The organism is Shumkonia mesophila, from assembly GCF_026163695.1.
In the GTDB taxonomy this organism is placed as follows: domain Bacteria; phylum Pseudomonadota; class Alphaproteobacteria; order Rhodospirillales; family Shumkoniaceae; genus Shumkonia; species Shumkonia mesophila.
On record NZ_JAOTID010000001.1, the window covers coordinates 171,540 to 227,496 of the forward strand.

General features: G+C 66.6%; 55 protein-coding genes (2 of these 55 only partly in view). 18 read left to right on the forward strand and 37 right to left on the reverse strand.

Annotation, left to right across the window (positions count from 1 at the left end):
• Positions 1–510, reverse strand: the 5' portion of a protein-coding gene (locus ODR01_RS00755; protein ID WP_316975680.1) for a F0F1 ATP synthase subunit delta. It extends 51 nt beyond the left edge of the window; only the first 510 of its 561 coding nucleotides appear in the window; it begins with the start codon at positions 508–510; its stop codon lies off the left edge, out of view.
• A gap of 364 nt (positions 511–874) precedes the next feature.
• Here ODR01_RS00755 and ODR01_RS00760 point away from each other — a divergent pair, with 364 nt between their 5' ends.
• Complete coding sequence (locus ODR01_RS00760) at positions 875–3,316, forward strand: tetratricopeptide repeat protein (protein WP_316976195.1); 2,442 nt, start codon at positions 875–877, stop codon at positions 3,314–3,316.
• On the opposite strand, the gene ODR01_RS00765 is transcribed toward ODR01_RS00760, so the two are convergent.
• Positions 3,313–5,517: a primosomal protein N' gene (locus ODR01_RS00765; RefSeq protein ID WP_316975681.1), complete on the reverse strand. Its 2,205-nt coding sequence runs from the start codon at positions 5,515–5,517 to the stop codon at positions 3,313–3,315. The genes ODR01_RS00760 and ODR01_RS00765 overlap by 4 nt on opposite strands.
• An 85-nt stretch (positions 5,518–5,602) precedes the next feature.
• Here ODR01_RS00765 and ODR01_RS00770 point away from each other — a divergent pair, with 85 nt between their 5' ends.
• Both ODR01_RS00770 and ODR01_RS00775 read left to right on the forward strand, forming a co-directional pair.
• Complete coding sequence (locus ODR01_RS00770; protein WP_316975682.1) at positions 5,603–6,334, forward strand: DUF484 family protein; 732 nt, start codon at positions 5,603–5,605, stop codon at positions 6,332–6,334.
• Entirely contained in the window at positions 6,313–7,263 is a 951-nt protein-coding gene (locus ODR01_RS00775; RefSeq protein WP_316975683.1) for a tyrosine recombinase XerC, read from the forward strand. The genes ODR01_RS00770 and ODR01_RS00775 overlap by 22 nt, the downstream gene beginning before the upstream one ends.
• Here ODR01_RS00775 and ODR01_RS00780 read toward each other — a convergent pair whose 3' ends face one another.
• Positions 7,264–8,481, reverse strand: coding sequence for an MFS transporter (locus ODR01_RS00780; protein WP_316975684.1), 1,218 nt, complete (start codon positions 8,479–8,481; stop codon positions 7,264–7,266).
• A gap of 278 nt (positions 8,482–8,759) precedes the next feature.
• On the opposite strand from ODR01_RS00780, the gene ODR01_RS00785 reads away from it, so the two are divergent.
• The gene (locus ODR01_RS00785) at positions 8,760–9,875 is read left to right on the forward strand and encodes an RtcB family protein (protein WP_316975685.1); all 1,116 of its coding nucleotides are present in this window, start codon (positions 8,760–8,762) and stop codon (positions 9,873–9,875) included.
• Here the strand turns inward: ODR01_RS00785 and ODR01_RS00790 are convergent.
• The 6 genes from ODR01_RS00790 to ODR01_RS00815 form a co-directional block, all read right to left on the reverse strand.
• Positions 9,865–11,118, reverse strand: coding sequence for an MFS transporter (locus tag ODR01_RS00790; protein WP_316975686.1), 1,254 nt, complete (start codon positions 11,116–11,118; stop codon positions 9,865–9,867). The two genes, ODR01_RS00785 and ODR01_RS00790, sit on opposite strands and share 11 nt — an antisense overlap.
• Positions 11,119–11,147: 29 nt before the next feature.
• Entirely contained in the window at positions 11,148–12,560 is a 1,413-nt protein-coding gene (lpdA, locus tag ODR01_RS00795) for a dihydrolipoyl dehydrogenase (protein WP_316975687.1), read from the reverse strand.
• A 111-nt stretch (positions 12,561–12,671) separates the two neighbouring features.
• The gene (gene odhB, locus ODR01_RS00800) at positions 12,672–13,976 is read right to left on the reverse strand and encodes a 2-oxoglutarate dehydrogenase complex dihydrolipoyllysine-residue succinyltransferase (protein WP_316975688.1); all 1,305 of its coding nucleotides are present in this window, start codon (positions 13,974–13,976) and stop codon (positions 12,672–12,674) included.
• Positions 13,977–14,060: 84 nt separating this feature from the next.
• Complete coding sequence (locus tag ODR01_RS00805) at positions 14,061–16,988, reverse strand: 2-oxoglutarate dehydrogenase E1 component (RefSeq protein ID WP_316975689.1); 2,928 nt, start codon at positions 16,986–16,988, stop codon at positions 14,061–14,063.
• A gap of 178 nt (positions 16,989–17,166) precedes the next feature.
• The gene (mdh, locus tag ODR01_RS00810) at positions 17,167–18,123 is read right to left on the reverse strand and encodes a malate dehydrogenase (protein WP_316975690.1); all 957 of its coding nucleotides are present in this window, start codon (positions 18,121–18,123) and stop codon (positions 17,167–17,169) included.
• A gap of 175 nt (positions 18,124–18,298) precedes the next feature.
• Positions 18,299–19,639: an NAD(P)H-dependent oxidoreductase gene (locus ODR01_RS00815; RefSeq protein ID WP_316975691.1), complete on the reverse strand. Its 1,341-nt coding sequence runs from the start codon at positions 19,637–19,639 to the stop codon at positions 18,299–18,301.
• Positions 19,640–19,746: 107 nt separating this feature from the next.
• Here ODR01_RS00815 and ODR01_RS00820 point away from each other — a divergent pair, with 107 nt between their 5' ends.
• Positions 19,747–20,616, forward strand: a complete 870-nt coding sequence (locus tag ODR01_RS00820; protein ID WP_316975692.1) for a sterol desaturase family protein — start codon at positions 19,747–19,749, stop codon at positions 20,614–20,616.
• A gap of 12 nt (positions 20,617–20,628) precedes the next feature.
• On the opposite strand, the gene ODR01_RS00825 is transcribed toward ODR01_RS00820, so the two are convergent.
• The 15 genes from ODR01_RS00825 to sucC form a co-directional block, all read right to left on the reverse strand.
• Positions 20,629–21,552, reverse strand: coding sequence for a sigma-70 family RNA polymerase sigma factor (locus tag ODR01_RS00825; RefSeq protein ID WP_316975693.1), 924 nt, complete (start codon positions 21,550–21,552; stop codon positions 20,629–20,631).
• A 10-nt stretch (positions 21,553–21,562) separates the two neighbouring features.
• A complete protein-coding gene (locus ODR01_RS00830; protein WP_316975694.1) occupies positions 21,563–22,024 on the reverse strand; it encodes a carboxymuconolactone decarboxylase family protein in 462 nt (153 codons plus the stop codon).
• Between the two features lie 156 nt (positions 22,025–22,180).
• Positions 22,181–22,963 carry a succinate dehydrogenase iron-sulfur subunit gene (locus ODR01_RS00835; RefSeq protein WP_316976196.1) on the reverse strand — a complete coding sequence of 261 codons (783 nt, stop codon included), beginning with the start codon at positions 22,961–22,963 and terminating at the stop codon, positions 22,181–22,183.
• Between the two features lie 90 nt (positions 22,964–23,053).
• The gene (gene sdhA, locus ODR01_RS00840) at positions 23,054–24,841 is read right to left on the reverse strand and encodes a succinate dehydrogenase flavoprotein subunit (protein ID WP_316975695.1); all 1,788 of its coding nucleotides are present in this window, start codon (positions 24,839–24,841) and stop codon (positions 23,054–23,056) included.
• Positions 24,842–24,847: 6 nt separating this feature from the next.
• On the reverse strand, positions 24,848–25,261 hold the full coding sequence (sdhD, locus tag ODR01_RS00845; protein WP_316975696.1) for a succinate dehydrogenase, hydrophobic membrane anchor protein: 414 nt from the start codon (positions 25,259–25,261) through the stop codon (positions 24,848–24,850).
• Positions 25,261–25,656, reverse strand: a complete 396-nt coding sequence (gene sdhC, locus ODR01_RS00850) for a succinate dehydrogenase, cytochrome b556 subunit (RefSeq protein ID WP_316975697.1) — start codon at positions 25,654–25,656, stop codon at positions 25,261–25,263. Before sdhC ends, sdhD begins: the two co-directional genes overlap by 1 nt.
• A gap of 1,090 nt (positions 25,657–26,746) precedes the next feature.
• Positions 26,747–27,871: an acyltransferase family protein gene (locus ODR01_RS00855; protein WP_316975698.1), complete on the reverse strand. Its 1,125-nt coding sequence runs from the start codon at positions 27,869–27,871 to the stop codon at positions 26,747–26,749.
• 66 nt (positions 27,872–27,937) lie between these two features.
• Complete coding sequence (locus ODR01_RS00860; protein WP_394356801.1) at positions 27,938–29,599, reverse strand: ABC transporter substrate-binding protein; 1,662 nt, start codon at positions 29,597–29,599, stop codon at positions 27,938–27,940.
• 191 nt (positions 29,600–29,790) lie between these two features.
• The gene (locus tag ODR01_RS00865; protein WP_316975699.1) at positions 29,791–30,069 is read right to left on the reverse strand and encodes a DUF2160 domain-containing protein; all 279 of its coding nucleotides are present in this window, start codon (positions 30,067–30,069) and stop codon (positions 29,791–29,793) included.
• A 13-nt stretch (positions 30,070–30,082) separates the two neighbouring features.
• A complete protein-coding gene (locus ODR01_RS00870; protein WP_316975700.1) occupies positions 30,083–30,886 on the reverse strand; it encodes a carbohydrate ABC transporter permease in 804 nt (267 codons plus the stop codon).
• Positions 30,883–31,755, reverse strand: a complete 873-nt coding sequence (locus tag ODR01_RS00875; protein ID WP_316975701.1) for a carbohydrate ABC transporter permease — start codon at positions 31,753–31,755, stop codon at positions 30,883–30,885. Before ODR01_RS00875 ends, ODR01_RS00870 begins: the two co-directional genes overlap by 4 nt.
• A gap of 12 nt (positions 31,756–31,767) precedes the next feature.
• The gene (locus tag ODR01_RS00880; protein WP_316975702.1) at positions 31,768–32,844 is read right to left on the reverse strand and encodes an ABC transporter ATP-binding protein; all 1,077 of its coding nucleotides are present in this window, start codon (positions 32,842–32,844) and stop codon (positions 31,768–31,770) included.
• Positions 32,837–33,949: an ABC transporter ATP-binding protein gene (locus tag ODR01_RS00885; RefSeq protein ID WP_316975703.1), complete on the reverse strand. Its 1,113-nt coding sequence runs from the start codon at positions 33,947–33,949 to the stop codon at positions 32,837–32,839. The genes ODR01_RS00880 and ODR01_RS00885 overlap by 8 nt, the downstream gene beginning before the upstream one ends.
• 806 nt (positions 33,950–34,755) lie before the next feature.
• Entirely contained in the window at positions 34,756–35,631 is an 876-nt protein-coding gene (sucD, locus tag ODR01_RS00890) for a succinate--CoA ligase subunit alpha (RefSeq protein WP_316975704.1), read from the reverse strand.
• Positions 35,631–36,830, reverse strand: coding sequence for an ADP-forming succinate--CoA ligase subunit beta (sucC, locus tag ODR01_RS00895; RefSeq protein WP_316975705.1), 1,200 nt, complete (start codon positions 36,828–36,830; stop codon positions 35,631–35,633). The genes sucD and sucC overlap by 1 nt, the downstream gene beginning before the upstream one ends.
• A gap of 340 nt (positions 36,831–37,170) precedes the next feature.
• Between sucC and ODR01_RS00900 the strand changes: the two genes are divergently transcribed.
• Entirely contained in the window at positions 37,171–38,376 is a 1,206-nt protein-coding gene (locus ODR01_RS00900) for a CaiB/BaiF CoA transferase family protein (RefSeq protein WP_316975706.1), read from the forward strand.
• Positions 38,377–38,643: 267 nt separating this feature from the next.
• On the forward strand, positions 38,644–39,162 hold the full coding sequence (locus ODR01_RS00905) for an AAA family ATPase (protein WP_316975707.1): 519 nt from the start codon (positions 38,644–38,646) through the stop codon (positions 39,160–39,162).
• Positions 39,163–39,330: 168 nt separating this feature from the next.
• Here the strand turns inward: ODR01_RS00905 and ODR01_RS00910 are convergent, their stop codons facing one another.
• The 10 genes from ODR01_RS00910 to ffh all read right to left on the reverse strand — a co-directional run bounded on the left by ODR01_RS00910 (position 39,331) and on the right by ffh (position 47,988).
• Positions 39,331–40,356: an aspartate-semialdehyde dehydrogenase gene (locus ODR01_RS00910; RefSeq protein WP_316975708.1), complete on the reverse strand. Its 1,026-nt coding sequence runs from the start codon at positions 40,354–40,356 to the stop codon at positions 39,331–39,333.
• Between the two features lie 133 nt (positions 40,357–40,489).
• A complete protein-coding gene (locus tag ODR01_RS00915; protein ID WP_316975709.1) occupies positions 40,490–40,621 on the reverse strand; it encodes a hypothetical protein in 132 nt (43 codons plus the stop codon).
• A gap of 202 nt (positions 40,622–40,823) precedes the next feature.
• Entirely contained in the window at positions 40,824–41,936 is a 1,113-nt protein-coding gene (gene leuB / locus ODR01_RS00920) for a 3-isopropylmalate dehydrogenase (RefSeq protein WP_316975710.1), read from the reverse strand.
• 46 nt (positions 41,937–41,982) lie between these two features.
• The gene (gene leuD, locus ODR01_RS00925; protein ID WP_316975711.1) at positions 41,983–42,612 is read right to left on the reverse strand and encodes a 3-isopropylmalate dehydratase small subunit; all 630 of its coding nucleotides are present in this window, start codon (positions 42,610–42,612) and stop codon (positions 41,983–41,985) included.
• A gap of 5 nt (positions 42,613–42,617) precedes the next feature.
• Positions 42,618–44,030 carry a 3-isopropylmalate dehydratase large subunit gene (gene leuC / locus ODR01_RS00930; RefSeq protein WP_316975712.1) on the reverse strand — a complete coding sequence of 471 codons (1,413 nt, stop codon included), beginning with the start codon at positions 44,028–44,030 and terminating at the stop codon, positions 42,618–42,620.
• A gap of 66 nt (positions 44,031–44,096) precedes the next feature.
• A complete protein-coding gene (rplS, locus tag ODR01_RS00935) occupies positions 44,097–44,564 on the reverse strand; it encodes a 50S ribosomal protein L19 (protein WP_316975713.1) in 468 nt (155 codons plus the stop codon).
• Positions 44,565–44,633: 69 nt separating this feature from the next.
• A complete protein-coding gene (trmD, locus tag ODR01_RS00940) occupies positions 44,634–45,347 on the reverse strand; it encodes a tRNA (guanosine(37)-N1)-methyltransferase TrmD (RefSeq protein ID WP_316975714.1) in 714 nt (237 codons plus the stop codon).
• A 14-nt stretch (positions 45,348–45,361) separates the two neighbouring features.
• A complete protein-coding gene (gene rimM, locus ODR01_RS00945; RefSeq protein ID WP_316975715.1) occupies positions 45,362–45,910 on the reverse strand; it encodes a ribosome maturation factor RimM in 549 nt (182 codons plus the stop codon).
• A gap of 25 nt (positions 45,911–45,935) precedes the next feature.
• Positions 45,936–46,358 carry a 30S ribosomal protein S16 gene (gene rpsP / locus ODR01_RS00950; protein ID WP_316975716.1) on the reverse strand — a complete coding sequence of 141 codons (423 nt, stop codon included), beginning with the start codon at positions 46,356–46,358 and terminating at the stop codon, positions 45,936–45,938.
• Positions 46,359–46,611: 253 nt separating this feature from the next.
• On the reverse strand, positions 46,612–47,988 hold the full coding sequence (gene ffh / locus ODR01_RS00955; RefSeq protein ID WP_316975717.1) for a signal recognition particle protein: 1,377 nt from the start codon (positions 47,986–47,988) through the stop codon (positions 46,612–46,614).
• A 289-nt stretch (positions 47,989–48,277) separates the two neighbouring features.
• Between ffh and ODR01_RS00960 the strand changes: the two genes are divergently transcribed.
• Positions 48,278–48,637 (forward strand): PepSY domain-containing protein, encoded by a 360-nt coding sequence (locus ODR01_RS00960; protein WP_316975718.1) that lies wholly within the window; start codon positions 48,278–48,280, stop codon positions 48,635–48,637.
• A gap of 76 nt (positions 48,638–48,713) precedes the next feature.
• Here the strand turns inward: ODR01_RS00960 and ODR01_RS00965 are convergent, their stop codons facing one another.
• Positions 48,714–49,220, reverse strand: a complete 507-nt coding sequence (locus tag ODR01_RS00965; protein ID WP_316975719.1) for a hypothetical protein — start codon at positions 49,218–49,220, stop codon at positions 48,714–48,716.
• A gap of 316 nt (positions 49,221–49,536) precedes the next feature.
• On the opposite strand from ODR01_RS00965, the gene ODR01_RS00970 reads away from it, so the two are divergent.
• The 7 genes from ODR01_RS00970 (at position 49,537) to ODR01_RS00995 (ending at position 52,750) form a co-directional block, all read left to right on the forward strand.
• A complete protein-coding gene (locus tag ODR01_RS00970) occupies positions 49,537–49,677 on the forward strand; it encodes a type II toxin-antitoxin system RelE/ParE family toxin (RefSeq protein ID WP_316975720.1) in 141 nt (46 codons plus the stop codon).
• Positions 49,649–49,966 carry a HigA family addiction module antitoxin gene (locus ODR01_RS00975; protein ID WP_316975721.1) on the forward strand — a complete coding sequence of 106 codons (318 nt, stop codon included), beginning with the start codon at positions 49,649–49,651 and terminating at the stop codon, positions 49,964–49,966. The genes ODR01_RS00970 and ODR01_RS00975 overlap by 29 nt, the downstream gene beginning before the upstream one ends.
• A gap of 23 nt (positions 49,967–49,989) precedes the next feature.
• On the forward strand, positions 49,990–50,235 hold the full coding sequence (locus ODR01_RS25355; protein ID WP_449441443.1) for an HVO_A0114 family putative DNA-binding protein: 246 nt from the start codon (positions 49,990–49,992) through the stop codon (positions 50,233–50,235).
• Positions 50,232–51,344, forward strand: a complete 1,113-nt coding sequence (locus ODR01_RS00980) for an acyltransferase (protein ID WP_316975722.1) — start codon at positions 50,232–50,234, stop codon at positions 51,342–51,344. The genes ODR01_RS25355 and ODR01_RS00980 overlap by 4 nt, the downstream gene beginning before the upstream one ends.
• 11 nt (positions 51,345–51,355) lie before the next feature.
• Complete coding sequence (locus tag ODR01_RS00985; protein ID WP_316975723.1) at positions 51,356–51,799, forward strand: hypothetical protein; 444 nt, start codon at positions 51,356–51,358, stop codon at positions 51,797–51,799.
• Entirely contained in the window at positions 51,787–51,999 is a 213-nt protein-coding gene (locus ODR01_RS00990) for an HVO_A0114 family putative DNA-binding protein (protein ID WP_316975724.1), read from the forward strand. The genes ODR01_RS00985 and ODR01_RS00990 overlap by 13 nt, the downstream gene beginning before the upstream one ends.
• Positions 52,000–52,096: 97 nt before the next feature.
• Positions 52,097–52,750, forward strand: coding sequence for a DUF2971 domain-containing protein (locus ODR01_RS00995; protein WP_316975725.1), 654 nt, complete (start codon positions 52,097–52,099; stop codon positions 52,748–52,750).
• Positions 52,751–52,827: 77 nt separating this feature from the next.
• On the opposite strand, the gene ODR01_RS01000 is transcribed toward ODR01_RS00995, so the two are convergent.
• Positions 52,828–53,358 (reverse strand): hypothetical protein, encoded by a 531-nt coding sequence (locus ODR01_RS01000; RefSeq protein ID WP_316975726.1) that lies wholly within the window; start codon positions 53,356–53,358, stop codon positions 52,828–52,830.
• 32 nt (positions 53,359–53,390) lie between these two features.
• Positions 53,391–53,948, reverse strand: coding sequence for a hypothetical protein (locus tag ODR01_RS01005; RefSeq protein ID WP_316975727.1), 558 nt, complete (start codon positions 53,946–53,948; stop codon positions 53,391–53,393).
• Positions 53,949–54,159: 211 nt separating this feature from the next.
• On the opposite strand from ODR01_RS01005, the gene ODR01_RS01010 reads away from it, so the two are divergent.
• From ODR01_RS01010 to dapF, 3 genes are all read left to right on the forward strand, one after another.
• Entirely contained in the window at positions 54,160–54,504 is a 345-nt protein-coding gene (locus ODR01_RS01010; RefSeq protein WP_316975728.1) for a hypothetical protein, read from the forward strand.
• Positions 54,505–54,696: 192 nt separating this feature from the next.
• Positions 54,697–55,365 carry a ferredoxin gene (locus tag ODR01_RS01015; protein WP_316975729.1) on the forward strand — a complete coding sequence of 223 codons (669 nt, stop codon included), beginning with the start codon at positions 54,697–54,699 and terminating at the stop codon, positions 55,363–55,365.
• A 222-nt stretch (positions 55,366–55,587) separates the two neighbouring features.
• Positions 55,588–55,957: the start of a diaminopimelate epimerase gene (dapF, locus tag ODR01_RS01020; protein ID WP_316975730.1), read on the forward strand. It continues 467 nt past the right edge of the window; only the first 370 of its 837 coding nucleotides appear in the window; it begins with the start codon at positions 55,588–55,590; its stop codon lies off the right edge, out of view.

Consider the following 55,957-nt stretch of genomic DNA (forward strand, 5'->3'; position numbering starts at 1 on the left):
CGAGCTGTCGACCATGCGCGAGCCGACCTTGACGACGAGTCCGCCCAGCAGGGCCGGATCGATCCGCCGGGAGAGAACGATATCGCCGCCCACCGCCTTCTTGAGGGCGGCGCGAAGACCTTCGGTCTGCGTCTCGGTCAGTTCGCGGGCCGACACCACCTCGGCGGCGGTTTCGCCGCGCGCCATGGCAAGCTGGGCCAGAAAGGTATCGATCACCGACGGCACGGCAGCCAGCCGCCGGTTGCGGGCGAGCACGCCAAGGAAGCGGCGGGTCAGGTCGTTAAGGCCGGCCCGGCCGGCCAGCGCCGCGATGGCCTTGCCCTGGTCGTCGCGGCCCACCACCGGCGAGCGGAGAAGCCTGCGCAGGTCTTCCGACCCGGCGATCAACTGGCGCACCTGCCGAAGGTCGTTCGCAATGACGTCGAGCCGCCCGTCGGCCGCGGCCAATTCGTAAAGCGCCATCGCATAACGATCGGCTACGCCCGCCGTACTTGAACTTTCGGCAGCCACTAGTTGTTTCCCCGGACTGTTTTCCCAGTCGTCATCGTGTCACGAAGGCCGTCGCCCCCCAGAGCAACCCAACGCCTCCATATGGCAAACTCGCCCATTTTGGCATTTGGCCGCGGTTGATCTAGCATACCCATGGTGGAGGTGCAAGGCGATGGCGCATCGAATATGCGACGAGATGGAAGTCCCCGGTAGATAGGTGCGCCGGTGCCGATGACAACCCCGCCGACGGCCGGGCTTGGCACTTTTTTCAACCCGATCCGGGCACGCCCGACGCGCCTATTCCGACTTTGCGATCCGATGGTATGCTGCCGGCCGTCATAGAAACAGGCCGGCTACCCGGCCTCACCGGAAGGACTCGTTGACCGTGACCAATCGCCACGAACGCCGCAAGCAGACGAAAGGAACAAAAGCCAGTGGCGCGGCGACATCCGCCGCGGTGGCCGAGCGGATCGGTAACGTCGTCGCCCTGCTGCGATCCGGCCAGATCGACCACGCCGAACGGCTGTGCCACGAGGCGCTGCGCATCGATCGGCGACATCCCGACGCCCACCATCTTCTCGGCTTCATCGCCTTGCAGCGTGGCGACGCCGATGGCGCGGTGGCGTGCGTCCGTCGCGCCATCGCCGTCGCTCCCGATTTCGTCGAGGCCCACAACACCCTGGGCGCCGCCTTCGCGCATCTCGGCCGCCACGCCGACGCGGTGGAGTCATACAAGCGCTCGCTCCGCCTGCGGCCGGACTACCCGCCGACGCTCGGCAACCTGGGCATCGCCCTCGTCGAACTCGACCGGTTCGACGAGGCGGAGGCGGCGCACCGCCGGGCCGTCGAGTTGGACCCGGCGGCGCCGGTCGCCCACACCAACCTCGGCAATACCCTGCGCGCGGCGGGACGCCTGGAAGAGGCCGCGGCGGCCCATCGCCAAGCCATCGCCCTCGACCCCCGCTCCGCGGCCGGCCACAACAACCTGGCACTCGTGCTCCACGAACTGGAACGGCTGGAGGAGGCCGAGGCGGCGTTCCGCCAGACCCTCGCCCTGCAACCGAACCATTCCCGGGCATGGAGCAACCTGGGCACCCTCCTTTACGACCAGCAGCGCTTTGACGAGGCGGCGGACGCCCACCGGCGGGCCATCGGCCTCGACCCCCGGTACGCCGAGGCGCGAAGCAACCTGGGGCTCGCGCTGCAGGCGCTTGGCAATATGACCGGCGCCGCCAACGCCTATCGCGAAGCCATCGCCATCGACCCGCGTTTCGCCTCCTCGGCGCTGAACCTGGGCATCGTTCTTCGTCACGGCGAAACCGAGGTCGTCGTCGCCGCGCTGGAACAAGCCATTCGGGCCGAACCGACCAATGTCACCATCCTTTACAACCTCGGGCTGATGTTGCATTGGCTCGGCCGGCTGACGGACGCCGTGACCTACTATCGCCAAGCCGTCGCCGTTGATCCTTCGAACGCCAACGCCTGGTCCGGCCTGGCGGAGGTTTCGCTGTGGAGCGGGCGGTTGGAGGAGTCGATGGCCAGCCATCTGCGGGCTACCGAACTGGCCCCCGAAATTCCGGCCATGCTGTCCGCCCGGCTGATTTCCCTGCAGTACGGACCCGGCGTCACCGCCGCGGCACTGCTTCGCGAGCACCGGATCTGGGACACGCGGTTCGGCCGCGTCCCGGTGCCCGTCCCGACCAACCGCCGGGACCCCGAAAAACCCCTGCGGGTGGGGTTCGTCTCCGCCGATTTCGCCCGCCACCCCGTCGGCTTCTTTGTCCTCAAGCTGCTGGAAAATCATGATTCCAGGGCGTTCATCGCCGTCGGCTACAGCGTCGATCGCAGCCCCGACGCCATCACCGAGCGGCTTCAGGCGGCAGCCGACGAATGGCACGAAATCCGCAACGAGACGGACGCCGGCCTCTTCGAGCGCATCCGGTCCGACGGCATCGACATCCTGTTCGACATGGCCGGGCACACCAGCCAAAACCGGCTGTCCTGCTTCGCTTGCAAGCCGGCCCCCATCCAGATCAGCTGGGCCGGCTACGTCGGCACCACCGGTCTCACCGCCATGGACTACCTGCTGGCGGACCGCCATCACGTGCCGGCCGGCGAGGAGGCCCACTACGGCGAGCGGGTACTGCGGATGCCCAACGGTTACATCTGCTACGCGCCGCCGGACGACGCACCCGACGTCGCGCCGCCTCCCTCCAAAGCCAACGGCTTCGTCACCTTCGGCTGCTTCAACAACCCGGCCAAGATCAACGACCCCCTGCTCGACGCCTGGGCGGAGATCCTGGGAAGGCTGCCGGGATCGAGGCTGTTCCTCAAGTATCAGGAAATGGACGATCCCATTACCCGCCAACGGGTCATCGAGCGGCTGGAGGAGCACCGCATCGAGAGCGCGCGCCTGACTTTCGAGGCGCGCTCTCCCCACACCGAGCTGCTGGCAGCCTATGGCCGGGTCGATGTCGCGCTCGACACCTTCCCCTACGCGGGCGGTCTCACCACCTGCGAGGCGCTGTGGATGGGGGTTCCGGTCGTCACCGTCACCGGTGCTACCTTCGCCGGCCGTCATTCGACCAGCCACCTTTCCAACGTCGGCCTCACCGAAACCATCGCCGCCGACGTGCCGGGATACGTCGCCACCGCCGTCAGCCTGGCCAACGACCTGGATCGTCTGGCCGACCTGCGGGCCACTCTGCGCGAACGGATGGCGGCCTCGCCGCTGTGCGACGGACCGCGCTTCGCCCGCGACTTCGAGGCCGTCATGCGCGGTATCTGGCAGACGTACTGTGCGGAAGGCCGGCCGGAAACCGCTTAAAGGAAGCTGTAAGGATCGATGTCGACCGTCACCCGGGCGCCGCCCGGCACCTTGACGCCGGCCAGCCAGCGGCGCACGTAGGCCTGAAGGTTGACCGTCTTTTCCGCCTTGACCAGGAAGCGCCGGCGGTGGCGGCCGCGCAGCAGGGCCAGCGGCGCCGGGGCCGGGCCCAGCACCTCGACGCCGGACTGGCGGGGCGCGGCGCGCGCCAGTTCGCGGGCCAGGGCGTCGACGCGGTCCTCGTCGGCGTCGGCCAGGATGAGGGCGGCCAGCCGGCCGAAGGGCGGCATGCCGGCGGCCCTTCTTGCCTCGGACTCGGCGGCGAAGAAGCGGTCGCGTTCGCCCGCCGCCAGCGCCGCGATCACCGGGTGGCCGGGAACGTAGGTCTGCACCACCACGTGGCCGGGGTCGACGCCGCGCCCGGCCCGGCCGGCCACCTGGTAGAGAAGCTGGTAGGTGCGCTCGGCGGCACGCAGATCGCCGCCGGAGAGGCCGAGATCGGCATCGACGACCCCGACCAGGGTGAGCAGCGGAAAATGATAGCCCTTGGCAACGATCTGGGTGCCGACGATGACGTCGACCTCGTGGGCCTCGATGGCGCGGATCAGCGCCTCGGCGGCACCGGGGCCGGTCAAGGTGTCGCTGGCCGCCACCGCCCGGCGCACCCCGGGGAAGAGGGCGTCCACCTCCTCGGCCAGGCGCTCGACGCCGGGGCCGCAGGCGACCAGGCTGTCCGGCGCCGCGCAGGACGGGCAGAGGGCCGGCGCCGTGGCGAAATAGCCGCAGTGATGGCATTGCAGGCGCGGCGTCCCGTTGCGGTAGCGGTGCTCGACCAGCCAGGCGGTGCAGCGCGGGCACTGGAAGCGATGCCCGCAGCGCCGGCAGAGGGTCAAGGGCGCGTAGCCGCGGCGGTTGAGGAACAGCATGGCCTGGCCGCCGGCCGCGAGCGTGGCGGCCATCGCTTGGCGCAGCTCGGCCGACAGCCAGCGGTCGGCCGGCAGCGTCTGGGCACGCATGTCGACGACGGAAATTGTGGGCAGGCTGGCCCCGGCGTGGCGGTTGGGCAGATGGACGCCCCCATAGCGGCCGACCTCGATGTTGGAAAGCGTCTCCAGCGACGGCGTCGCCGACACCGGCACCACCGGGATGTCGCCCAAGCGGGCCCGCACCACCGCCATGTCCCGCGCGTTGTAGACGACGCCATCCTCCTGCTTGAAGGCGGCGTCGTGCTCTTCGTCGATGACGATGAGACCGAGCTCGGGATAGGGCAGGAAAAGGGCCGAGCGCGCGCCCACCACGACGCGCGCCTCGCCCGTCGCCACCGCCCGCCAGGTGGCGCGCCGCCGCGCCGGCGAGAGTTCCGAGTGCCATTCGGCCGGGGCCACCCCGAAACGGGCCGTAAAACGTCCCAGCCACTGGGCGGTGAGCGCGATTTCCGGCAGCAGCACCAGGGCCTGGCGGCCGCGGGCCAGGGCCTCGGCCACCGCCTCGAAGTAGACCTCGGTCTTGCCCGAGCCGGGCACGCCGTCGAGCACGGTTACCGAAAAGCCGCCCTCGGCGACGCGGCGGCGCAGTTCGGCGGCGGCCGGGCCCTGGTCGGCCGACAGGTCGGGCCCGGGCCGGGCCCAGTCGGGCACCGCGAAGGTGGGCGCCGGCGGCAGCTCGACCCGCTCGATGACGCCGGCCGCCACCAGCCCGGCCAGCACCGACGGGCCGACCCCGGCCTCGCGGGCCAGTTCGGCGGCGGCGCGCGCCGGCCCCTCGGCCAGCAGGTTGACGACTCGCCGCCGGGCGCGGGTGAAGCGCACCTCGGGGGCGTGCGGCGCCATGCCATAGCCGACCACCTGGGCCGGCGGCGTCAGGGCGTCGGGCACGCTCATCGCCATGCGCAGCACGGCGCCTTGCGCCGACACCGTATAGCGGGCCACCCAGTCGACAAAGGCGCGACTGACCTCGGGCAGCGGCGGCGCGTCGAGTCGGCCCGCCACGTCCTTGAGGCGGGCTTCCTCGATGCCGCCCGCCGCCTCGCCCCACACCACGCCGACGCGCGGACGTCCGCCCAGCGGCACCGAGACGAAATCGCCCGCCGCCGCCGCCAAGTGGGGCGGCAGTCGGTAGTCGTAGGGCCCAGCCAGCGGCAGCGGCAGCAGAACGCTGATCCGCCGCGCCGCACCGGGCGAACTGGCGCCAGGAATCGGCATGGGCTACACTCTAGCGGCGACGGGCCGGACGGCCCAGGGGGAATGAGGGAGAAGCGATGAGCGCGTTCGTCGACCGGGGGCCGGCATGAGCGAGCAAGCCAAGCCGAGCAGGGCCAAGGACGGGCAGGCGCCTACCGGCGACGGACCCGGGGCCGGCGACGTCGCCCGCTACCTGCAGGGCAATCCGGATTTCTTCCTCGGCCGCGAGGCGCTGCTGGAAGCGATGACGCCGCCCAAGCGCTGGACCGGCGACGCCGTCGTCGACATGCAGAAATACGTGCTGGATCGCCTGCGCGGCGAGCTCGACGCCTTGCGCCGCGACGCGCTGGAGGTCATCGAGACCAGCCGCGGCAACATGTCGAGCCAGGCTCGCGTGCACGCCGCCGTGCTGGCGCTGATCGAGGCGCCCGATTTCGACGGCCTCGCCCACGTCATCGCCGACGACCTGCCGCTGCTGCTCGACGTCGACGTTGCCACGCTGGGCTTCGAGCCGGCCGGCAAGGCGGCGCCGATGCCGCCCGCCGCCCCGCTGCGCGAGTTCAAGCCGGGCACGGTCGAGGCGCTGTTCGGGCTCGACCGCCAGGTGATCCTGCTGGGCGAGGTCGGCGACGACGGCACCATCTTCGGCGCCGCCGCCGGCTTGGTGCGCTCGGCCGCGCTGGCCCGCTTACGGTCCGGGCCGACGACGCCGACCGGCATCCTGGCGCTGGGATCGCGCGACAAAACCTTCCAGCCCGGCCAGGGTACCGAACTGGTGGTCTTCCTGGCCCGCGTGGTGGAGACCTGCATCCTGCGATGCCTGGAAAAGCCGGACTGATCCGTTTTCCCGCCGAACCGGCGGTGGTCGCGGCCATCGAGGCGTGGCGGTCCTGGCTTGCCGATGAACGCCGCGCCTCGCCGCACACGCTGGATGCCTATGGCCGCGACATGGCGGCCTTCCTCGCCTTCGTCGCCGGACACCTGGGCTTCCCGCCCGGCCTGCGCGATCTGGAAACGTTCGGCGCCGCCGATTTCCGCGGCTGGCTGGCCCGGCGCGCCGGCGACGGCCTGTCTCGCGCCTCGACCGCGCGGGCCATGTCCACCGTGCGCGGCTTCTTCCGCTTCATGGACCGCCGCGGCGGCCTGCACAACCCGGCGCTGGCCGTGGTGCGCACCCCGAGGCTGGCCAAGTCGGTGCCCAAGGCGCTGGAGGTGGCCGACGCCCTGGAAACCGTGCAGGCGGTCGCCGGCTTTTCCGACCAACCCTGGATCGCCCGGCGCGACGTCGCCGTGCTGACGCTGCTCTACGGCTGCGGGCTTCGCATCGGCGAGGCCCTGTCGCTCAATCGCGGACAGGCCCCGGCGGGCGACACCCTGATCGTCACCGGCAAGGGCAACAAGCAGCGCCTGGTGCCGGTGCTGCCGGTGGTGAGGGAGGCCATCGACGCCTATCTCACCGCCTGTCCCTATGGGTTGGAGGCCGAGGACCCGCTGTTCGTCGGCGCCCGGGGCAAGCGCCTGACGGCGCGCGTCGTACAGCTTCGCATGCGGGACGTGCGCCTGATGCTGGGCCTGCCGGAAACGGCGACGCCGCACGCGCTCCGCCACAGCTTCGCCACCCACCTGCTGGCCGGCGGCGGCGATTTGCGCACCATCCAGGAACTGCTGGGCCACGCCTCGCTGTCGACTACCCAGCGCTACACCGATGTCGACTCGGCCCGCCTGATGGCCGTCTACGCCGCCGCCCATCCGCGCGCCAAGGGCTGATCAGGACACCTTCTGCCGCCCGAGGATGGCCAGGGCCAGCGGGCCCAGGGCGGCCACCGCGCCCATGGCCAGGAAGGCCAGGCCCCAGGAGGTGGGCGACAGTCCTCCGCCCGAGGCGTCCAAGACCATCCCGAACACCAGCGGCCCGAAGGAAGAGCCGATGAAGCCCAGGCAGGCGTGCACCGCCATGGTGGCGCCGCGATGGCCGGGCGGCGCCACGGCGACGACGCCGGCGGTGATCGAGGCCGAATCGCCGGTGACGGTGGCGCCGTACAGAAGGCACAGCACGACCAGCGGCGGGAACGGAAGGACGGCCGCGAAGCCCAGCACGGCGGCGATGGCGGCGGAGGCCAGCATGACGGCGGCGATGATCTTGATGCGGCCGGCCCGCACGGCGGCCTCGTTGCCGAGCACGCTGGCCGGCATGCCGATCAGGGTGAAGACGGTGGCGATCAGGGTCGCGCTCCAGCCCGGGCCGCCGCCGGGGTTGACGCCCTGGGCGAAGACCAGGAAGACGACGATCCACGAGCGCGCCGCGAACAGCTCGAAATTGTGCACCGTGTAGGCCAGCACATAACCCATGGCCGGCTTGCAGGCGAGCACCGGGCGGAAATCCAAAAGCCGGCTCTGCGGCGCAGCCAAGCCGGCCGGATCGTCGGCCGGCACGCCCCAGGCGACAAGGCCGGTGGCCAGCAGCGGCCCCAGGGCGCAAAGCCCGAACGCCCAGCGCCAATCGAGCCACCCGGCCAGGAAGCCGGCGATCAGGAAGGACAGCGACCAGCCGATCGAGAAGTGCGAGGCATAGAAGGCGACGCCCCGGCTCTGGGCCCGGCCCGTCAGCCGGTCGCCCAGGATCTTCATGCCCGGCATGTAGGTGCCGGCCAGTCCGATGCCGGCGACGAAACGCAGCATCAGGGCCGACCAGAAACCGTCGGCCCAGAACGCGAAGCCGAGGCCGGCCAGCACGGTCAAGACCATGGAAATGAGGTAGATGCGCTTGGGCGCCACCCGGTCGGTGAGCGTGACCAGCACCGGCACCGCCGTCACATAGCCGCCGAAGAAGACGCCATTGAGCCAGCCGCCGTCCGTCTTGGTGAGCGTCCACAGGTCGAGGAAGCCGGGCAGCAGGGCGGCGAAGGTGGCGAAGCCCGCCATGCCGAGGACTTCGGCCAGGCAGAGGGTGACCGTGAGGCGTACCGGATGGGAAGGCGCAACCATGGCGGAATTGTTACCACCGCGTGACAGCCCTGTCGCCGGGAGAAAGCGGCGGGAACGTGCTCGTTTTTGTCGTCATGTCCGGACTTGTTCCGGTATCAGCGATTTTCGAGCGGTTTGGGGTACGATGGAGGCCAACGCGTTTTTCTTCCGTCATTGCCCGGCTCCGCCCGGGCAATCCAGCCGTCGGACTGGATACCCCGGACTTGCGCCGGGGTATGACGGTGAAACAGGCGAGCCACCGCCTCCCGCGAGGCCGCCCGAGCGTGTAGAATCGGGCCATGACCGACAAGCCGATCCACGTCTTCGCCGAGACCGTCGAGGCCGAGGCCCTGGCCCAGTTCGAAAGCGCCATGGCCGAGCCCTATGCCGTGCAGGGCGCCCTGATGCCCGACGCCCACACCGGCTACTCCCTTCCCATCGGCGCCGCGGTGGCGACCGAGGGCGTCGTGCTGCCGGCGTGGGTCGGCTACGACATCGGCTGCGGCATGTGCGCGGTGCCGACCACCTTCGCGCGGGCCGACGTGACGCGGGCCGCCAAGGCCATCTTCGATCGGATCTACCGCGACATCCCGGTCGGCTTCGAGCACAACAAAAAGGCCGTCGACTGGGAACCGCCGTCCGGCATCGAGCCGACGCCCTTCGTCAGAGACCTTCTCGACCGTCGAGCCCGCCAGGAAATCGGCTCGCTGGGCGGCGGCAACCATTTCATCGAGGTGGGCGTGGACGAGGGGGAAAGGGTATGGATCGTCATCCACTCGGGCTCGCGCAACATCGGCCACAAGACGGCATCTTATTACATGCGTCAGGCCTCGACGCTGCACACCGGCGAGGACCGGCCGCGCGAGGGTCATTACGGATTCGAAACGGGCTCGGAATGGGGCGCCCGCTACATAGCCGACATGGCCTTCTGCCTCGCGTTCGCGCTGGCCAACCGCCGCGAGATGATGGCCCGCGTGGTCGCCGCCATCGGCCGCCACGCCGATGGAGACGCCGACTGGCCGGCGCTCATCAACCGCACCCACAACCACGCCGAATTGAAGGACGGCCGGTGGATCCATCGCAAGGGCGCCACCCACGCCGAGGCCGGCATGATGGGCGTCATCCCCGGCAACATGCGCGACGGCTCGTTCATCGTCGAGGGCAAGGGCAACCCCGACGCCCTGTGGTCGAGTTCGCACGGCGCCGGACGCGTGCTCGGCCGCAACCAGGCGAAACGAACACTCAGGCTGGAGGACTTTCAGCGGACGATGATGGGCATCCAGGCGCGGGTGAAGCCGGCAACGCTGGACGAGAGCCCGGCCGCCTACAAAGACATCTTCGAGGTGATGCGCCAGCAGGAACCGCTGGTGACGGTCAGGCACCACATCCGCCCGCTGATCAACATCAAGGGGTGAGGGCCGGCTCGCCTTCGAGGTTCGCCGCGTAAACCTGCCGCCGCCGCCAGGCCCACGCCCAGACCAGCAGGCACAACAGGGCGCCGCCGGCCACCGGCAGGCGCAGGCCGACGGTTTCGGCGAGACCGCCGATGATCAGCGCCCCCACCGAGGGCGTCGCCCGCGCCGCCGTGCCGTAGAGGCTGATGACGCGGCCGCGCAATCGGGGCTCGACCGCCGACTGGATGAGGGTCTGGTTGCCGATGCCGAGCACGATGAGGGCGAAGCCCAGCGCCGCCGCCAGCGGCAGGGCCAGCCACAGGGCGTCGGTGGCGGCGAAGGCCAGCAGGGCCAGCGAGGCCGCCCCCATGGCGCCGAGCGTCACCGCGGTCATCCCCGTGGTGCCGCCGCGGCGGCCCGCCAGGAGCAGCCCGCCGCCGACCGCGCCCAGGCCAAGCGCGCTCATCAGCGAGGCCAGCGTTTCCGGGCCGCCCTGGAACACCTGCGCCGCGAAGCCGGGGAAGAGGTCGATCAGCGGGCGCGCGAAGAAGGCGGTGGAGAACAGCACGACCATCTGCATGCGGATACCGGGATGGGTGGCGATGTAGCGCATGCCTTCCAAAGTCTCGGCCGTGAACGAGGTGCCAAGCTGCGCGCGCGGCGCCACCGGCACGGCAAGCCGCTGCAAGGCCAGCGTGAAGAGGAAGAACAAGACCCAGGCGGCGACGAAGGCCCAGCCGATGCCGGCCACGACGATGATGGCGCCGCCGATGGCCGGGCCGACGAAGCGCGAGCCGTTGAAGACCATGGAATTGAGCGCCAGCCCGGTGGGCAGCAGTTCGCGCCCGATCAGGGTGAAGACCAAGCTCATGCGCGACGGCCGCTGGAAGGACAGGGTAGCGCCGCGCAGGATGGAAATCGCCAACAGAAGCCAAATCGTCATCAGTCCCGAGAAGGTGAGGGCGGCCAGTGCGGCGGAATAGAGGAGCGCGGTGGCCTGGGTGATGCGCAACAGCCGGAGGTAATCCATGCGATCGACGACGGTGCCGGCGATCAGGCCGAGAATGATCATCGGCGCCGCCTCGGCGATGGCGATGCCGCCCAGCCAGGCGGTGGATTCGGTCAATTGCCAGGTCAGCCAGCCGATGGCGATGCGCTGCACCCACACGCCGACGTTGGAGGCGGCGATGCCGGCAATGTAGAAGCGGTAGTTGCTGAGGGCGAAGAGGCGCCGGAAGGTCTCGAAATTGGCGGGCAGCCGCATGGCGACTCTCCGCCGCCGGGGGGCGGCGATCAGATGTGAATGGCCCGGCCGGCGACGGCCAGCGCCGCCTCCTTGAGGGCCTCGGCGAGGCCGGGGTGGCCGTGGGCGCTGCGCGCCAGATCCTCGGCCGAGCCGCCGAATTCCATGGCGATCACCGCCTCCTGGATGAGGTCGCCGGCCTCGGGCCCGACGATGTGCACCCCCAGGATGGCGTCGGTCTTGGCGTCGGCCAGCACCTTGACGAAGCCTTCCGTCTCGGCGTTGCAGCGGGCCCGCGAATTGGCGGCGAAGGGGAACTTGCCGACCTTGTAGGCGATGCCTTCTTCCTTCAGCACCTCTTCGGTGCGCCCGACGCCGGCCACCTCGGGCCAGGTGTAGACGACGCCGGGGATGGCGGCATAGTTCACATGGCCCTTCTGGCCGGCCAGAATCTCGGCCACCGCCACGCCCTCGTCCTCGGCCTTGTGGGCCAGCATCAGGCCGCCGATGACGTCGCCAATGGCGAAGATGCCGGGCACGCTGGTCTGGAAATCGCCATCCACCGTCACGAAGCCGCGCTTGTCCGTCGTCACGCCCAGTTTTTCCAGGCCCAGGCCCTCGGTATAGGGGCGCCTTCCGACGGCGACCAGCACGACGTCGGCGTTGAGCGTTTCGGCGCCGCCGCCGGCCACCGGCTCGGCCGTCAGCGTCACGCCCTTGGCGGACGATTTCGCCCCCGTCACCTTCATGGAGAGCCGGATGTCGAGGCCCTGCCTTTTCAGGATGCGGGCGGTCTGCGCCGCCACCTCGCCGTCGAGGCCGGGCAGGATGCGATCCAGGAACTCGACCACCGTCACCTGGGCGCCCAGGCGGCGCCACACCGAGCCCAGCTCCAGCCCGATGATGCCGGCGCCGATGACGATCAGCGACTTCGGCACGCGGTCAAGCGCCAGGGCGCCGGTGGAGGTGACGATGCGCTTCTCGTCGATCTCGATGCCCGGCAGCGGCGCCGATTCCGAGCCGGTGGCGATCAGGATGTTCTCGGCCGTCAGGGTCTGCTTCTTGCCGCCCTTGCCGGGATCGACGACGACGGTCGAGGAATCCTTCAGGCTGGCGGCGCCGACGACGCGGGTGATCTTGTTCTTCTTGAACAGAAAGTCGACGCCCTTGACGTTCTCGGCTACCACCGCGTCCTTACGCTTCATCAGGACCGCGAGATCGAGCGAAACCTTGCCGGCGTTCACGCCGTGAACAGCGAGACCTTCCGCAGCCATCGCGTAGTGGTGGGAGGATTGCAGCAGCGCCTTCGAGGGGATGCAGCCGACGTTGAGGCAGGTGCCCCCCAGGCTGGCCCGCTTCTCCACGCAGGCGACGGAAAGCCCAAGCTGGGCGGCGCGGATGGCGGCAACATAGCCGCCCGGCCCGCCGCCGATGACGATGAGATCGAACGCTGTTTCACTCATGAGACCGTTCCCCTTTTCCCTCCCGTCATTCCCGCGCAGGCGGGAATCCAGGACGACGGTCGGGACTGGACTCCCGCTTGCGCGGGAGTGACGAGACAATACAAAGGCGGTTTAAACGTCCAGCATGATGCGCGTCGGGTTTTCGATGCAGTCCTTGACCCGCACCAGGAACGACACCGCCTGGCGGCCGTCGATCAGCCGATGGTCGTAGGAGAGCGCCAGGTACATCATCGGCTTGGCCACGATCGAACCGTCGGCGAGCACCACCGGACGCTGCTGGATCTTGTGCATGCCGAGCACGGCGGACTGCGGCAGGTTGAGGATCGGCATCGAGTTGAGCGAGCCGTAAACGCCGGCATTCGAGATGGTGAAGGTGCCGCCCTGCAACTCGTCCAGGCTGAGCGCGCCGTCGCGGGCCTTCTTGGCCAGGCTGGCGATGGTGGCCTCGATCTGGGCGAAGGACAGCGCATCGGCGTCGCGCACCACCGGCACCACCAGGCCTTCCTGCAGGCCGACGGCGACGCCGATGTCGTAGTGGTTCTTATAGACGATCTCGTCGCCGTCGATGGCGGCGTTGACCACCGGGAACTCGCGCAGCGCGGTGACGCAGGCCTTGATGAAGAAGGACATGAAGCCCAGGCGCACGCCGTGCCGCTTCTCGAAGACGTCCTTCACCTGATCGCGCAGCGCCATCACCGCGCTCATGTCGGCCTCGTTGTAGGTGGTCAGCGTCGCCGCCGTGTTCTGCGAGGCCTTGAGGTTCTCGGCGATGCGCTTGCGCAGGCGGGTCATGCGCACCCTCTCCTCGCGCGGACCGGCCGGGCGCGGCGGGAACTGGGCGCCGCCCGCGGCCGGGGCCGGCGCGGCGGCCGGAGCCTTGGCGGCGGGCGCGGCGGGCGCGGCGGCCGGCTTCGGCGCCGGCGCGGCCGGGGCTTCCTTGCGGACCTCCAGGTAGGCCAGGACGTCGCCTTTGGTCAGCCGGCCGTCCTTGCCGGTGGCCGGGATGGCGGCGGGATTAAGGCCGCTCTCCTCGATCAGCTTGCGCACCGCCGGGGCCAGGGCCGCCTCTGCGGCAGCGGGCACCGGGGCCGGTTGCGGCCGGGGCGCCGGGGCCGGCTCGGCCTTGGCCGGCGGCGGCGCCTTGGCGGCGGCCGGCTTGGCCCCCCTGGCCGCGGCGGCACCCTCGGCGATGGTGCCGAGCAGCGCGCCCACCTCGACGTCGGAACCCGCCGCGACGACGATCTCGGAAAGCGTGCCGGCAGCCGGTGCGTTGACTTCCAGCGTCACCTTGTCGGTTTCAAGCTCCAGCAGCGGCTCGTCGGCGGCAACCGGATCGCCGACCTCCTTGAACCATTTGCTGACCGTGGCTTCGGTGACGGATTCCCCCAGCGTCGGCACCTTGATCTCAGTCGCCATGACTTCCCCTATACTCTTGCTCACTATGCATTTGGCCGCCCCGCCCGACCGGCGAACGGGGCGATCGAAAATCGTCGACGGCCGTTAAGCCCCCTTGCCCTTCTTTTTGGCCCCATCGCGGCGACCCGCCAGCGGTTCGGCCGACAGGGCCCGTTCCACCACCGCGGCCTGCTCCTTGACGTGGATCTTGTGCAGCCCGGTGGCCGGCGACGCCGCCTCGGCGCGCCCGACGTAAACCGGCAGCGCCTGCCGGCGCTCCAGCTCCTCGTGGATGCAGACCAGCTTGGGGAAGACGAAGCTCCACGCCCCCATGTTGGCCGGCTCCTCCTGGCACCACACCACCTCGGCGTTGGCGTAGCGGGTCAGCTGGTTGACCACCGTCTGGCGCGGCCACGGGTAGAGCTGCTCGATCCGCACCAGGGCAACGTCGTCGATCTTGGCCTCGCGGCGCGCCTGCAACAGGTCGTAATAGACCTTGCCGGTGCACAGCACGAGGCGGCGCACCTTGTCGTCGGCGACCAGCGGTTCGGACTCGGGAAGCACCCGGCGAAAGCGGCTGCCCGGCCCCATGTCGGCCAGCGCCGAGACCGCCAGCTTGTGGCGCAGCAGCGATTTCGGCGTGCAGATCACCAGCGGCTTGCGGAAGTTGCGGTGCAGCTGGCGGCGCAGCACGTGGAAATAGTTGGCCGGCGTCGTGCAGTTGACGACCTGCATGTTGTTCTCGGCGCACAGCTGCAGATAGCGTTCGGGCCGGGCCGAAGAATGTTCCGGCCCCTGCCCCTCGTAGCCGTGCGGCAGCAGCATGACCAGCCCGCACAGGCGCAGCCACTTCGATTCGCCCGACGAGATGAACTGGTCGATGATGACCTGGGCGCCGTTGGCGAAATCGCCGAACTGGGCCTCCCACATCACCAGCGAGTGGGGCTCGGCCAGCGAATAGCCGTATTCGAAGCCCAGGACCGAGGCCTCGGAAAGCGGGCTGTCCAAGACCTCGAAACGGGCCTGCTCGTCGCGGATGTGGTTGAGGGGCACGTAGCGCTCCTCGTTTTCCTGATCGACGAGAACGGCGTGGCGCTGGGAAAAGGTGCCGCGTCCGGAATCCTGGCCCGACAGACGGACCGGCTTGCCTTCGACGAGCAGCGAGCCGAAGGCCAGGGCCTCGGCGGTCGACCAGTCGATGCCCTGGCCGGTTTCGACCATCTGGCGCTTGGCGGCAAGCTGGCGCAGGATCTTGGGATTGACCGCGAAGTGTTCGGGCGGCTGGCCAAGGGCGCCGCCGACCTCGCGCAGGGTCTTGAGATCGACCGAGGTGTCCTCCTCGCGGAACTCGTCCTCGCCCTCCATGTTGACCAGGCCCTGCCAGCGGCCCTCGAACCAGTCCGCCTTGTTGGGCTTGTAGGTCTGGGCGGCGTCGAATTCGGCCTCCAGCCGCCGGGTGAAATCGGCCACCTGGGCCTCGGCCTCCTCGTCCTTCAGCACGCCCTCGCGGACCAGCTTGGCGGCATAAATCTGCCGGGTCGTCGGATGCCCGCCGATGGCCTTGTACATGATCGGCTGGGTGAAGGCCGGCTCGTCCGCCTCGTTGTGGCCGTGGCGGCGGTAGCAGAACATGTCGATGACAACGTCGCGGTTGAACTCCTGGCGGAACTCGGTGGCGATGCGCGCCACGTGGACCACCGCCTCGGGGTCGTCGCCGTTGACGTGGAAGATCGGCGCCTGGACCATCTTGGCGACGTCGGACGGATAGGGCGACGAGCGCGAAAAGCTGGGGCTGGTGGTGAAGCCGATCTGGTTGTTGACGATGAAATGGATGGTGCCGCCGGTGGTGTAGCCCTTGAGTTCCGAAAGGCACAGCGTCTCGGCGACCAGGCCCTGGCCGGCGAAGGCGGCGTCGCCATGCAGAAGCAGGCCCATGATCTGGCCCCGCTCGCGGTCGCCGCGCTCGGTCTGCTTGGCCCTGACCTTGCCGACCACCACCGGGTTGACCGCTTCCAGGTGCGAGGGGTTGGCGCACAAGGACAGGTGCACGGAATTGCCGTCGAAGACGCGGTCCGTCGAGGTGCCGAGGTGGTATTTGACGTCGCCCGAGCCCTGGACGTCCTCGGGCTTCGAGGCATGGCCCTGGAATTCCGAGAAGATGGCGACGTAGGGCTTGTGCATGACGTTGGCCAGCACGTTGAGGCGGCCGCGATGGGGCATGCCCAGCACCACCTCGCGGATGCCCAGCTGGCCGCCGCGCTTGAGGATCTGCTCGATGGCCGGGATCATCGCCTCGGCGCCGTCCAGCCCGAAGCGCTTGGTGCCGGCGTATTTGAGGTGGAGGATGTGTTCGAACCCTTCGGCCTCGACCAGGCGCTCGTGGATGGCGCGCTTGCCGCGCAGCGTGAACTGGGTCTGGTTGTGGATGCTCTCGATGCGGCGCTGGATCCAGGCCTTCTCGTCGGGGTCCTGGATGTGCATGAACTCGACGCCGATGGAGCCGCAGTAGGTTTCGCGCACCACGCGCAGGATCTCGCGCATGGTGGCCGTTTCGAGGCCTAGCACGTAGTCGATGAAGATCGGCCGGTCCATGTCGGACTCGGCAAAACCATAACTTTTGGGCTCCAGCTCGGGATGGAAGGTCTGGCCTTCCAGCCCCAGCGGGTCGAAGCGCGCGATCAGGTGGCCGCGCACCCGGTAGCTGCGGATCAGCATCAGCGCGCGGATCGAATCGAGCGTCGCCGCCCGCACCTGGCCGGCGTCGAGCCGCCCCTCGGCGGCCGCCACCGCCGGCGCCGCGAAAATGGCGGCACCGCCGCCGTTGCCCCCATTGCCGCCGTTGCCAACCGGCCGTGGCGTCCAGCTCGCCCCTCTGATCGCCTGGGCGACGGCGCGGCCGTCCTCCTCCAGGTCGCCAAAGAAGGCGACCCAACTGGGATCGACCGAGTTGGGGTTCTCCAGATAGCGGGTAAAAAGATCGGCGACGAATTCGGCGTTCAGCGGATTGATGAAGGAGTCAGCAGTCGACGACATGGTTCCTCGAAGGCGCAGTTTACCGCCGCGCCCTCTCCCTCCGTTCGGATCAGGGGGCAGCCTCGCCCCGGGTGGGGCACCCCACAAGATGGGGTCGCCCACCGTCGTTGACTACCCCCGCCCAGTCCTTCGCAAAGGGATGCCGCCCCCGTCGCCGAAAGCGGCCTCCGCAAGTCCCCTACATTTTGAGCAGGGCCTTGGTCGCCTTGAGCAGCTTGTTGACGCTGGCCACCGAGGCGTCGAAGGCCTTCTTCTCGTCCGCCTTGAGGTCGATTTCGATGATCTTCTCGACGCCGCCGGCGCCCAGCACAACCGGCACGCCGACATAGATCCCCTTGAGCCCGTAGGGACCATTGCAATAGGCGGCCACCGGCAGCACCCGCTTGCGGTCCTTGAGGTAGGCTTCGATCATCTCGACCACCGAGGAGCCCGGCGCGTAGTAGGCCGAGGCGTTGCCCAGCAGGCGGCCGATCTCGGCACCGCCGTCGCGGGTGCGCTGGACGATGTCGTCGACCTTCTTCTTGGTCGACCAGCCCTTCTTGATCAGGTCGGGGACCGGGATGCCGGCGATGGTGGAATAGCGCAGCAACGGCACCATGGAATCGCCGTGGCCGCCCAGCACGAAGGCGTTGACGTCGGTCACCGAGACGCCGAACTCTTCGGCCAGGAAGTAGCGGAAGCGGGCCGAGTCCAGCACGCCGGCCATGCCGACCACCATGTTGTGCGGCAGGCCGCTGGCCTCGCGGAGCGCCCACACCATGGCGTCGAGCGGGTTGGTGACGCAGATGACGAAGGCCTTCGGCGCGTGCTTCTTGATGGCCTTGCCGACGGTCTGCATGATCTTGGCGTTGACGGTGACCAGGTCGTCCCGGCTCATTTGCGGCGTGCGCCGGGCCCCGGCCGTCACCACCACCACGTCGGCCCCCTTGATGGCGGCGTAGTCGGTGGAGCCGGCGGTCGTCACGTCGAGGCGCTCGACCGGCGTCGACTGGACCATGTCGAGCGCCTTGCCGGCCGGCATGGTGCCCGCGACATCGAAGAGAACGATATCGCCCAGTTCCTTCAGCGCGGCCAGATGGGCCGCCGTGGCGCCGACGTTGCCGGCGCCGATGAATGCGAGTTTTTTGCGTGCCATGATGGATCCCCCCCTGGGGTCTGGTGGTGTCGTGCTATCGTCGCGAACGCGTCGCAACGGCGTTCTCATCTATTATTGCCTAGGCGTTACTAGCGCGATCGCAAGCCCACGGCAAGTGGGGCGTGGCCGTGCGCCCGTCAAGGGGCAGGACAACCTTGGCGAGCCCTGGGGCCGATCAGGAGGCGAACATCGCCTCCATCTCGCGGCGCAGTTTCACGCCTTCCGCCGTCTCGTCGGCGACGACGTCGGCCCAGCGCAGGGCCTGGCCGGCCGGGATGTCGCGCTTCAGTTTGACGCCGTGGGCGAGCCCGATCGGCAGCCCGCCGATGGCCAGCGAATCGGCGGCCGGCATCAGCCTGCCCCACACCCGATAGCCGCCCTCGCCGTCCAGCACCTCGCCGGCCTTGAGCCCGCGCTTGGCGGTCGCCACCACGTCGCCGCGAAAGCCGGTGGCCCGCCCCGTCGCCTCGCCGCGCAGGGCGGCGGCGGCGACGCTGATGCCCAGTTCCAGGCCGATCAGGTGGTAGGGGCGCCACAGCGCCGAATAACGACCGGAACGGTCGGTGATCATGCCGTAGTCGCGAAAGCAGTTCCTGACGTAGTCGGTCGGCGCCTCGAAGACGACGTAGACGCCCCAGCGCAGGTTGTGGGGAAGGTCGCGGCCGTCACGCGTGCGGCTGGACACCACCTCGACCTGCCCCTTGTGGTGAAGCACGCCGCCCTCGGCGGCGGGAATGAGCGTGCGGGCCAGGTCCTCGGCGGCGCAGGGCGGAAAATCAAGGCCGCCGGGGGCCGGCGTCAGGCCGGTGGCGTTGGCCACCGCCGCCATCTCGATCGACGACTTGGTGCCGTCGAGGAAGGAATTGAACATCTTGGCGTTCATGCCGCTTTCGGCGGCGCGCTCGGCCGACAGGCCGTAATAGTTCCACACCGTGTCGGGGGTGGAGGTATGGAATTCCGGCATGTAGAGGGTGCCCTTGCCGGCGGCCACCACCGTGAGTCCGCAGGCCCGGGCCCAGTCCACCTGCTCGCAGATGAGGGCCGGCTGGTCGCCGTAGGCCATGGCGTAGACGACGCCGGCCTCGGCGGCGCGCCTGGCCAGCAGTGGGCCGACCAGGACGTCGGCCTCGACGTTGACCATGACGATGTGACGGCGGTGCTTGAAGCTGAGCAGCGCGTGGCGGATGCCCGCCTCGGGAATGCCGGTCGCCTCGATGATGACCTCGATGCCGTCGGCGGCGATCAGCGCCGCCGCGTCGTCGGTGACGGCGGTCGCCCCCGTCTTGAGCGCCTCGGCGAAGGTGGCGGCGGCGCACCGCTCCTTGGCCCAGCCGACGGTGCGGCAGGCCGCCCGGGCGCGGGCCGGGTCGAGGTCGGCGATGCCGACCAGATGCAGGCCCGGCGTATGCTGGACCTGCGAGAGGAACATCGAGCCGAACTTGCCGGCGCCGATCAGGCCGACCCGGATGGGCCGCCCCTCGGCTGCCCGCGCCGCCAGCATGGTGTGCAGATTCATGTGAAAGCCTTCCCCCGTCGGTTCGCGGGTCACCTTAACACGGCGAAACCGGATCGGAAATCGGCGAAGGCCTTTACCGCGCCGCCCGATCCGGCGATCATCCGGGAATGACGAGCGCGAATGCCGATCTCTGGGAACGCCTGCTGGCCAGCGAGGCCCTGGTGCGCGTCGGTTTCTTCCTGGGCGTGCTGGTCCTCATGATGGCGCTCGAAGCCGCCTTTCCGCGCCGCGTGCGCACCGTTTCCCGCGGCCGCCGCTGGCCCGGCAACCTCGGCATCGTGATGCTCGATTCCCTCATCGTGCGCGCCCTCGTGCCGATGGCGGCGGTGGGTGTGGCCATGATCGCCGAGGCCAGAGGCTGGGGGTTGTTTCACGCACTCGGCCTGCCGACGGCCTGGACGGTCCTGCTGAGCGTGCTGGCGCTCGACCTCGTCATCTATCTGCAGCACGTCGTCTTCCACGCCGTGCCGGCGCTGTGGCGGCTGCACCGCATGCATCACGCCGACCTCGACATCGACGTCACCACCGGGGCCCGCTTCCATCCCATCGAGATCCTGCTGTCCATGGGCATCAAGATGGCGGTGGTGGCCGCCCTTGGAGCGCCGGCCGTCGGCGTCGTGATCTTCGAAGTGCTGCTCAACGCCACCTCGATGTTCAACCACGCCAACCTGAACCTGCCCCGGCGCTTCGATCGCGTGCTCCGCTGGCTGGTGGTGACCCCCGACATGCACCGGGTCCACCATTCGGCCATCCGCCGCGAGACCGACAGCAACTTCGGCTTCAACCTGCCATGGTGGGACCGCCTGCTCGGCACCTATCGCGACCAGCCGGAGAAGGGCCACGACGGCATGACCATCGGCCTTCCCATCTTCCGCGATCCCGGCGCCTCGCGCCTGGACAGGCTCTTGATCCAGCCCTTCCTCAACCCGCCCCGCCAGCCCCTTCCCGACGACAAGCGCCCCGACGGCGCCGGCTGACGGGAAAAGGGCTCACCCGCGGCCCGCGAACCGGCGCTCGAGATGGGCCAGTTTTTCGGGATTGCGCACGATGTAGATGGCGGTGATCACGCCGCTCTGAATGTCCAGCGCGGTCGTCTGCAGCCGGCCGTCGGCCTCGAGCGTGATGAACCCGACCATCCCGTTGATCGGTCCCCGATAGACGACGGCGGGAATCCGCCGGGCGGTCTTGCGGGCGATGCCGGTATAGAGGCGGGCGATCTTGGCGCGACCGAAGATCGGATTCAGCGCGGCCGGCCGGATGCCGCCGCCGTCGGTATAGGCGATCGCGTCCTCGGCCAACAACCGTTGCAGGGCGCCGACGTCGCCGCCGCGCGATGCCGCCAGGAAGGCCTCGGCGATGCGCGCCCCCTCGTCCCGCGGCACCGAAAATCGCGGCCGTGCGTCTTGCACGTGTCGCCGGGCACGGGCGGCCAACTGGCGGCAGGCGGCTTCGGTACGGCCGATGGCGCCGGCGACCTCGGCGAAGTCGAGGTCGAAGACGTCATGCAACAGGAAGGCCGCCCGCTCGAGCGGCGACAGCCGCTCGAGCGCCAGCAGCAGGGTGACCGAAAGATCGTCCGCCAGGCCGCCATCCTGGCCATTCTGGCCGATCCCGTCGTCGAGGAACGGTTCCGGCAGCCACGGCCCGACATAGGCCTCCCGGCGATGGCGGGCCGATTTCAGGTAATCCAGGCACAGCCGGGCCACGGTCTTCGACAGGAAGGCGCCGGCGTTGGCAACGCGGCAACGGTCCGTCGCGTGCCAACGCAGGTAGGCGTCCTGGACGATGTCCTCGGCATCCGAGACCGACCCCAGCATCCGGTAAGCCAGGCCGACCAGCCGGCGGCGATGCGGCTCGAAGCTTGCCGCCGCGTCGTCGCCCTCGCCGCCCACCGCCAGAACGGTTCCCGTCATCGCGCCGCCCTTACGCCGCCTTGGAGGCCGCCGCCACCGGATGGACCGAGCGAAAGCCGACGCCGAAGCGGTTCCAGGCGTTGATCGTGGCAATCAGCAGGGTCAGTTTCACCAACTCCTCCTCGCTGAACTGCTCGCGTGCCATTTCGTAGTCGGCGTCCGGCGCATGGGTGTCGGCCAGTCGGGTCAGGGCCTCGGTCCAGGCCAGCGCCGCCCGTTCGCGCGCGGAATAGAGCGGCGATTCCCGCCAGGCATCCAGCAGGTAAAGCCGCTCCTCGCGTTCTCCCTGGGCGCGGGCGTCTTTCGTATGCATGTGGATGCAAAAGGCGCAGCCGTTGATCTGCGAGGCCCGGATCTTGACCAGTTCGACGAGGCTCGGCTCCAGGCCGCCGGCCCTCGCTCGCTTTTCCAGCTCGATCATGGCCTGGATGACGTCGGGGGCAACGGCCTGGGGGTTCAGTCTGGGGGTCATCGTCTTCTCCTTGTGTCGAAAAAAAATGGCTTTCCGACATAAGACGAGACGTGGGGGCCGATTGTGACACGGCCAAGCAAAAAACACCCCAAACGCCAACCGCCGGGCTTGGGACCCGGCGGTTTCTATGCGTTCGATGACGGCCGCGGCCGGTGGCTACTCGCGCTTGATCATCAGCTGCTTGAGCTCGCCGATGGCCCTGGCGGGATTGAGGTTCTTCGGGCAGGTGACGGTGCAGTTCATGATGGTGTGGCAGCGGAACAGCCGCATGCCGTCCTCCAGGAACTCCAGCCGTTCGCCGGTGTGCTCGTCACGCGAATCCTGGATCCAGCGGTGCGCCTGCATCAGGGTGGCGGGGCCGAGATAGCCGCGCTGGCCGTTCCACCAGTAGCTGGGGCAGCTGGTCGAGCAGCAGAAGCACAGGATGCATTCCCACATGCCGTCGAGCTTCTTGCGCTCCTCCGGGCTTTGCAGGCGCTCGCCCTGGGGCGGCGGGGCGGTGTCGGCCTTGAGCCACGGCTCGATGGCCTCGTACTGGGCGAAGGCGTGGGAAAGGTCGACTACCAGGTCCTTGACCACCGCCATGTGCGGCAGCGGATAGATGGTGACGTCGCCCTTGACGTCGGAAATCGCCTTGATGCAGGACAGCGTGTTGGTGCCGTCGATATTCATCGAGCACGAGCCGCACACGCCTTCGCGGCAGGAGCGCCGGAAGGTCAGCGTCGAATCGACCTCGTCCTTGATCTTGATCAGGGCGTCCAACACCATCGGCCCGCACTTGTCGAGGTCGATCTCGTAGGTGTCGAGCCGGGGATTCTCGTCCTTATCGGGGTCCCAGCGATAGATGTGGAACTTCTTGACCCGCGTGGCTCCCGCCGGGGCTGCGAACGTTTTCCCCTTGCCCACCTTGGAGTTGGCGGGAAGGAGGAATTTCCCCAAGGGCATCAACGCAACCATGAACCTGACCTCTCGAGTTGATCGCTCATTAGTTTGGTTGCCCAGGCAACCTTTCAACCGAAATCGCGGCCCTCAGTAGACCCGCACCTGCGGCGCAATGGACTGGACATCGTCCGACAGCGGCTTGGTGTGGACCGGCCTGAACGTGATGTCGATACCGCCCCTGTCGTTGAACGTCGCCAGCGTGTGCTTCATCCAGTTCACGTCGTCGCGGTTGGGGAAGTCCTCGCGGGCATGGGCCCCTCGGCTTTCCTCGCGAATGCCGGCGCAGTACATCACCGCCTTGGCGTTGATCATGAGGTTCTCGAGCTCGAGGGCCTCGATCAGGTCGGTGTTCCAGATCATCGAGCGGTCGGAGATCCCGATCTCGGCCAGCGAGGCGTCGACCTCTTTGATCTTCTGCCAGCCTTCGTCCAGCGTCTTCTTGGTGCGGAAGACGGCGGCGTCGTTCTGCATGGTCCGCTGCATGGAAAGCCGGATTTCGCTGGTCCGAAGCTTGCCGTTGGCCTGGCGCAGGCGATCGAGGCGGGCCAGCGCGAAGTCGGCCGAACCCTTCGGCAGCGGGGCCTGCTCGGCCAGCGGCTTCAGCAGCTCGGCGGCGCGCAGCGCGGCGGCGCGTCCGAACACCACCAGATCGGTCAGCGAGTTGGTGCCCAGCCGGTTGGCGCCGTGCACCGAGGCGCAGGCCGCCTCGCCCACCGCCATCAGGCCCGGGAAAACGGCATCGGGATCGGCCGCCGTCGGCCGCAGCACCTCGCCGTGATAGTTGGTCGGGATGCCGCCCATGCTGTAATGGCAGGTCGGCAGCACCGGGATCGGGTCCTTGGTGGCGTCGACGCCGGCGAAGATCATCGCCGTCTCGACGATGCCGGGCAGCTTTTCGTGCAGGAACTCGGCGCCCAGGTGCTCGACGTGCAGCAGCATGTGGTCCTTGTGCTCGCCGACGCCGCGCCCTTCGCGCATCTCGATGGTCATGGCGCGCGACACCACGTCGCGCGAGGCCAGGTCCTTGGTCTTGGGCGCGTACTTCTCCATGAAGCGCACGCCCTCGGCGTTGGTCAGGTACCCGCCCTCGCCGCGGCAGGCCTCGGTGATCAGGCAGCCGGCCGAATAGATGCCGGTGGGGTGGAATTGCACGAACTCCATGTCCTGGAGCGGCAGCCCGGCCCTGGCCACCATGGCACCGCCGTCGCCGGTGCAGATGTGGGCCAGCGTGCTCGAGAAATAGACGCGCCCGGCGCCGCCGGTCGCCAGCACCACCGTCTGCGCCCGGAAGCGGTGGATGGTGCCGTCCTCGAGGCACAGCGCGACCACGCCGTGGCAGGCGCCGTCGGCGCCCATGATCAGGTCGATGGCGAAGTATTCGTTGAAGAACACCGCCTTATGCTTGAGGCACTGCTGATAGAGGGTGTGCAGCATGGCGTGGCCGGTACGGTCGGCCGCCGCGACCGAGCGCGGCACCGGCTTCTCGCCGAAGTTCGAGGTATGGCCGCCGAAGGGCCGCTGGTACATCTTGCCGTTCTCGCGACGCGAGAAGGGCAGGCCGAAATGCTCCAGCTCGTAGACCGCCGGGATGGCGTTGCGGCACATGTATTCGATGGCATCCTGGTCGCCCAGCCAGTCCGACCCCTTGACGGTGTCGTACATGTGCCAGCGCCAATCGTCCTCGGTTTCGTTGCCGATGGCGGCGCCGATGCCGCCCTGGGCGGCCACCGTGTGGCTGCGGGTCGGATAGACCTTGGTGACGCAGGCGGTGGAGAATCCGGCCGCCGACATGCCAAGCGTCGCCCTCAACCCGGCGCCGCCGGCGCCGACCACGACGACGTCATAGGTATGGTCGGTAATTTCGTATGCGGGCATCGGCTGTTATCCTCCCAGGCCGATCAGGACGATCGACACCACCGCGAAAGCGCCAAACAGGATGCAGGCGAACCGAAGCGCGATGATGCCGCCGATCTTGGTGGCGTCGTGGTGAACGTAGTCCTCGATGACGACGGCGACGGCGATCCAGGCGTGCCAGAAGAAGAAGAAGGTCAGCAGCACCATCAGCACCATGTTGCCGGGGACCGTCAGCCACATCGCCATGCTGTCGTAATCGGCAGCGACGCCGCTCAGCAGCGCCACGACGAACCAGATGGTCAGGGGCACCAGGGCCAGCGCCGTCAGGCGTTCCCAGTACCAGTGTGCGGAACCGTGTCCGGTCGAGCCGAGGCCGCGGGCATGGCCGAGCGAGGACCGCTTCGAGCCCGGTTCCGGGCCGAGCGCACTGCGCAACGTCATCAGAGGACTCCCAGTTTAGCCAGGGCAACGGCCCAGGTGATCGCCGTGAAGAGGACGGTGCCGGCGAGGACGGCGATGCCGCCCGCGTTGACCTGGTGGATCTCGAAACCCCATCCGATGTCCCAGACGAGGTGGCGGATCCCGTTGCACAGATGGAAGTACATGCAGACCGAAAAGCCGAACAGGCAGAGGTAGCCGAACCACGTGGTCAAGAACCACTGCGCCGTGGCATAGGCATCCGGCCCGTACGCCGCCGCCCCCAGCCAATAGACGAAAAAGCCGAGACCGACCGCCAAACCGCCTCCGGTGATGCGCTGCATCACGGAAACGACAGAACTGATCTGGCCTTTGTAAATATGAAGGTGGGGGGAAAGCGGCCGCTTTCTTTTGGCCATGAACTCTCACTCCTGATCGCTGGAGCGCCTTGGCATCCGTTTCGCGGCGCCCAGGTCATTTAAACCCGCCCTGGAAGCAAGTCAACGCCGGAGAGACCCCGTGGCACGGAGGCGGGCAAGTAATGATTGCGCCCGCAGCGGGAGAGAGCCGCCTCTTTATTTTAGAATTCTTGAATGTACGTAACCTATTGAAATACATCACTCTCGTTTTCGGAGTGTGAATGAGTCTGTGGATAACGTGTGGGCCAATTGTGAAAAAATTGAAATTTTATTCACAGGAAAGTCGCTGTTGTGCAAAACTTATTATTGATCGCCCCCCTTCTTTTGACACATCATATTCCTGCACGAGAAAGTGTCCAGGCGACGAGTTCTTTGGTAACCAGGGCAATCTTTCGAGGTTTCCCTTCTTTTCGAAGACTTGTCGCGACCCGAAGCGGGGTCGGTGTTTCGGCATCGGTTCTTGCCGAGGGAAGGCGGTGGACAACCGTGAACCGCGCTTTCGTTTGGCGACAAACGGCAGCCATGGGGACGGAGTGGATCATCGCCGGTGAGAAGCCTCGTCCCGTAAGCGAGGCGGGCCTTTCGCGGAGCAGGCCGGTGTCGCTTCGGCGATGCAGGCGGTTCCCGCGGTGCGACGACCCATCAGAAGGGTTTCGGCTCTTCCGGTGTCGGTCTCGCAGGGGATCGGGGGGAACGGGCCGTTCGCGGTTCGGGACGCCGGGTCCAGGGGGTCACACCCCGCCAGGCTCGCAGAGCGAACTCGACATTACAGGCTTTCTCGCCAGACGCGGCCCGCCGAAGAAAGGCCTTCGCCAGAAGGACTTTCGGACGCGAAAAGCCTCCCTCCCGGGCTGTTCTCTTTGCCGGGGACATTGCGGGGAGAGGCGGTACGCGGAGTGATACTTTCGAAGTGCACGGAGCTTGGCCGGCTCCATGAGGCGTCAGGAGCATCGTTTCGGCGGTGCGTTGCGACGGTGTCCCAGGACCCGCGCACCTGACGCCTCGTTCTTTAGCAGAATCGTTCCCCCATTGCAACAACATATTGTGGCGGCCGCTACATTTAGCGGTCCGGCCTGTTTGCTCTTCTAAGTCACAGGAGGTTGGGCAGCAGCGGGCCCCTTTCGCGCGGCCGGCCGATCAGCTGGGGCAGCGCCCGGTTGAACAGCAGGACGACGGGCACCGCCAGGACCAGGCTGACGGCGGTGGCCGCCGCCCCCACCCCGAACACCGAGATCGCCGACAGGCCGAGGGTTTCCTTCGTCCAGGCGGCCAGCGGCCCGTTGACGTGATGATAGACGACGCCGTTGAGGCAAAAGAGGGTCAGCGCGTTGCGGCCCATGAAGGTCATCCAGGCGGCCGGCGGCGACAGACGGGCCAGCAGCAGGACCATCAGCGAGCCGGCGATGGCGGTCAGCGGGAACCACAGGAGATGGCCGTGCCCTGAGGCGAGGATGACCACCGCCTCGATCAGCCGGAATGGCCCCCGGTTGAGGTCGTAGGTCAGGGCGACGACAGCCAGGGCGGCCAGCCCGCCGGCCTCCAGCAAAGCCGGCCTTACCGGCCCCGTCAGGAACCCCCGCCGCCGCAGGACGACGCCCAACAGATAGAAGGCGTAGACGACGGGCGCCTCGTTGAAGAACCAGTAGTTGGTCATCGAGCGGCCCGGGTCGAAAAACTGGACCTCGCGGTTCAGCGCATAGCCGGCGAGGTAGAAAACGGCGGCGGCGGCCAGGATGCGCAGGTCGGAGGCGCGCAGAAAGCGGAAGACGGCGTAATGCAGGATCTCGACCGTGATCAGGCTCATCAGGAACCATGTCGGGATGTCGAAGATGGGCAGCGTAGTCAGGGTCTGGACCGTGGCGGTCAGATAATCGCCGGGGCTGGCCAGCGGAATGGGCGGAAAGTCGCGGGGCACCCCCAGGCTGAGCAAGGCCAGCAGCAGATTGAAAAAGACGAACGGCGCGAAGCGCGAGGCCAGCCGCGATTTGACGAAATCCTTGAGGCCGAGGTCCTGCACGCTCTCCTTGGCGATGAATCCGGCCAGCAGGAAGAACAGGATCATGTGAAAGGAATAAATGAACTTGTAGTGATGGGCCGCGACCGGGCTGCCGAGATACATCATCCTCTCGACGACATGGCCGTAATAGACCAGCACGATCCCATAGAATCGCGCCACGTCGATCGCCGGAATGCGTCGGACTTCCCCCCCAGACACCGGTTTTGTTTCCCCCAAAAAAGACGGGTGGGCCGAACGCCGGCCCACCCGTTCAGCAACGGGAGGTTACTTCACGCGGCCTTCCCGCCAGGCCTGGATCAGCTTGTCGTAGTCGACCGTCTCGCCCTTGGGCTTCTCGTTGGCCAGCTTCGGCTTCGGCTCGCCGGGCTGGGCGTACCAGTAGGCCGGGTCCTTCTCTTCGTTGAGCTTCGGGCCGCATTCCTTCTGGGCGCCGGAACGGGCGATGCGTTCCATCACCCGGTCCATCTCGCGGGCCAGGTTGTCCATGGCGCGATCGACGCTCACTTCGCCGGCCACCGCCTCGCCGATGTTCTGCCACCACAACTGGGCCAGCTTCGGATAGTCGGGCACGTTGGTTCCGGTCGGCGTCCATGAGACGCGGGCCGGGCTGCGGTAGAACTCGACCAGGCCGCCCAGCTTGGGCGCACGCTCGGTGAAGCTCGCATGTTTCACCGTGCTGTCGCGCACGAAGGTCAGCCCGACATGGCTCTTCTTGGCGTCCACGGTCTTCGACACCGTGAACTGGGCGAACAGCCACGCCGCCTTGCGGCGGTCGACCGGCGTGCTTTTCATCAGGGTCCACGAACCGGCGTCCTGATAGCCGAGCTTCATGCCCTCTTCCCAATAGGGACCGTGGGGCGAGGGGGCCATGCGCCACTTGGGCGTGCCGTCGGCGTTGACCGTCGGGCCCGGCTCCACCATCGTCGCGGTGAAAGCGGTGTACCAGAAGATCTGCTGGGCGACGTTACCCTTGGCCAGGAACGGCAGGTATTGGTAGAAGTCCATGCCGAGCGCGCCCGGAGGGGCGTACTTGCGCAGCCAATCCATGTACTTCGTCAGCGCGTACTTGGCGGCCGGACTGTTGGCGCCGCCGCCCCGGCTGACCGAGGCGCCGACCGGCGTGCAGCCGTCGACGCGGATGCCCCATTCGTCGACCGGCTTGCCGTTGGGAACGCCCTTGTCGCCTTCGCCGGCCATGGAGAGCCAGGCATCGGTGAACCGCCAGCCGAGGTCGGGGGCTTTCTTGCCGTAATCGTTGTGCCCGTAAACCACGGTGCCGTCGATTTCCTTGACATCGTTGCTGAAGAACTCGGCGATGTCCTCGTAGGCCGACCAGTTGACCGGCACACCCAACTCGTAACCGTACTTGTCCTTGAACTTCTTCTTGAGATCGGCGCGCTGGAACCAGTCGTAGCGGAACCAGTAGAGGTTGGCGAACTGCTGGTCGGGAAGCTGGTAGAGCTTGCCGTCCGGCCCGGTGGTGAACGACTTGCCGATGAAGTCGTCGATGTCGAGCGTCGGCAACGTCACGTCCTTGCCCTCGCCGGACATCCAGTCGGAAAGCGGCACCACGAAGCCGTAGCGCATGTGGGTGCCGATGAGGTCGCTGTCGTTGATATAGGCGTCGTAGATGTTCTCGCCCGACTGCCATTGCGTCTGCAGTTTCTCGATGACGTCGCCTTCCTGGATCAGGTCGTGCGTCACCTTGATGCCGGTGATTTCCTCGAACGCCTTGGTCAGCGTCTTCGATTCGTATTCGTGGGTCGGAATGGTTTCCGAGACGACCTTGATCGACATCCCCTTGAAGGGCGCGGCCGCCTTGATGAACCACTCCATCTCCTTCATCTGTTGGTCCTTGGTGAGGGTCGAGGGCTGGAATTCGCTGTCGACCCACTTCTGCGCCGCCGCCATGTCCGCGCTGGCCATGCCGGCCGAAAGCACGAACGAGGCGCCGACCGCCCCGCCCATCAGGGCTCGTCTTAGCCTCTCCCTTGACATCGTCGTCATCTTTCGCCTCCTACCGGCCTTGAAGCCGTTCCGGTTGCCCGGTTGCCGCCGCCGCGGTGAAGGCCGAAACACCGGCCGGCGGGAAACTCTCCCTCCTCAATTTTCTGCCGTCACCCCCACCTGAGGATGCCGATCAGCCAGACCAGCGAAACCGCGAAGGCCCCCCACAGCGTGGCGTCGCTGAGGCCAATCCAGGCCAAGTGGATGTAGGCGCTGCCCAGAAGGCCGACGAACAGGCGGTCGCCCGGCGTCGTCGGGATGGGCAGCCAGCCGCGCCGCTCGGCGCTCGGCGCCACCACCTGCCAGACCGTCATGGCGGCCAGGATCACGCCGATGGTGCAAAAGAAGATCACCGTTGGGAGCGTCCATGCCATCCACGCAAGAGCCATGGTCCGTCTCCTCTCACACCCGGCCGAGGGCGAAGCCCTTGGCCATGTAGTTGCGCACGAACCAGATCACCAAGGCGCCCGGCACGATGGTGAGAATCCCGGCCGCCGCCAACAGGCCCCAGTCCAGGCCGCTGGCGCTGACCGTGCGGGTCATCACCGCGGCGATCGGCTTGGCGTTGGTGGTGGTCAGCGTGCGGGCGAACAACAGCTCGACCCACGAGAACATGAAGCAGAAAAAGGCCGTCACCCCGATGCCGGTGCGGATCAGGGGCACGAAGACGGTAAGGAAGAAACGCGGATAGCTGTAGCCGTCGATGTAGGCCATCTCGTCGATCTCGCGCGGCACCCCCGACATGAAGCCTTCCAGAATCCACACCGCCAGCGGCACGTTGAACAGCAGGTGCGAGATGGCCACCGCGATGTGGGTGTCGATCAGGCCGAAGGTCGAATAGAGCTGGAAGAACGGCAGCAGGAACACCGCCGGCGGCGCCATGCGGTTGGTCAGCAGCCAGAAGAACATGTGCTTGTCGCCGAGGAAGCGGTAGCGCGAGAAGGCGTAGGCCGCGGGCAGCGCCGTCAAAAGCGAGATCGCCGTGTTCATGCTGACGTAGACGATCGAATTGATGTAACCCGAATACCAGGCCTCGTCGGTGAAGATCTTGATGTAGTTGCCGAGCGTCAGTTCGGTCGGGATGATGGCGAATTCGCCCAGGATGTTGGCGTTGGTCCTGAGCGACATGTTGAGCATCCAGTAGATCGGAAGCAGCAACAGGACGAGGTAGAGGACCAGGCCCAAGGTTCTCTTGCGCACTCTCATCGCTTTTCTCCGGTGCCGACCCTGAGCAGCGCCTGGTAGAACAGCCAGCTGAACAGCAGCACGATCAGGAAATAGATGATCGAGAACGCGGCCGCCGGCCCGAGGTCGAACTGGCCGACCGCGATCTTCACCAGGTGGATGGACAGGAACGTCGTGGAATTGCCGGGCCCGCCGCCGGTCAGCACGAACGGCTCGGCATAGATCAAAAAGCTGTCCATGAAACGCAGCAGCACGGCGATGGTCAGGACGCCGCGCATCTTGGGCAACTGGATGTAACGGAACACCGCCCACGCCGAGGCGCCGTCGATGCGCGCCGCCTGGAAATAGGCTTCCGGGATCGCCCGCAAGCCGGCATAGGCGAGCAGCGCCACCAGCGGCGTCCAGTGCCACACCTCCATCAGCATCACCGTGATCCAGGCGTCCAGCGGCGCCGCGGTATGGTCGAAGCGGATGCCCAGCGTGTTGATGGCGGCGCCGAACAGGCCGATGTCGGGACGCGTGAAGATGATCCAGATGGTGCCGATGACGTTCCACGGGATGAGCAGCGGCAGGGCCAGCAGGACCAGCGTGAGCGAGGCCGTCCAGCCCTTCTTGGGCATGGCCAGCCCGATCAGCACGCCCAGCGGAATCTCGATCAGCAGCACCAGCCCGGAGAACAGGAACTGACGCCACAGCGCCTCGTGCAGGCGGCGGTCGGTCAGTACCTCCTTGAACCACTCGGTGCCGACGAAGACGCTCTGGCCGGGTCCGAAGATGTCCTGGACCGAATAGTTGACCACCGTCATCAGCGGGATGATGGCCGAGATCGCCACCACCACGAAGACCGGCAGGACCATGAACCACGCCCGGTTGTTTTGCCATTTGTCCATCGCCGGCTCCCTCTAGCGCACCAGGCGACCGTCGGCGTAAAGCCAGGTCAGGTGGGGGTTGAATTGGATGGTGGCCCGCTCGGCCGGAACCGTCTGGCCGGCCGACACCTTCACCTTCAGCACGTGCTCGCCCAGCCGGCAGGTGACGATCTTGCGCGCGCCCAGATCCTCGACGTCGGCGACCTGGACGGCCAGCCCGGCGCCGCCGTCGGCCAGGCGGATGGATTCGGGGCGCACGCCGATCTCCAGCACCGAGGCTCCCACCGCCTGGGTCAGCACGGCATCGGAAAGCGGAATGGCCTGGCCCGCCACCTCGGCGCCGGTGGCGGTCAGCCGGCAGGGCAGGAAGTTCATGCCCGGGCTGCCGATGAAATAGCCGACGAAGCGGTGCGACGGCGTTTCGAACAGTTCCTGGGGCGTGCCGACCTGCAGCACCCCGCCCTCGTACATCACCACCACCCGGTCGGCGAAGGTCAGTGCCTCGTTCTGGTCGTGGGTGACGTAGATGAGGGTCAGCCGATAGCGCTCGTGGATCTCCTTGAGCTTGCGCCGAAGCTGCCATTTGAGATGGGGATCGATGACGGTCAGCGGCTCGTCGAACAGGATGGCGGCGACGTCGGAGCGCACCAGTCCGCGGCCCAGCGAGATCTTCTGCTTGGCGTCGGCCGGCAGCCCGATGGCCCGCTTGCCGAGGTGGACGACGAGGTCCAGCATCTCGGCCACCTCGTGGACCCTGACCTTGACCGTCGTCTCGTCGATGCCGCGGTTGCGCAGCGGGAAGGCCAGGTTGTCGAAGACCGTCATGGTGTCGTAGATGACCGGGAACTGGAACACCTGGGCGATGTTGCGGTGCTCGGTCTTGGTGGTCGTCACGTCGTGGCCGTTGAAGAGCACCCGCCCGTGGCTCGGGCTGATCAGCCCGGAGATGACGTTGAGCAGGGTCGTCTTGCCGCATCCCGAGGGGCCGAGCAGGGCATAGGCGTCGCCGTCCTGCCAGACGTGATCCATTGGCTTCAAGGCCCAGTCCGCCTCGTCGCGGGGATTGGGCAGGTAGGAATGGGCCACCCCGTCGAGATGAATTTCAGCCATGGGCCACCTCCCCCAGCAGCCTGGGAGCGCCGCCCGACGGCGCCGCCACCAGCGCCCCCGCGCGGTCGAATACGAAGAAGGCGCCGGGATTGACGTAGACGCGGATGGCGTCGTTGATGCCGAACCGCTGCACGCCCTCCTCCTGGGCCACCCAGGAAACGCCGTTGTGGGCGACGTGGACGAAGGTTTCCGAGCCGCTGATCTCGCCCAGTTCCACCACGCCTTCGATTTCGATGTCGGCGACGTGGCGCCGGGACAGCGCCAGGTGGTTGGTGCGCACCCCCCAGCGATAGACGCCGTCGGCAAGCCCCGCCAGATGGCCGGCCAGGGGTACCCGAAGGCCGGCCCCCAGCAGCGCGGCGCCGCCTTCCACCTTGCCCTCGATCATGTTCATGGGCGGATCGCTGAACACGGCGCCCACCCGTTCGCTGGCCGGGCGGTTGTAGACGTCGATGGTCGGCCCCGCCTGCAGCACCCGGCCGCCGTCGACCACCAGGGTATTGCCGCCCAGCATCAGCGCCTCCAGCGGCTCGGTGGTGGCGTAGACGACGCAGGACTGGCGCATCTCGAAGATGGCCCGCAGTTCCTGGCGCAGTTCCTCGCGCAACTTGTAGTCGAGGTTGACCAGCGGCTCGTCGAGCAGCAGCAGGCGGGCCCGCTTGACCAGCGCGCGGGCCAGCGCGATGCGCTGCTGCTGGCCGCCGCTGAGCTCGGCGGGCAGCCGGGCCAGCAGGCCGTCGATGCGCAGCATTTCGGCCACCTGGCGGACCCGCCGGTCGATGTCGGCCTTGGCAACGCCGGCGCGGCGCAAGGGCGAGGCGATGTTGTCGTAAACCGTGAAGGACGGATAGTTGATGAACTGCTGGTAGACCATGGCGACGTCGCGCCGGCGGACCGAAACGCCGGTGACGTCGGCGTCGTCGACCCACACGCGCCCCGCCGTCGGCCGGTCGAGCCCGCAGAGCAGGCGCATCAGGGTGGTCTTTCCCGAAAGCGTGGGGCCAAGCAGGATGTTGAGGGAGTCCGGCGCGAGATCGACAGTCGTCGGATAGATGTGGGTCGCCGTTCCCACCCGCAACGTCACCTGGTCCAGTCCGATCCTCATCGTGCCATCACCGATGTTTGTATGATCGCTACTCTATTCGCGCCTTGATCGCCGTCCTCTTGCTTCGTGCACCGGGTCGCGCCGCCGACCCGTTCGCCGCCCCGCCCGTCCCTATCCGTATCGATGATCGAAAGCGAATCGCCACCGCATCGCGCCGGACGGGGCGACCTCCCCGCCATCGGCGGCGTCGGGGTTCCGTCCCCAGCGCGCAAGGCACTGCAACCCACGCTCGCGGATGGACCCAATCCCCGGGCAGCGGCCGTCATCGGCCAGCGTTGCCAAAAGGCCTTTATTTTGTCCGGATATTGGCCGTTGGTCCGCCGAAAAACCGGTTCTGCGGCAAGCGGCCTCCATCTCTACGAGGTTGTGCCCCGTCACGATCGCCTCCAAGCCTCCGCGGTGTACAGCGCCCGGTTGTCATGGCCGGCGCCGCTCTTTTTCTTGGCCCGCCCGCGTATGGAGGGGCAAATCGATACTGTTCAAAGCCGAAAATTTTGTCAATCTTTGGTTTTCGAATTGGCGTATTGCTTTTCGTTTTCGAACATTAATCCGTGAAGGCGATTCACAACCGACGAGACTCTTCCTCGCGGATTCGTGCCGTTTTCATCGACGGAGTGGCGGATGGGAATCGTCCGCCGTGTGACGAAGCCGCCGGTTGACGGCGAGACGGCGGGGCGCACTCGGTGCATCGGCCCCAAAGCCGGGCGGCCGTTTCGCCGCTCGATTCGCGGGACGGAGGCTCAAACGAACAGGGCGCGGCCCTGAGGCCGCGCCCTGTCGACTGGACGTCCGCGAAGAGGTACGGACTACTTCTTGAGAAGCTTCACCATGGTGCTGCCGATGGAGGCCGGCGTTTCGGCGACCGCGATGTTGGCGCTCTTCATCGCCTCGATCTTGTCGCCCGCCGTGCCCTTGCCGCCCGAGATGATGGCGCCGGCATGGCCCATGCGACGGCCGGGAGGGGCGGTGACGCCGGCGATGAAGCCGACCGTCGGCTTCTTCACCTTCGACTTCTTGAGGAAGTCGGCCGCGTCCTCCTCGGCGGAACCGCCGATCTCGCCGATCATGATGATCGCCTCGGTCTCGGGGTCGGCCAGGAACATCTCGAAGCAGTCGATGAAGTTGGTGCCGTTGACCGGATCGCCGCCCAGGCCGATGCAGGTGGTCTGGCCGAAACCGGCCGCCGTCGTCTGCGCCACCGCCTCGTAGGTCAGCGTGCCCGAACGCGACATGATGCCGATCTTGCCCTTGCGGTGGATGTGGCCGGGCATGATGCCGATCTTGCATTCGCCGGGCGTGATGATGCCGGGGCAGTTGGGGCCGATGAGCCGGGTTTTGGTCCCGCGCATGGCCCGCTTGACGCGCACCATGTCGAGCACCGGAATGCCCTCGGTGATGCACACCACCAGCGGCAGCTCGGCGTCGACCGCCTCCAGGATGGCGTCCGCCGCGAATGGCGGCGGCACGTAGATCACGGTGGCATTGGCGCCGGTGGTGGCGACCGCCTCGGCGACGGTGTTGAACACCGGCACGTCGAGGTGTTTCTGGCCGCCCTTGCCCGGGGTGACGCCGCCGACGACCTTGGTGCCGTAGGCGATCGCCTGCTCGGTGTGGAAGGTGCCCTCGCCGCCGGTGATGCCCTGGACGAGAAGCTTGGTCTTTGAGTTGACGAGTACGGACATCAGGCGGCCTCCTTCACCGCTTTGACAATCTTCGCGGCGGCATCGCCCAGGTCGTCCGCCGAAATGATCGGCAGCCCGGACTTGGCCAGGATCTGCTTGCCGGCCTCGACGTTGGTGCCCTCGAGGCGGACCACCAGCGGAACGTTGAGGCTGACCTCGCGGGCCGCGGCCACCACGCCTTCGGCGATCACGTCGCAACGCATGATGCCGCCGAAGATGTTGACCAGGATGCCCTCGACCTTGGGGTCGGACAGGATCAGCTTGAAGGCCGCGGTGACACGCTCCTTGGTGGCGCCGCCGCCGACATCGAGGAAGTTGGCCGGCGAACCGCCGTGCACCTTGATGATGTCCATGGTGGCCATGGCCAAGCCGGCCCCGTTCACCATGCAGCCGATGGAACCGTCGAGCGTGATGTAGTTGAGCGAGTGCTTGGCCGCCTCGCGCTCCGCCGGATCCTCCTCGGACTCGTCGCGCAGTTCCTGCACGTCCTTGTGGCGGAACAGGCCGTTGTCGTCGAAGTTCATCTTGGCATCGAGCGCGATGACCGCGCCCTCGCCGGTGACCACCAGCGGATTGATCTCGACCAGGCTGGCGTCGAGGCTGAGGAAGGCATTGTACATGCCCATCAGGAACTTGACGGCGGCGCCGACCTGCGCCCCTTCGAGTTTGAGCCCGAAGGCCACCTTGCGGCAGTGGAACGGCTGGATGCCGGTGGCCGGATCGACCGAGACCTTGACGATCTTCTCGGGCGTCTTGGCGGCCACCGTTTCGATGTCCATGCCGCCTTCGGTCGAGGCCATGATGGTGACGCAGGACTTGGCGCGATCGATCAGCATGCTGAGGTAGCATTCGCGGGCGATGTTGCAGCCCTCTTCGATATAGACCCGCTTGACCTCCTTACCGGCCGGACCGCTCTGGTGCGTGACCAGGGTCGAGCCCAGCATCTGGCCGGCGTTGGCCTTCACGTCCTCGATCGACTTGACGACGCGCACGCCGCCCGCCTTGCCCGCCTTCTCTTCCTTGAACTTGCCCTTGCCGCGGCCGCCCGCGTGGATCTGCGACTTGACGACCCACACCGGCCCGCCAAGGGTTTTGGCGACGCCCTCGGCCTCCTCGGCCGTGTAGGCAACGCCGCCGCGCGGCACCGTCACGCCGAACTTGGCAAGCAGCTGCTTCGCCTGATACTCGTGAATATTCATTGATCTACCCGAGCTTGTTGGAAACCGCTGTCGGGCGGGGAGGGACCGTCCCTGCCGCCCTTCGAAATGGAAAAGGAAACCTGCCGTCCCGGCGGCCACATGGCCCTGGGACCATGCGTTTCCCAAAGCACGTTAGGCGGACTCCCCCTCCCCTTCAACAGCGATTTCACGATGTGGAGGCTCCATCCGCCGCCGCGTCGCCACATGGTGAAAAATCTCTCGTGCTTTGGGGAACGCCCGCCGGCCGGAATTGACTCGCCGCCATACCGGCGGTAACGAGTGACACTTCCCATATCCCCAGGGACAGCCAAACAATTCTCCGCCAATCGGGAGGACTACAATGAGGAATTTCAAGCCCGACGCCAAAGGCCCCCTGAAGGGCCTTCGCATTCTCGACATGACCCGCGTGGTGGCGGGCAACGAACTCACCGTCCTGCTCGCCGATTTCGGCGCCGACGTCATCAAGATCGAAACCCCCGACAAGGGCGACGACCTGCGCGGATGGAAGACCCAGGGCGTCTCCACCCACTGGAAGGTCTATTCGCGCAACAAGCGCAGCCTGACGCTGAACCTGCGCGAAGAGAAGGCCAAGGAACTGTTCTCCAAGCTGGTCGCCACCGCCGACGGCCTGGTCGAGAACTTCCGCCCCGGCACCCTGGAAAAGATGGGCATGGCGCCGGCCGAACTGCACAAGATCAACCCCAAGCTGGTCATCGTGCGCATTTCCGGCTGGGGCCAGGACGGCATGTACAAGCACAAGCCCGGCTTCGGCACCCTGATCGAGGCGATGAGCGGTTTCGCCGCCTCCAACGGCTTCGAGGACCGGCCGCCGGTGCTGCCGGCGTTCGCCATGGCCGACATGATCGCCGGCCTGACCGGCGCCTCGGCGATCCTGGCCGCCATCCGCGAGGTCGAGGTCAACGGCGGCAAGGGCCAGGTCATCGACCTGCCGCTGTTCGATCCGCTGTTCTCCATCCAGGGCCCGCTGCCGGCCAACTACAAGGTCACCGGCAAGGTCCCGAAGCGCCTGGGCAGCCGCTTCACCATGGCCGCGCCGCGCAACGCCTACCAGGCCAAGGACGGCAAGTGGGTGGCCCTTTCCGCCTCGACCCAGGGCATGTGGGAGCAGTTCGCCAAGTCGATCGGCCAGGAAGCGCTGATCGAGGACGCCCGCTTCAAGACCAACTCCGACCGCCTGAAGAACGTCGATGAACTGGACGAGATCGTCAGCGCCTTCATGGGCAAGCACGATCGCGAATACATCCTCGACTTCTTCGACAAGGCCGGCATCACGGTGGGCCCCATCTGCGACATCGCCGACCTCATCGACCATCCCTACGTCAAGGACCGCGAGATCATCGTCGAGGTCCCGGACGAGGAACTGGGCACGCTGCCCATGCACAACATCACCGCCCGCCTGTCGGGCACCCCGGGCGAGTTCTTCCGCCCCGCCCCCAAGCTCGGCGAGCACAACGCCGAAATCCTGGGCGAGCTCGGCGTTGCCGCCGACGAGGTGAAGGCGCTGAAGGACAAGGGCGTCATCTGACGCTTGACCGACGCCTAAGCATTACGTCCTCGGGCCGGCCGCCTCCCAGCGGCCGGCCCGTTGCATTTGGGGTGCCGCAACGTCCCCCTCCCTCGTTTTCAGGCCACAGCCCTGAAGTTGGCGGCGGAGGGACAGGCCCAAGGCAGCAACTCTTCGATGTGGCTTTGGGATGCGGGTGATAACGTCGGTGCCACCCGGCCACTTGTGCCACGCCCGCGAACGGAGTTCACTCGATGCTCCTTTCCGATGCGGCAGCGGTGGTCCCCGATGGCGGTACTCATAGTCTTCTCCGGGCTTCCCGGAACCGGCAAATCGACGGTCGCCTTCCAACTGGCCGGGGAACTAGGCGCAGTCTGGCTGCGCATTGACACCATCGAGCAGGCGATGCGCGACAGTGGCGCCCTCTCCGGCTCGCTTGACGACGCAGGATACCGGGCCGCCCATGCTGTAGCGCACGACAACTTGCGCCTCGGCCGCACCGTTGTGGCCGACTGCGTGAACCCCTGGATGATCACCCGCGACGCGTGGCGCGACCTCGGCCGGCGGGCCGGTGCCGTCGTGCTGGAGGTCGAAATCGTCTGCTCCGACGCGACGGAACACCGCCGCCGGGTCGAGGGCCGGGTGCCCGACATTACCGGCCTCAGGCTGCCCGACTGGTCCGCAGTGATCGACCGCGACTACCACCCATGGGACCGCGCGCCCTTGCGACTGGACACCGCGAGGCTGAGCGTCGCGGAGTGCGTGGCGGCAATCCGGGTGCAGGGGGGCATCTTCCGACAGCAGTAGACTGTTCGCCTCGGAAGGCCCCGCCACAAGGGGAAGGAACGTTGTGACGCCGACTGGACCGCATCCTCATGGCTTCCTGCCCGAACAAAAAAAGCCGGGCGGTCGGAACCGCCCGGCGAGGCTGCATTTACGTCCGGAAATCTTGGGCGGCCGTTGCCGCCCTGGCATCTACTTCTTGAGGTAGGTCTTGATCAGTTCCTCGGCGATCTGCACGGTGTTGAGCGCGGCGCCCTTGCGCAGGTTGTCCGACACGCACCAGAAGCCGATGCCGTTCTTCACCGTCGGGTCCTTGCGGATGCGGCTGACGAAGGTCGCATCCTCGCCGGCGCATTCGACCGGGGTCGCGTAGCCCTCGTTGGCCCGCTTGTCGATCACCACGACGCCGGGCGCCTTGCGCAGGGCGGCACGCGCCTGCTCGTCGGTGATCGGCTTCTCGAACTCCACGTGCACCGCCTCGCCGTGACCGATGAAGGTGGGGATGCGCACGCAGGTGGCGAACACCTCGATACCGGCGTCGAGGATTTTCTTGGTCTCGACCACCATCTTCCATTCTTCCTTGGTCGACCCGTCGTCCATGAACATGTCGATATGGGGAATGGCGTTGAAGGCGATCTGCTTGGTGAACTTCTTCTGGTGCCGGCTGGCCGGCTCGTTGGCGTAGATGCCCTTGGTCTGGTTGAACAGCTCGTCCATGGCTTCCTTGCCGGCCCCCGACGTGGACTGGTAGGTGGCCACCACGACGCGCTTGATCTTGGCGATGTCGTGCAACGGCTTCAGCGCCACCACCATCTGGATGGTCGAGCAGTTGGGGTTGGCAATGATGCCGCGCTTCTTGTAGCCGGCGATGGCCTCCGGGTTGACTTCCGGCACCACCAGCGGAATGTCCGGCTCCATGCGGAAGTACGACGTGTTGTCGACCACCACGGCGCCGGCGGCGGCGGCCCGCGGCGAATGGGCGGCCGACACCTTGGCGCCCGGCGAGGACAGCACGATGTCGATGCCCTTGAAGTCGAACTTGGCGAGGTCCTGAACCTTCAGGATCTTCTTCTCGCCGAAGGACACCTCCTTGCCGACCGAGCGCTCGGACGCCAGGGCGACGACCTCGTCGGCCGGGAAGTTCCGTTCGTCCAGGATGGCAAGAATTTCGCGCCCGACGTTACCCGTGGCGCCCATGACGGCAACTCTGTAGCCCATTGTTGTTTTCTCCCGATTGGAGCGACCCCTCGCGGCCGCGTCTTGCTGTTGCATATGGCCCTCAACGAAAAGGCCCGCCAGGGACATCCTGCGGGCCTTTTTCGGTCATTCGTAAGAATGCGTCCGGCCCGCGCTACCCCACGGTTTTCGCTTTAGTGGTGGTGGTGGTCGTGCCGGTGACGGAAATGCGCGCGAACGCAGCCTTCGGGGCCATGCCGGCGCCGATTGCCTTGTGAGCGAACCCTGTGAACGAACGATCCATCATCGTCTTTCGAACTCCGTCGGCCGCCAGCATTATCCAGAAGCCCGGGCAAATGCAAGGGCAAGCTGCGTGGCGGCCGGTAAATTTCGCGGCGTGCCGGAATTTCGGGGACACCATACTAAATTCGGGCAGAAACCACGCAAGAGGCGAAGGCGTCCGAATTTAGTATGGTGTCCCCGAAATTAATGGTGTCCCCGAAATTAGGTCAGGCGGCCAGCTTGTCCAGTTCCTTGACGATCGATTCGCCCATCACCGTCGTCGACACGCGGGCCTTGCCCTTCTGCATGATGTCGGCGGTGCGAAGGCCGCCGTTGAGCACGTTCTTCACCGCCTGCTCGATAAGGTTGGCGTCTTCCGCCATGTCGAAGGAATAGCGCAGCATCATGGCGAACGACAGCAGGGTGGCCAGCGGATTGGCGATGCCCTTGCCGGCGATGTCGGGCGCACTGCCGTGCACCGGCTCGTACATGGCGCGCCGGCGGCCCTTGGCGTCGGCGGCGCCGAGCGAGGCCGAGGGCAGCATGCCCAAGGACCCGGTCGCCATCGAGGCCTCGTCGGACAGCACGTCGCCGAACAGGTTGTCGGTGACGATGACGTCGAACTGCTTGGGATTGCGCACCAGCTGCATGGCGCAGTTGTCGGCGTACATGTGGGTGAGCTGGACGTCCGGGAATTCGGCGTCGTGCAGCTTCTGCACCTCTTCGCGCCACAGAAGGCCGCTTTCCATGACGTTGGCCTTCTCGGCCGAGACCAGGCGGTTGGCGCGCTTGCGGGCCAGTTCGAAGGCGACGCGCGCCACGCGCTGGATCTCGGGCGTGGTGTAGACCTGGGTGTTGACGCCGCGCCGGGTGCCGTCGGGCAGCGTCTCGATGCCGCGCGGCTCGCCGAAGTAGACGCCGCCGGTGAGCTCGCGCACGATCATGATGTCGAGGCCCTTGATGACGTCGAGCTTCAAGGTCGAGGCCTCGGCCAGGGCGTCGAAGACCACCGCCGGGCGCAGGTTGGCGAACAGGTCCATGTCCTTGCGCAGGCGCAGAAGCCCGGCCTCCGGCCGCTTGTCGAACGGCACCTTGTCCCACTTCGGCCCGCCCACCGCGCCCAGCAGCACGGCGTCGGCTTTCATGGCGTCGGCCATGGTTTGGTCGGAAACGGCCTCGCCGCAAACGTCATAGGCGCAGCCGCCGACCAGCCCCTCGGCGATGTCGAAGGAAACGTGGCGGCGGCGGTCCATCCACTCGATGACACGGCGGACTTCGGCCATGACTTCGGGGCCGATCCCGTCGCCGGGCAGCATCAGCAGGGTCTTGGCGGAGGGCATGCTTCTTCTCGCTTTCTTGTTGTTTCCGTTGGGCGCCGCCGGCGGATCAAGCGGGTTGGGCGGCGGCGCGATGCACCCAGGGCTGGGTCATCTTCTGTTTTTCCTCGAAGGTCTCGATGGCCTCGGCTTTCTGGAGGGTGAGGCCGATGTCGTCCAGGCCCTCGAGCAGGCAATGCTTGCGGAAGGGGTCGATGTCGAACGTGACGCAGCCGCCGTCGGGGCCGCGGATTTCCTGCTTGGCGAGGTCCACCGTGAGGGTGGCATTGGCGCCGCGCTGGGCGTCGTCCATCAGCTTGTCCAGGTCTTCCTTGGAAACGGCGATGGGCAGGATGCCGTTCTTGAAGCAGTTGTTGTAGAAGATGTCGGCGAAGCTGGTGGAAATCACGCAGCGGATGCCGAAGTCCAAGAGCGCCCACGGCGCGTGCTCGCGCGACGACCCGCAGCCGAAGTTGTCGCCCGCCACCAGGATCTGGGCCTTGCGGTAGGCCGGCTTGTTGAGCACGAAGCCGGGCTTTTCCTTGCCGTCGTCGTCGAAGCGCATCTCGAAGAACAGGCTCTTGCCGAGCCCGGTGCGCTTGATGGTCTTGAGGAACTGCTTGGGGATGATCATGTCGGTGTCGACGTTGATCATGTCCAAGGGCGCCGCGACGCCGGTCAGCGTGGTGAACTTCTCCATGGCGATCACTCCCCCATCAGTTCGCGCACGTCGGTGAGATGGCCGGTGACGGCGGCGGCGGCGGCCATCGCCGGGCTGACCAGGTGGGTCCGCCCGCCGCGCCCCTGGCGCCCCTCGAAGTTGCGGTTCGAGGTCGAGGCGCAGCGCTCGCCGGGCATCAGCTTGTCGGCGTTCATGGCCAGGCACATGGAACAACCCGGCTCGCGCCACTCGAAGCCGGCCTCGAGGAAGACCTTGTCCAGGCCCTCGCTTTCGGCCTGTTCCTTGACCAGGCCCGAGCCGGGCACCACCAGGGCGCCGACATGGGCGGCCACTTTGCGGCCCTTGGCCACCGCGGCGGCGGCGCGCAGGTCTTCGATGCGGCCGTTGGTGCACGACCCGATGAACACCTTGTCGACCTTGACGTCCGCCATCGGCGTGCCGGGGGTAAGCCCGATGTAATCGAGCGCCCGCTGCATGGCGTTGCGCTTGCCCTCGTCGGCCACCTTGGCCGGATCGGGCACCCGGCCCGTGATCGCCACCACGTCCTGCGGGCTGGTGCCCCAGGTCACCTGCGGCGCGATGTCGGCGGCCTTGATGACGATTTCCTTGTCGTATTGGGCGCCGGGATCGGAGGCCAGGGTCTTCCAGTAGGCGACCGCGGCCTCCCACTGGGCGCCCTTGGGGGCCTGCGGCCTTCCCTTGAGGAAGGCGAAGGTGGTCTCGTCGGGAGCCACCAGGCCGGCCCGGGCGCCGCCCTCGATCGACATGTTGCACATGGTCATGCGCCCCTCCATCGAAAGGGCGCGCACGGCGGGGCCGGCGTATTCGATGACGTGCCCGGTGCCGCCCGCGGTGCCGATGGTGCCGATGATGGCGAGGATCAGGTCCTTGGCGGTGACGCCGAAGGGCAGTTCGCCCTCCACCGAGATGCGCATGTTCTTGGCCGGCTTCTGCAGCAGCGTCTGAGTGGCCAGCACGTGCTCGACCTCCGAGGTGCCGATGCCGAAGGCCAGGGCCCCGAAGGCGCCGTGCGTCGAGGTGTGCGAATCGCCGCACACCAGCGTGGCGCCGGGCAGCGTGAAGCCCTGCTCGGGGCCGATGATGTGCACGATCCCCTGGCGGGCGTCTTCCATCGCAAAATAGGGAATACCGAAGTCGGCGCAGTTCCGGGTCAGGGTCTCGACCTGGATGCGGCTTTCCTCGTCGGCGATGCCCTTGGCGCGATCGGTGGTCGGCACGTTGTGGTCGGCCACCGCCAGCGTCAGGGCCGGCTGGCGCACCTTGCGGCCGGCCACGCGCAGGCCCTCGAAGGCCTGGGGGCTGGTGACTTCGTGGACCAAGTGGCGGTCGATGTAGAGCACGCAGGTGCCGTCCTCCTGGACGTGCACCAGATGGCTATCCCAGATCTTGTCGAACAGCGTGCGCGGTCGGGCCATGACGAGGGCTCCTCCTGACGTCGGTCGCCCGCGGGGAGGCCCCCCGCGGGCCGATGGAACGAACGCCTACTCTTGGGCCTCGGCCTCGGCCTTCGGCGCCTTCTGGGCGGCGTGGGCGGCGGCCTTGGCCTCGGCCGCCTCCTGCTTGTCCTGGGCGGTCAGCTTGGCCGAGTAGCCGTCGGTCTTCTCGGCGATGCGGGCCCGCTTGCCGGTGCGGCCGCGCAGATAATAAAGCTTGGCCCGCCGGACGTCGCCGCGGCGCACCACCTCGATGCCGTCGATGGAGGGCGAGAACAGCGGGAAGACGCGCTCCACCCCTTCGCCGTACGAGATCTTGCGCACGGTGAACGACGAATTGAGGCCGCTGTTCCTGCGCCCGATGCACACGCCCTCGAAGGCCTGGACGCGCTCGCGCGTGCCCTCGACCACCTTGACGTTGACGCGAACCGTATCGCCCGGTGCGAATTCCGGCACGCCGCGCGCGTCCGTCGCCTTGGCGATCTGCTCCTGTTCCATTTGCTCGATGATGTTCATGGCTTCCGTCCTTTTCCAAATCCTCTGGCGCCGTCATGGCGCGAATTCAAAATCCCTGTCCGCCCGTCCCTAGGCGCGGCCGCCGGGGCCTTCGGTATAACGCGCCCACAAGTCGGGCCGGCGCTCCCGGGTGATCCGTTCGGCCTCGGCCAGGCGCCAGGCGCGGACCTTGGCGTGGTGGCCCGAAACCAGCACCTCCGGCACCGCGCGGTCCTGCCAGACCTGGGGCCGGGTGAAGTGCGGGTACTCCAGCAGCCCGCGCTCGAAACTCTCCTCCTCCAGCGACTCGGCCTTGCCGATGATCCCCGGAACGATCCTGACGCAGGCGTCGATCAAGGCGATCGCCGCCGGCTCGCCGCCCGACAGCACGAAGTCGCCGAGGCTGATCTCCTCGGCGCCGTGCGCGTCCAGCACCCGCTGGTCGACGCCCTCGAAGCGGCCGCACAGCACCAGCGCCCCGGGCCCCGCCGCCAAGGCGCGCACCCGCGCCTGATCGAGCGGACGGCCGCGCGGCGAAAGGAAGATCAACGGCAGGGCCGGATCCGTGCCTTTCGCCGCGGCGATGGCGGCGTCGACAACGTCGGGCCGCATGACCATCCCCGGGCCGCCGCCGAAGGGGGCGTCGTCCACGGTGCGGTGTTTATCGCTTGCAAAGCCGCGAATGTCCACCGTTTCCAGCGCCCAAATCCCCTTTTCGAGGGCCTGGCCGGCCAGCGATTGGCCGAGCGGCCCCGGGAACATCTCGGGGAAAATGGTCAGCACCCGCGCCGTCCATATGGGCATGTCGCCCTCTCCTGTCATGGCCCGGCCCCGTCCGTTTCCGCCGTCGTTTCCTCGGGCGGCACCACCACGATGCGTCCGCCCGCGATGTCCACTTCGGGCACCGCCTTTTTGGTGAAGGGCAGCATCACCGTGGCGCCGTCCGGCCGCTCGATCTCGATGAGCGCGCCGCCGCCGAAATCGTGGACCGCCTTCACCGCGCCCCACGCCGCCGGACCCACCCCGCCCACCGCCTCGACCCGAAGGCCGATGAGGTCGGCGTGGTAGAACTCGTCCTCCGCCGCCGCCGGCAGGGCGTCGCGGGCCACGTAAAGCCGCGTGCCCTTGAGCGCCTCGGCGGCCGTGCGGTCGGCGACCCCCTCGACGCGGGCGATGACGGCATCCTTGGCCGGCCCGGTCACGGCGAGCCTGAGCGTGCGCGTCCCCGCCTCGTCGGAAAGCGGGCCGTAGGCGCCGACGTCCTCGGGCCGGGCGGTGAAGCTTTTCACCCGCACCTCGCCCTTGAGCCCGCGCGCCCCGGCGATGACGCCGACGCACACCCTAGCCTCTGGCCGGTTGGCCGCCACGGCCGTCTCCCGCGAAGCCGGAGGGTCAGCCGGCCGCCGGCTCGTCCGCCGGCTCGTCCGCCGGAGCCGGAGCCGCCGACGCCGCCGCCGCTTCCTCGGCCGCCTTGGCCGCCGCCTCGGCCTCGGCCTTCAGGCGCTCCTGCGCCTTGGCCTTCGGCTGGTTCTTCTTGGTCTGCTTGTCGGGCACGGTCGGGGCCGCCATCAGGCCGGCATTGGCGCAGAAGTGGGCGACACGGTCGCTGGGCAGCGCCCCCACCGACAGCCAATGCTTGGCCCGCTCGACGTCGAGCGTGACGCGCTCCGGGTGGTCCTTGGCGACCATCGGGTTGTAGCTGCCGATGCGCTCGATGAAGCGGCCGTCGCGCGGGCTGCGCGAGTCGGCGACGACGATACGATAGTAGGGGCGCTTCTTGGCGCCGGCCCGGGACAGACGGATCTTGAGGGACATGGTGAACGTGATTCCTTCTACTGGTGAAGAGCGATAACGGTTGTCTCAAAACGATACGATAACGAAACAAAACTGGACTTCGATTTCCTCTCCGCCCCTGGGGGCGGAGAGGATCAAGGTGAGGTGGGGGACTTCACGGCGGGGCCGGTCCCCACCTCACCCGTGCGCTTCGCGCCCACCCTCTCCGCCCCGCCGGCGGAGAGGGTTGATTGGTCGCGTCGGCAAAATTCTCATGGGCGACTATTCATCTCCTTCAACGCCCGGGAAAGCCCGGGGGCATCATGCCGGGCGGCAGGCCGCCGCCGCGCAGGAAGCCCTTCTTGCCGAGCTTGCCCATCTTTTTCATCATGGTGCTCATCTGCAGGTGCTGCTTGAGCAGGCGGTTGACCTCCTGCACCGTGGTGCCCGCCCCGGCGGCGATGCGCCGGCGGCGCGAGCCGTTGAGCAGCTTGGGATTGCGCCGCTCCTTGGGCGTCATCGACTGGATGATCGCCTGCTGGCGGGCCAGCATCCTGTCGTCCACATTGGCGCCGGCCATCTGCTTCTTGAGCTTGCCGACGCCGGGCAGCATGCCGAGGATGCCCTGCATGTCGCCCATCTTGCGAAGCTGGCCCAGCTGCTCGCCCAGATCCTCGAGGGTGAATTCCCCCTTCATCATCTTGGCGGCGGCCTTCTCGGCCGCGGCCTGATCCATGGCCTCGCCGGCCTTCTCGACCAGGCCCACCACGTCGCCCATGCCGAGGATGCGTCCCGCGATGCGCCGGGCATCGAAGGCTTCCAGCGCGTCCAGCTTCTCGCCGACGCCCATCAGCTTGATCGGCTGGCCGGTGACGGCGCGCATGGAAAGGGCGGCGCCGCCGCGCGCGTCGCCGTCGACGCGGGTCAGCACCAGGCCGGTGATGCCGACCTTTTGGTGGAACTCGCGGGCCAGGTTGACGGCGTCCTGCCCGGTCAGCGCGTCGGCCACCAGCAGGGTCTCGGTGGGGCGCGCGATGTCGCGCACCATCTGCACCTCGGCCATCAGGGCCTCGTCGATGTGCAGGCGGCCGGCGGTATCCAGCACGACGACGTCGTAGCCTTCGCGCCTGCCGGTTTCCATGGCCCGCCGCGTGATGGCCAGCGGCTGTTCGCCCAGCACGGCTTGCAGCACCGGCACTTGGGCCTGCTCGCCCAAGACCTTCAACTGCTGCTGGGCGGCCGGGCGATAGACGTCGAGGGATGCCATCAGCACCCGCTTCTTGTCGCGCTTGGCCAGCCGCATGGCGAGTTTCGCCGACGTGGTGGTCTTGCCGGAACCCTGCAGGCCGACCATCAGGATGGCGACCGGGGGAATGCCGGCGACGTTGATTTCGGCCGGAACGTCGCCGCCGCCCAGCATGGCGATCAGGTGGTCGTGGACGATCTTCACCACCATCTGGCCGGGGGTGACGCTGCGCAGCACCTCCTGGCCGATGGCGCGCGCGCGCACGCCCTCGATGAAGTCCTTGACCACGGGCAACGCCACGTCGGCCTCGAGCAGGGCGACGCGGATCTCGCGCAGCGCGGCGCCGACGTCCTCTTCCGACAGCGCGCCGCGCTTCTTCAGCCGCTCGAAGACGTCGCCCAGTTTCTCGCTTAAGGACTCGAACATCGATCTTCCGCCGGACAAATCAAAAACGCCAGTGCGCGAAAACTCGCGGACTGGCGGCGCCCCTCGGGGCGTCTTAAACGACGGGGCGGACATTACGGGCGCAAGGGGGCGGAGTCAAGGAATCACGATGGCGTGAACATCCGGCCCCCGGCCGGAACCCCTGCCCGCCGCCGGCGTTACGGATGCTCATGCGGAAGATGGCCGGGACCAGAGGACGCGATGCCATGCGGCGTCCGGCGGGTCCGCCATCGCCCGATCCCTCGAAAACAGCCACGGAAGGTGAAAAGCCATGACCTATGTGAAAATGACATCGATCGCCGCCGCCCTGCTGCTGGGCGCCTCGTCTCTGGCCTTCGCCCAGGACGCCGGCTCCGGTTCCGGCTCCGATTCCTCGCCGTCCACCGAGACCGGCGCCTCGCCGAGCCAGGGCCAGCCCGGCGGGCCGACCGGTTCCGAGATGCAGGGCTCGGAGTCGGCCCAGTTGAGCGAGGCCACCGTCAAGTCGAAGCTCGAATCCGAGGGCTACTCCAACGTGACGGGCGTCATGCGCTCGGGCGAGAAATACGAAGCCACGGCCCAGAAGGACGGCAAGCCGGTGAAGCTTTTCATCGACGCCACCACCGGCATCGTCTCCGAAAGCGAGGGCTGAGCCCCGCAACCGAAGACGTATCGGTCCGCCGCCGGGTGGACGCGCTACAGGCGCCCCATGCCGGCGGCGGATTTCATCAAGACGGCTCCGGCCCGACGACCAGGGATATCACCAGCACAAACAGGCTTATACAGCCGAGACACGCCCGCGCAATGTGGGAATATTCCCAACGGTCGCGCAGGTCCGTCCATGCCGGCGGCGGACCTCCCCGCTTCGAAGCGATGGCGAAAAAACGCGCGCCGGACGTGCTTACCGGCTGTCCTTCCATCCAGTACATGTTCACGGGGTGGGTGACGAGCCAATAGACCGTGTGCATGGCGATCATGCCGATGAAAGCGATCAACACCACCCAGAAGGCCGCATTTGCCGTCGGCGTCAGGAACAGAAGAAGAGCCGTCAGCGGGATGGCGGCGATTTCGGCGATGCCGCCGATGGTGAACCCCGGGTAGTAGATTCTCTGTACGGCCCGATAGGTTTGCTCGTCGAGCCGCTTCTTGCCGGGAAATTCCAGGGCGTGGGCGACCGACAGCGCCGTGGGCAGTGCCACCACCATCACGGCCACGACTTGCAACAGATCGAGCATCGGAAAAAAACCCTCCGATTTCGGATACGCATATTTGCGGAGGCGCTATTGTTCCGGAAACGGCATTCGGCGCGCGAGGTTCCACGCCGTAATTCCGGCGAGTTTTTTTGGGGGTGCCGGCTACGGTCCGTAGCCCAGCCTTGACTTTTGTCTTATACATCATCCGTACAGCGTACTACCATGTACGGATGATCAAAACACTTGCCGACCGCCGGGCCGCCGACCTCTACGCTGGGAAGCGCGTCAAGCGGTTTGCAGCCTTCAGGCGGGGACCGAGCGGCGGCTCAAGGCCGCGACCATCTGCGAGTTGATGGGGATGCCGTCAAACGGCTTTGAAGCCCTCGGGGGCGATCGCAAGGGCCAGTTCAGCATCAGGATCAACCAACAATGGTGGATATTCTTCCGCTTCGAAAATGGAGATGCTTACGATGTCGAAATCGTCAACCATCATCGCTGAAAACAAACTGCCGCCGATCCATCCGGGAGAGCACCTAAGAGACGAGATGGAGGTCCTGAAGCTTTCGGGCAATCAGTTTGCCCAGGCGCTGGGAGTGCCGACAAACCGGCTTACCGAGATCGTCGCTGGACGACGCGGGATTACCGCCGATACCGCCTTGCGGCTTGGCCGGTATTTCGGGAACGGCGGCGCCATCTGGATGCGACTGCAGGTCGCCTATGACCTCAGGGTTGCCGAGATCGAGAAGGGTGAGGAAATTACCCGTACCGTTCGGCCGCGCGCCGCATGAGGGTGGCTGCCGCCAGCCGGGCCATGGAATCATTTCGCCGGATCGGGCGCCTGGCCCGCGTGCTCATCGCCAAGCGTCTCGAACTGCCGTGCCACGTCCGCCGGCACAAAGTGACAAGCGTGCACGCCCTGGCCAAGGCGCTGGGCCGCGACTACAGCAATGGAGAATCCGGACTTTGTCGTTCAGTTTCAATTGATTGGCTCAAGCACGCAAAACCGGACTCTCCTCATTTTGCTGCAGTCGGCCTGAACCGCCGGACGCGGCCATGACCGCCGCCCGTCCCACACTCCATTTCATCGAGTGGTTGCGGATCGGCCTCGTCTCGCTGGTCGTCGCCCACCACGGCGCCCAGGCCTACGGGCCGACTGGGGGTGCCTGGCCGGTCTTCGAGGCGGAGCGCAGCCAATGGCTCGATCCCTTCTTCGCGGTCAACGCCGGCTTCTTCATGGGGCTCTTCTTCCTGATTTCCGGCTATTTCGTCCCCGCCTCGCTGGCCCGCAAGGGCGCCCGCCGCTTCGCCGCCGACCGCCTGGTCCGCCTCGGCCCGCCGCTCGTCATCATGGGCTTCCTCGTCTTTCCCTTCATCGGCTATGCCGGAACGGACGGCGGGCAGGGCTTCCTCGCCTACTACGCCGAGGTCTACATCGGTCAGTGGCGGGTCACTTACGGCCCTCTGTGGTTCGTCTTCCATCTGCTGGTCTACGGCCTCGCCTTCGCCAGCCTTGCCGTCGCCTTTCCTCGCCTCGCCGCCGAAGGCTTGGCGCCACCGACCGGCCATCGGGGGCTGATCGGCCTCGCAGTCGTCATCGCCGTCGCCGGCGGGCTGGTCCGCCTGGAGTTCCCGCAGGACCGCTGGGTCAACTTCCTGGGTGTCATGCCCATGGAGCCCGCCCATCTGCCGCAATACCTGGCCCTTTTCGTCGCCGGCACGGTGGCCGGCCGCCACCGCTGGTTCGAGACGATACCGGCCGCCGTCGGCCGGGTGTGGCTCGGGGTCGGGCTCGCCGCAGCCGTCTTCTGGTATGCGCTCCGGTACTTCGACGAGTTCGCTGGTTTCCGGCTCCTCGACGCCGCCACCGTGCGGGACCTGTTCCCGGTATGGGAGGCGACCCTCGCCGTCGGCCTGGCGGTCGGGCTGGTCGTTCATTTCCGCGAGCGCTGGAACCGCCCGCACCCCTGGCTCGGCCCCCTGGCCGGCGCCGCCTACGGCGTCTTCATCCTGCACGTCTTCGTGGTGGTCGGCCTCAACCTCGTCTTCCTCGGCGTCCCGCTGCCGCCCTTCGCCAAGTTCCTGGCGGTCACCGGGCTGGCCCTCGTCCTTTGCTTCGCCGCCGTCATTCTCCTCAGGCGGCTGCCCGGCGTCGCCCGGGTGCTGTGAGAGGAGGGGCCATGCCCATGAAGGCCCTCGCCGCCGCCATCGGCCGCCACGGCTTCCTGCTGCGCGGCGGCTTTCATCCTCTCCCGGCCGATGGCGTCCCAGGCGATCCGGGCACGCTGGTGATGATCGGCAACGCCGGGCCCGCGATGTGGGAGGCCTTCCGGGCGGCCTGTCCCGAGCCCTTCACGCCAAACCCGCTCGATGCATGGACGCGCGAGGTGCTGGGCGGGATCGCCCGCGATCTCGGGGCCACCCCCCTCTTCTCCTTTGACGGGCCGCCGTACCTGCCGTTTCAGCGGTGGGCGATGCGGGGCGACGCCGTGTTCCCCTCGCCCATCGGGCCCTTGATCCATCCCACCTATGGCCTGTGGCACGCCTATCGCGCCGCCCTGCTGTTCGCCGGGCGCATTCCCCTGCCCGCCCCGGCCGCCGCCGCCAGCCCGTGCGCGTGCTGACCGGCAAGCGCCTCGAACTGCTGCGCCACGTCCGCCGGCACAGGACCGCCAGCGTGCGCGCCCTGGCCAAGGCGCTGGGCCGCGACGATAGCAACGTCCACGCCGACGTCCAGGCCCTGATGGCCGCCGGCCTGATCGAGGCCGCCGACGGCGGCCTGCGCGCCGACTACGACGCTATCGAGACGCGGATTGCGGTGTAAGAGGCGAGTTTGCGCTTAAGCCAGCGACCGCATTGGGCTTAATTGCGGTGACGGCGCACTCAATTAGCTAAATGGTTCGGGGGGAGTGTGCAACATTATGCGCGTCTACCATTTTCTCAATGCAGAACATGGTCTTGATGCTCTGCGGAATTGCCATCTGAAAATAGCCCGGTTCGGCGAGCTTAATGATCCGTTCGAGCTATTGGGCGTTGATCTTTCCGACAAGGACATACGCCAAGCGTTTAAGAAAATTAAAATTGCACTGGCGGAATATCGAGGCTTGCTTTGCTTCAGTCGACGCTGGAGAAATCCATTACTATGGAGTCACTATGCAGACAGGCACAAAGGGCTTTGTTTAGGTTTCGATATCCCCGATGAGCTGGCAATACGTGTGACTTATACTGCCAGAAGGCTTATGCCAACCGATCTATTTTTCCCGGACAACGCCGTTAGAGAGGGAGCAATCGCGAAAATCCTCGCTACGAAATTCAGTCACTGGCGATATGAAGACGAGGTGCGGCTGTTTGTCAGCCTGGAAGACAGAGATCCGCAAAATGGGCATTATTTTTATGACTTTTCCGAGGATCTGAAGCTTGCCCAGGTCATCGTAGGCCCTCAATCCAGCATTTCCCGTTACGATCTCGAAGGGGTTCTTGGAAACGAAAACGCTCATGTAGAACGGCTCAAGGCTCGACCGGCCTTTAAGACGTTCAGGGTTGTAATGAACAGGGAAGAGTCTTTGTGGACGTAGGTTGTGTAGGAATCATGATTCCGTTGGCTGGGCTCACAACCACCACAAATTAGCGTGCTGTTTCCGTAGTTTCTGAATTACACCGGCCAATATGGAAGACACACAACAAGTTTTGCAAGAAAATTATACAATAATAAAATAGAAGCATACAAACCAGATAGTAAAGATGGAACAAAGAAAAACGGCCATATTATAATTATAGATAAACTTGCTCGTTTAATATCGCGCTGAAATATATCAACTTTATTTCCATATTCTTGTGAATGAGCTATAGCCTCGCTGACAGTTTTGAAATTTATATTAAATCTAACATTGTTATTAAATTTAACTGTAACATATGTTATAAACAGCATATCAACTACAACAAAAAGAACAAATAACAGTATAGAAATTCCCATTGCTATAGCAACATGTGTTGAAACCTTTTCCGGAATACTATCTTTTGTAAATCCCCATATAGCAAAAAAACTCGCGTACCCAACTGTTACAACCGCATTTATATACGATCTAGATTTATCAAATATGATTACAGTTTGATCATCAACGATGCGCTGAATTCGAACGTAATCGTCGACAACACTTTTTAATATCGCATCAATTTCAGGCATTTATTTGCCCACCATACCACCGTAACATACAATTAGCGGGTCGATATGGCCGGTTGCGGACTTAAATCCACCGGCGCCATATCCAATTTTTGGATCAGCCTCACCATCGGCGGCCCCAATCTCGCACCCGCCATCTTAGCAAGCTGCAGCGTACGAAGTAGCGGATAGGTTTCCGGCACGGCATTTTTCCATGTGGAGGCCGGAATGCCAGAGGCAATTTCGGCTGTAAGCTCCTGGCATGTTATCAACCGTCCTTTACCGAGAAGTCGATGTTTCTCAGCCGCAGACGCATAACCATGCACGACGACTTGGTCCAACTCTGCTGGCAATTCTATGCCTGAAAAGAGATCGCGGACGTACCTGCGGCCAATGGCGAACTTCCGGCTGAATCTGTCTTCTCTAACCACCCATGTGTCGGCGTCGATTGAGCACTCGACGTGGAGAAGATGTCGGTGCGCCGGATGGAAACCGACTACATCCAGTTCACCGTCCCATCCCCCATTGGCCCTTCTACCTACTTTCACGGCCGTACGAACGAAATAGCCGTTGTATCCAAGCCATTCGGCAGTGAGTGTTTCCAGATGGTTCATGGCACATATTATTTCTCGTATTTATTGTCTGGGCTAGCGACTTTCGTGACGCCCCGCCAGGGCACATCCTCTGCTGCCCCGTTCCAATTCATTCTGTTGATTTTTCCTATAAATTGGATTATAATCCTACACCATTTTTACTCGGTAAAGCGGAGGGGAACGGTACCAACGGATCGGCCCCTCGGAACCAAGAAAGGAATAGCGTGGCGTCATGCCTTGTGCGTTCAGGAGCTTCGAATTCTTTTTAATTCTGGGCGTTCCGGCGTTCCTGGCTATGGCTGCATGCATTGTCTCCGTCGCCATGGCGAACATCAGGGAGCATGGGCCCCGGGTCGCGCTTGCCGAGACATTCGGGGTCTCTTTCAAGAAGGCTCACTCGCCGAAAAACATGTTCATGCTGCATGGCTTCTTCCGGGAAGCTGCTTACGGCAACCCCGCCGCCCAGGGCCACATGCGCCGAGCCAAGCGGTTCTGGGGGGTTGCGTTGCTGTTTTTCGCGTTGGTCTTCCTGGCAACAGGGCTCGTCTACTTCGGCGACGCTTGCCCGGCCCGCTAAGAGAAAATCGCGCCGATGCCGCTCCGCTCCCCTCAACGCTCTGCAAACAAACGGGAAACGCCAAAATGACGACAGATGATGACAGATGATGACGATGCTATGGTGGGAATCCGCATTTTATCGTGTTGTTCCAATGCGTTGCCCGCATAAGCTGGAAACGATGACGATGACTTCGCCGGAGATGCGCCGCCCGTGAACCCCGACCTCGACACCCTCGCCCGCGCCGTCGCCCGCCATGGCTTCATGGTGCGGGGCGGCTTCCATCCCGAGCCGGCCGACGGCGTGCCGGGGAACCCGGGCACGCTGGTCATGGTCGGCAACGCCGGGCCGGCGATGTGGGAGGCCTTCCGGGCGGCGGCGCCCGAGCCCGCCGCGCCAAACCCGCTCGATGCCTGGACACGCACCGTTCTTGCCGGCGTCGCCCGCGACCTCGGGGCGAGCGTTCTCTTTCCCTTCGACGGGCCGCCGTACCTTCCCTTCCAGCGCTGGGCGATGCGGGGCGACGCCGTGTTCCCGTCCCCCATCGGGCCCTTGATCCATCCAACTTACGGCCTGTGGCACGCCTATCGCGCCGCCCTGCTGTTCGCCGGACGCATCCCGCTGCCCGCCCCGGCCGCCGCCGCCAGCCCGTGCGCGGGCTGCGCGGCGAAGCCCTGCCTGTCCGCCTGCCCGGTGTCGGCCCTGGCCCCCGGGGCCTACGACGTGCCGGCCTGCGTGGCCTTCCTCGACGGGCCGGCCGGAACCGGCTGCCTGTCGCTGGGGTGCGCGGCGCGGCGGGCCTGCCCGGTCGGGCGGGATCACGTCTACGCCCCTGCCCAGGCCGGCTTCCACATGGCCCACTTCCGGGCAACCAACCGGTAGGGGGGGGCATAAGAAGGTGAAACACAGAGGGCACCGAGGATTCACAGAGGATCACAGAGAAAGTAAATTGCGCGGGCATCGCCCGCGCTTTCAATCCTTCTCGGTGAACCTCTGTGTTCTCGGTGTTCTCGGTGGTTCCCCTTCATCCGCCGCCCGGGCCAACGGGAGAACCGGCCCGAAATCTGTGGACATCCGGGCCACGCAGGCCATATTAACCCGGTCATGAGCGGGCTCTCTTTCCTCAAGATGCACGGGCTGGGCAACGATTTCGTCGTGCTCGACGGCCGAACCGCGCCCATCGCGCTGACCGCCGCCCAGGTGCGGGCCATCGCCGACCGCCACACCGGCGTGGGCTGCGACCAGCTGGTGGTGGTGGGGGCGCCCCGGAACGGCGAGGCCGACGCCTTCATGCAGATCTTCAACGCCGACGGCGGCGAGATCGAGGCCTGCGGCAACGCCACGCGCTGCGTCGCCGCCATCGCCATGGCCGAGAAGGGCACGCGTTCCGCCGTCATCGAGACGGTGGCCGGCCTGCTTGCCGCCGACGCGGTGGGCGACGGCATCGTCGCCGTCGACATGGGCCCGGCGCGCC

Bases quoted from the DNA above. Each gene is read 5' to 3' on its own strand.
- lpdA (WP_316975687.1), bottom strand. From the start codon at position 12,560: ATGAGTGAAACAGCGTTCGATCTCATCGTCATCGGCGGCGGGCCGGGC.
- ODR01_RS00805 (WP_316975689.1), bottom strand. From the start codon at position 16,988: ATGTCGTCGACTGCTGACTCCTTCATCAATCCGCTGAACGCCGAATTC.
- leuC (WP_316975712.1), bottom strand. From the start codon at position 44,030: ATGGCCCGACCGCGCACGCTGTTCGACAAGATCTGGGATAGCCATCTG.
- ODR01_RS00765 (WP_316975681.1), bottom strand. From the start codon at position 5,517: ATGCCGATTCCTGGCGCCAGTTCGCCCGGTGCGGCGCGGCGGATCAGC.
- ODR01_RS00910 (WP_316975708.1), bottom strand. From the start codon at position 40,356: ATGGGCTACAGAGTTGCCGTCATGGGCGCCACGGGTAACGTCGGGCGC.
- ODR01_RS00815 (WP_316975691.1), bottom strand. From the start codon at position 19,639: ATGAATCTGCACACCATGCTGGCGGCGCGGGCAGCCGAGGGGCGGCCC.
- ODR01_RS00790 (WP_316975686.1), bottom strand. From the start codon at position 11,118: ATGCGGCTGCCCGCCAATTTCGAGACCTTCCGGCGCCTCTTCGCCCTC.
- rpsP (WP_316975716.1), bottom strand. From the start codon at position 46,358: ATGTCCCTCAAGATCCGTCTGTCCCGGGCCGGCGCCAAGAAGCGCCCC.
- ODR01_RS00820 (WP_316975692.1), top strand. From the start codon at position 19,747: ATGACGAGCGCGAATGCCGATCTCTGGGAACGCCTGCTGGCCAGCGAG.
- ODR01_RS00900 (WP_316975706.1), top strand. From the start codon at position 37,171: ATGAGGAATTTCAAGCCCGACGCCAAAGGCCCCCTGAAGGGCCTTCGC.
- sdhA (WP_316975695.1), bottom strand. From the start codon at position 24,841: ATGCCCGCATACGAAATTACCGACCATACCTATGACGTCGTCGTGGTC.
- trmD (WP_316975714.1), bottom strand. From the start codon at position 45,347: ATGCCCATATGGACGGCGCGGGTGCTGACCATTTTCCCCGAGATGTTC.
- ODR01_RS00965 (WP_316975719.1), bottom strand. From the start codon at position 49,220: ATGCTCGATCTGTTGCAAGTCGTGGCCGTGATGGTGGTGGCACTGCCC.
- leuB (WP_316975710.1), bottom strand. From the start codon at position 41,936: ATGCCCTCCGCCAAGACCCTGCTGATGCTGCCCGGCGACGGGATCGGC.
- ODR01_RS00995 (WP_316975725.1), top strand. From the start codon at position 52,097: ATGCGCGTCTACCATTTTCTCAATGCAGAACATGGTCTTGATGCTCTG.
- ODR01_RS00905 (WP_316975707.1), top strand. From the start codon at position 38,644: ATGGCGGTACTCATAGTCTTCTCCGGGCTTCCCGGAACCGGCAAATCG.
- ODR01_RS00860 (WP_394356801.1), bottom strand. From the start codon at position 29,599: ATGGCCAGCGCGGACATGGCGGCGGCGCAGAAGTGGGTCGACAGCGAA.
- ODR01_RS01005 (WP_316975727.1), bottom strand. From the start codon at position 53,948: ATGAACCATCTGGAAACACTCACTGCCGAATGGCTTGGATACAACGGC.
- ODR01_RS00770 (WP_316975682.1), top strand. From the start codon at position 5,603: ATGAGCGAGCAAGCCAAGCCGAGCAGGGCCAAGGACGGGCAGGCGCCT.
- ODR01_RS00870 (WP_316975700.1), bottom strand. From the start codon at position 30,886: ATGAGAGTGCGCAAGAGAACCTTGGGCCTGGTCCTCTACCTCGTCCTG.
- ODR01_RS25355 (WP_449441443.1), top strand. From the start codon at position 49,990: ATGGAATCATTTCGCCGGATCGGGCGCCTGGCCCGCGTGCTCATCGCC.
- ODR01_RS00775 (WP_316975683.1), top strand. From the start codon at position 6,313: ATGCCTGGAAAAGCCGGACTGATCCGTTTTCCCGCCGAACCGGCGGTG.
- ODR01_RS00915 (WP_316975709.1), bottom strand. From the start codon at position 40,621: ATGATGGATCGTTCGTTCACAGGGTTCGCTCACAAGGCAATCGGCGCC.
- leuD (WP_316975711.1), bottom strand. From the start codon at position 42,612: ATGGAGAAGTTCACCACGCTGACCGGCGTCGCGGCGCCCTTGGACATG.
- ODR01_RS00985 (WP_316975723.1), top strand. From the start codon at position 51,356: ATGCCCATGAAGGCCCTCGCCGCCGCCATCGGCCGCCACGGCTTCCTG.
- ODR01_RS00830 (WP_316975694.1), bottom strand. From the start codon at position 22,024: ATGACCCCCAGACTGAACCCCCAGGCCGTTGCCCCCGACGTCATCCAG.
- ODR01_RS01000 (WP_316975726.1), bottom strand. From the start codon at position 53,358: ATGCCTGAAATTGATGCGATATTAAAAAGTGTTGTCGACGATTACGTT.
- ODR01_RS00865 (WP_316975699.1), bottom strand. From the start codon at position 30,069: ATGGCTCTTGCGTGGATGGCATGGACGCTCCCAACGGTGATCTTCTTT.
- sdhC (WP_316975697.1), bottom strand. From the start codon at position 25,656: ATGGCCAAAAGAAAGCGGCCGCTTTCCCCCCACCTTCATATTTACAAA.
- ODR01_RS00780 (WP_316975684.1), bottom strand. From the start codon at position 8,481: ATGGTTGCGCCTTCCCATCCGGTACGCCTCACGGTCACCCTCTGCCTG.
- ODR01_RS00980 (WP_316975722.1), top strand. From the start codon at position 50,232: ATGACCGCCGCCCGTCCCACACTCCATTTCATCGAGTGGTTGCGGATC.
- ODR01_RS00975 (WP_316975721.1), top strand. From the start codon at position 49,649: ATGTCGAAATCGTCAACCATCATCGCTGAAAACAAACTGCCGCCGATC.
- ODR01_RS00785 (WP_316975685.1), top strand. From the start codon at position 8,760: ATGACCGACAAGCCGATCCACGTCTTCGCCGAGACCGTCGAGGCCGAG.
- sucC (WP_316975705.1), bottom strand. From the start codon at position 36,830: ATGAATATTCACGAGTATCAGGCGAAGCAGCTGCTTGCCAAGTTCGGC.
- ODR01_RS00970 (WP_316975720.1), top strand. From the start codon at position 49,537: ATGCCGTCAAACGGCTTTGAAGCCCTCGGGGGCGATCGCAAGGGCCAG.
- ODR01_RS00880 (WP_316975702.1), bottom strand. From the start codon at position 32,844: ATGGCTGAAATTCATCTCGACGGGGTGGCCCATTCCTACCTGCCCAAT.
- ODR01_RS00825 (WP_316975693.1), bottom strand. From the start codon at position 21,552: ATGACGGGAACCGTTCTGGCGGTGGGCGGCGAGGGCGACGACGCGGCG.
- ODR01_RS01010 (WP_316975728.1), top strand. From the start codon at position 54,160: ATGCCTTGTGCGTTCAGGAGCTTCGAATTCTTTTTAATTCTGGGCGTT.
- ODR01_RS00885 (WP_316975703.1), bottom strand. From the start codon at position 33,949: ATGAGGATCGGACTGGACCAGGTGACGTTGCGGGTGGGAACGGCGACC.
- odhB (WP_316975688.1), bottom strand. From the start codon at position 13,976: ATGGCGACTGAGATCAAGGTGCCGACGCTGGGGGAATCCGTCACCGAA.
- ffh (WP_316975717.1), bottom strand. From the start codon at position 47,988: ATGTTCGAGTCCTTAAGCGAGAAACTGGGCGACGTCTTCGAGCGGCTG.
- rplS (WP_316975713.1), bottom strand. From the start codon at position 44,564: ATGAACATCATCGAGCAAATGGAACAGGAGCAGATCGCCAAGGCGACG.
- sdhD (WP_316975696.1), bottom strand. From the start codon at position 25,261: ATGACGTTGCGCAGTGCGCTCGGCCCGGAACCGGGCTCGAAGCGGTCC.
- mdh (WP_316975690.1), bottom strand. From the start codon at position 18,123: ATGGCACGCAAAAAACTCGCATTCATCGGCGCCGGCAACGTCGGCGCC.
- sucD (WP_316975704.1), bottom strand. From the start codon at position 35,631: ATGTCCGTACTCGTCAACTCAAAGACCAAGCTTCTCGTCCAGGGCATC.
- ODR01_RS00960 (WP_316975718.1), top strand. From the start codon at position 48,278: ATGACCTATGTGAAAATGACATCGATCGCCGCCGCCCTGCTGCTGGGC.
- ODR01_RS00875 (WP_316975701.1), bottom strand. From the start codon at position 31,755: ATGGACAAATGGCAAAACAACCGGGCGTGGTTCATGGTCCTGCCGGTC.